The sequence below is a fragment of the Lentzea sp. NPDC051208 genome, assembly GCF_040682435.1.
Taxonomy (GTDB): domain Bacteria; phylum Actinomycetota; class Actinomycetes; order Mycobacteriales; family Pseudonocardiaceae; genus Lentzea; species Lentzea kristufekii.
On the sequence record NZ_JBFBAW010000016.1, the window covers coordinates 111332 to 169002 of the forward strand.

Sequence of the window (57671 nt, forward strand, 5' to 3'; positions counted from 1 at the left end):
CGAGGTTGAACGTCGCCCAATGCACCGGAATCAACAACCGCCCACCAAGATCGTCGAACGCCCGAACCCCTTCCTCAGGCGTCATGTGGATGTCAGGCCAAGCATCGTCATAGGCCCCGACCTGCATCAACACAGCGTCAAACGGCCCATGAGCCGCCCCGATCGCCTTGTACCCCTCGAAATACCCGGTGTCCCCGCTGTAGAACACCGACCGCGAACCCCGCTTGATCACCCAAGACGCCCACAAAGTCACGTTGCGCTGCACAGACCGCCCAGAAAAGTGCTGCGCGGCAGTACAGGTGAGGGTGAACCCGTCCACCGAATACGACTCGTCCCAGTCCAGCTCCACGATCCGAGAAGCGGGCACGTCCCACCGCTCCAGGTGAGCACCAAGCCCCAACGGCACCACGAACACAGCGGAAGTGCCGGACGTCAACGCCTGCACGGTCTGCATGTCGAGGTGGTCGTAGTGGTCGTGCGAGATCACCACAGCACTGACAGCGGGCAGATCGGACAACTGGTGCGGGACCGGGTGCAACCGCTTGGGACCGACGCGCACGGAGGGCGAGACCCGATCGCTCCACACAGGATCGATGAGCACCGCGGCGCCGTCGATCTCGATCAGCGCGGAAGCGTGGCCGTACCAGGTGATGTGCAGGCCTTCGGACACCGGCGCGGCGGGCGCCACGAGCGGGACGGCGACGGACGGCCTGCGGTCCTCGCCGCCGAAGATGAAGTCACGGATGGAGAAGGAGTCGCGGTCCGGGACCGTGCGGACTTCCTTGTCGTTGTGGAACTTGCCGTCGCGGTAGCGCGGTGAACGCGCCATCCGAACCGGGTCGGGCTTGCCGCCCAACTGCTTCGGCACGTCCTTCAGCGCCCACGCCACCCCTGCCAGGCCGAGCAGGCCGGCCAACGCCTTCTTCATGATGCGTTTCCCTCTTCCCTGTCCCCGTGACCGGTGCAACGCAGGGAATCGTCGTGGAGTTCCGCACTCCCCGCACCACGAAGGGCCCGGCCTCGACGACGAGACCGGGCCCTTCGAGACGAACGACCTACTCCAGGACGATCAGGAGATCGCCGCCTTCGACCTGCTGGGCGCCGCGCAGCGCCAGGCGCCCTACGACACCGGCCTTCGGGGCGGTGATCGCGGCCTCCATCTTCATGGCCTCGATCGTCGCGACGGTCTGGCCGGCGTCGACCTGGTCGCCCTCGGCCACCGTGGCCGTCACCACGCCGGCGAACGGGGCCGCCACGTGGTTCGGGTTCGTGCGGTCGGCCTTCTCGGCGGCCGGGATGTCGGCGGCCACCGAACGGTCGCGGACCTGGATCGGGCGCAGCTGGCCGTTCAGGGTCGCCATGACCGTGCGGATGCCTCGCGCGTCGGCCTCGGAGATCGCCTCCAGGCCGATCAGCAGCCGGACGCCCGGCTCCAGGTCGACGGAGTACTCCTCGCCCGGACGCAGGCCGTAGAAGAAGTCCTTGGAGCGCAACACCGACGTGTCACCGTAGGCGTCGCGGTGCGTGCGGAACTCCTTGGTGGGCCCCGGGAACAGCAGCCTGTTCAAGGTCGCCCGCCGGTCGTCGACGAGACCCGCCTCGTCCTCCGCGGAGAGCTCCTCGACCGGCTTCGGCGCGGGACGGCCGGCCAGCGCCTTGCTGCGGAACGGCTCCGGCCAGCCACCGGGCGGGTCACCCAGTTCGCCGTGCAGGAAGCCGATCACCGACGCCGGGATGTCGAACTTGCCGGGGTCCGCCTCGAAGTCCTTCGGCGAGACGCCCGCGCCCACGAGGTGCAGCGCGAGGTCGCCGACGACCTTGGACGACGGCGTCACCTTCACGAGGTGGCCGAGCATCCGGTCGGCGGCCGCGTACATCGACTCGATCTCCTCGAACTTCTCACCGAGGCCGAGAGCGACGGCCTGGGTGCGCAGGTTCGAGAGCTGACCACCGGGGATCTCGTGGTGGTAGACGCGGCCGGTCGGGCCGGGGATGCCGGACTCGAACGGCGCGTAGATCTTGCGCACCGACTCCCAGTACGGCTCCAGGTCGCAGACGTTCTGCAGGTCGAGGCCGGTGGAGTGCTCGGTGTGGTCGGTCAGCGCCACGATCGACGACAGCGGCGGCTGCGACGTCGTGCCCGCCATCGACGCGGTCGCGCCGTCGATCGCGTCCACGCCCGCCTGGATCGCCGCGAGGTACGTCGCCAGCTGGCCACCCGCCGTGTCGTGCGTGTGGAGGTGGACCGGGAGGTCGAACTCCTTGCGCAGCGCGGTGATCAGGCGCGACGCTGCCGGAGCCCGCAGCAGGCCGGCCATGTCCTTGACGCACAGCACGTGCGCGCCCGCGCCGACGATCTGCTCCGCCAGCTTGAGGTAGTAGTCCAGTGTGTACAGACGCTCGTCCGGGTCGGACAGGTCGCTGGTGTAGCACAGGGCCACCTCGGCGACCGCCGTCCCGGTCTCGCGCACGGCCTCGATCGCCGGGCGCATCTGCTCGACGTCGTTCAGCGCGTCGAAGATCCGGAAGATGTCGATGCCGGTGTTCGTCGCCTCCTGCACGAACGCCTTGGTGACCGCCTCGGGGTACGGCGTGTAGCCGACCGTGTTGCGGCCGCGCAGCAGCATCTGCAGGTTGATGTTCGGCACGGCCTCGCGCAGCGCGGCGAGCCGCTCCCACGGGTCCTCCGCGAGGAACCGCAGCGCCACGTCGTAGGTCGCGCCGCCCCAGCACTCCAGGGACAGCAGCTGCGGCGTCATGCGCGCGACGTGCGGCGCGACGGCGAGCAGGTCCTTGGTGCGCACTCGGGTCGCGAGCAGCGACTGGTGGGCGTCGCGGAACGTCGTGTCCGTGACGCCGACGGCCTTGCTCTCCCGCATCCAGCGCGCGAAGCCCTCGGGGCCGAGCTCGACCAGCTTCTGCTTGGACCCGGCGAGCGGTTCCGCGTTGAGGTCGATGACCGGCAGCTTCTCGCGCGGGTCGACCGCGGTCGGGCGGGTGCCGTTCGGGTGGTTGACCGTGACGTCCGCGAGGTAGGTCAGCAGGCGCGTGCCGCGGTCGGCCGAGTGGCGGGCCGTCAGCAGGTGCGGGCGCTTCTCGATGAACGACGTGGTGACGCGGCCCTCGTAGAAGTCCGGGTCGTCCAGCACGGCCTGGATGAACGGGATGTTCGTGGACACACCGCGGATGCGGAACTCCGCGATCGCACGGCGCGCACGGGCGACGGCGAGTTCGAAGGTGCGGCCGCGGCAGGTGAGCTTCACGAGCATCGAGTCGAAGTGCGGGCTGATGGCCATGCCGGCGCCCGCCGTGCCGCCGTCGAGGCGGATGCCGGAACCACCGGGCGAGCGGTAGGCGCTGATCGTGCCGGTGTCCGGGCGGAACCCGTTGGCGGGGTCCTCCGTGGTGATGCGGCACTGCAGCGCCGCGCCGCGCAGCTGGACGGTCTCCTGGGACAGGCCCAGGTCCTCCAGCGTCTCGCCGGACGCGATGCGCATCTGCGACTGCACCAGGTCGACGTCGGTCACCTCTTCCGTGACCGTGTGCTCGACCTGGATGCGCGGGTTCATCTCGATGAAGACGTAGTGGCCCTGCGGGTCGAGCAGGAACTCCACGGTGCCGGCGTTGCGGTAGCCGATGTGCTTCGCGAACTTCACCGCGTCGGCGCAGATGCGGTCACGCAGCTCGGGCGCGAGGTTCGGCGCGGGCGCGATCTCGATGACCTTCTGGTGGCGCCGCTGCACGGAGCAGTCGCGCTCGAAGAGGTGGATCACGTTGCCCTGGCCGTCGGCGAGGATCTGCACCTCGATGTGGCGCGGTTCGACCACGGCCTGTTCGAGGAACACGGTCGGGTCGCCGAACGCCGACTCCGCCTCGCGTGAGGCCGCCTCCAGCGCCTCCCGCAGCGCGGCCGGGTCGTCGACCTTGCGCATGCCGCGGCCACCACCACCGGCGACGGCCTTCACGAAGACGGGGAAGCGCATGGTCTTCGACGCTTCGAGCAGCTCGTCGACGTCCGACGACGGCTCGCTCGACTCCAGCACCGGCAGCCCGGCCTCGCGGGCGGCGGCGATGGCGCGCGCCTTGTTGCCCGTCAGTTCCAGCACCTCGGCGACGGGGCCGATGAAGGTGAGACCTGCCTCACGGCAGGCCATGGCGAGTTCCGGGTTCTCGGACAGGAAGCCGTACCCGGGGTAGATCGCGTCAGCGCCGGCCTTGCGGGCGGCCTTGATGATCTCCTCGACGGAGAGGTAGGCGCGGACGGGATGTCCGGGATCGCCGATCTCGTAGGACTCGTCCGCCTTCAGGCGGTGCAACGAGTTGCGGTCCTCGTGAGGGAAGACGGCGACCGTTCCCGCGCCTAGTTCGTAGGCGGCGCGGAACGCGCGAATCGCGATCTCGCCGCGGTTGGCGACAAGAACCTTGCGGAACATCCGTGCCCTCCCGGTGTTACTCGGCAGTCATCAGTCGTGGCACGTTACCGTGCGACTCTTGCCTGTTGGGAGGACCGTCCCACGTGATGGGTGTCATCCTGATCGGTCTTGTTCACACGGATTCTCGCGTGGTGAGAGCAAAGTGGATACCCACCACCCGGTCAGACTGCGGCCGGTAGTGGGTTTAACCAGATCGAGTGACGATCTTCGCGACTATCTCGGTAGGGTGAGCCATATGGCCGGGGCTGATGGAGCCGGGCAGCCTACTGCCCGCACACCGCATTTCGACGTTGTCCTTCGTGGTTACAACCAGCGACAGGTGAACGAACGAGTCACCCGCTTGGAGTTCGACCTCAAGAACTCGAACCGCTCCCGTGACGCGGCCGCCGCGCAGGTGGGCGAGCTCACCAAACTGCTCAACTCGATGCGCGCCGACCTCGACAAGACCAAGATCCAGCTCCAGAACCTCGCCAACGCTCCCGTCAGTGCGTCGAACGTCACCGAGCGTGTGCGCGTGATGATGAGCCTGGCCGAGGAAGAGATCGCGGACATCCGCAAGGACGCCCTCGACAAGGCCGCCGCGACGCGGGGTGAGGCCGAGAAGTGGGCGGCCGGCCAGCGCGAGGCCCACCAGCGCCTGCTCGCCGAGACCGAGGCGCGCCGCAAGCAGCTCGAGATGAACTACCAGCAGCGCCACGCCGAGCTCGACCAGCAGACCGCCGGCCGCAGGTCGGAGCTGGAGGCGGAGCACGCGTCGTTGCAGGCGAAGCTCGCCGCCGAGCACGAGGCACTGGTCGCAGAGGTGCGCGCGAACGGTGAGCACCTCGCCGCCGAGTTCGAGAAGAAGTCGGCCGATCTGGACGCCCACCGCGTCGAACTGGACGCGAAGTACAAGGCGTACCACGACGAGCTGGACAAGGAGTACGACGGCCTCAAGGCGAAGCTGACCGCGGAGCACCAGAAGCTGATGGCGGACGCGCGGGCCGAGGCCGAGCGGATCACCGCCGACGCGGAGGCCAAGCGGACCGAGGCGCTGCAGAAGCTCGAAGCCGAGCTCAAGGCCAAGCAGGAGGAGGCCGCGAAGGTCCTCTCCGAGCTCGAAGCCGAGACGATCGCTCGCGCCGAGAAGACCACCGCCGACGCGTCCGCGAAGGCCGTCGCCCTGGTCAGCGCCGCGGAGGAGAAGGCGGCGACGACCCTGCGCGAGTCCGAGACCGAGGCCGAGAAGACCGTGCGCGAGGCCAACGAGAAGGCCGTCGCGCTCGTCCGCGACGCCGAGGCACGCACGTCGGCGCTGGTGCGTGAAGCCGAGGAGAAGACGGCAGCGGCCGTCGCCGAGGCGGACCAGCGCGCGGCCGCCGCGGCCGAGAAGGAGTCGTCGCTGCGGGCGGCGCACGACAACCTCGCGACGCAGTTCCACGCCGCGCAGGCGGCGGTGGAGGCGGCGATGTCGGTGCTCAAGCCGCTGGAGGACGGCAACGGCGACGAGGAACCCGCGGCGCCTTCCGGTGAGCAGAAGACCGAGCAGCTGCCGAAACCGCGGCAGAAGGACTGAGTTCTATCCGGGGAACGGCGGCAGGCTGCTCGTGGCCCAGCTCGTGTGGCAGCTGCCGTTCGCCGCGAAGTCGCTCGCGAACCCGATGAGCTCGCCGCCGTCGAGCGACGCCACCCCGCTGGAGTGGTAGTTCGGGCACTTGTCGTCCCGCGCACCCGGCACCTCGACCGGCGCGGGAACCGCGTACCAGCTGTCCCTGCCGCCGTTCTCGGAGACGAAGACCGTCCTGCCGTTGCCGGGGTCGACCTTGCCGTCGGCGGACATCAGCATCTGTCCCATGAGGATCACACGGCCCGTTGACGTGCCATTGGGCGCGAGAGTGATCGACGGCGTGTGCGCGAAGTACTGGCCGTCCTTCGTCGTCGGCCTGGTGCCGTGCCACGTGGGGTCGCCCCAGTTGATGCCGTCGGGCGAACTCCGGTGGTAGGCCTCGCAGAAGTACTGGTCGGGTTGCGAGCAGATCTCGTACATCATGTAGAAATCGCCGGTCGGCAGCCGCTTGACCTGCGGCATCCCCGGCCGCAACCAGCCGGCCGACAGGGCGACGACCTGCTCCTTGCCCGACCACAGGACGCCGTCGGCCGACACCGACCGTCCGATGTACCGGCTGTGCTCCTCGTCGGTCTCGTCAGCGAAGTAGCAGTTCAGCCGCCCCCGCGCATCAACGGACAGGTCCGGCTCCCAGAGCCCGCCGCCAGGCATGGCCCGCGCGCACTCGGACAGGTGCTGCCACGTCTCGCCGGCGTCGTCGCTGCGCCAGATCCGCGCCTTCAGCCCCTCCTGCCGCAGCCCGACCGACCCCGCCCACAGCACCGTCCCGGCAGGCATCTCACCGACCTGGCGCGGCAACTCGTAGAGGTGACCGCAACACGTCGCGTGGGCGCTCACGTCGTCAGTGAAGGTGCCGATCTGCCGGAACTTCCTTCCGGCTTTGGTCGCGCGCAGGACGTTGACGACGTGAAATCCGTGCAGCGCGACGAGGATCGACCCGCGGTGCCTCCCGTGCTCCAGCCGGATGGCGTGCGGGTGGCGGGACTCCACGCCGGTGAGCAGCACCTGGCCGGCCAGGGCCGGGCCCGGGCTGGTGAGAACGGTAAGGGCGGCTACCAGCGCGGTGATGATCAGGCGACGCACGCGTGGAACGTACCGAGACGTTTGGGCAGATACGGTGCTGGCACGCGCACACGTTCAGGTGACGCCGGTGGCGAGATGGGCGTGGAAGTGCTTAGGCGGCCGCTGGGGTGGGGCGGCGGGCGGGCCGGTGGGGTGGGGCGGCGGCCTGGGGGTGGTCGGCCAGCGGGATGAGGGCTGGCGGTCGTGGAGTCGCAGACCCGTGGCTCGGCAGACCGGTGGGTTGCGGGGGTGGCAACACAGCAGCTGAGCAGGCAACCACCGGACGCCGTCGGCCGCGCCTCCCAGGTCACCTCGCCCCACACGCACCCCTCGGTCCGCCCACTCAGGTCGCGAAGCCCACCCGTACCCGCTCACGCCACAACACCCATTGCACTCGCTCACGCCGCAAAACCGACCGCACCCGCTCACGCCGCGAAGCTCGTCGCGTGTCCCGGCTAGGTCTTCTCCAGGAACTCGGCGCGCTCCTCCGTCAGCAACGTCGCCACCATCGCCGCGAGGCCGGGGTGCTGCTCCAGGTCCGGGTCCGCGTCCACGACCTGCTGCGCGGCCGTGCGGGCGTCCGCGATGATGTCCTCGTCGCGCAGCAGGGACAGCATCTTCAGGCCCGAGCGGCGGCCCGACTGGGCGGCGCCGAGGATGTCGCCCTCGCGGCGCAGTTCGAGGTCGAGCTGGGCCAGTTCGAAGCCGTCCAGAGTGGACTCGACGGCGCGGAGGCGCTCCATCGTCGCGGTCATCTCCGGCATCTCGGTGACCAGCAGGCAGAGGCCCGGCGCGCTGCCGCGGCCCACTCGGCCGCGGAGCTGGTGGAGCTGGGAGACGCCGAAGCGGTCCGCGTCCATGATGGCCATGACGGTGGCGTTCGGGACGTTGACGCCCACCTCGATGACGGTGGTGGCCACCAGGACGTGGACCTCGTTGGCCGAGAAGGCCCGCATCACGGCGTCCTTCTCGTCCGGGGGCATGCGGCCGTGCAGGATCTCGATTCGCAGGCCGCGCAACGGGCCCGCCGCGAGCATGGTCGCCACGTCGATCACGGACAGGGCCGGGCGCTTGTCCTCGTCCTCGGACTTCGCCGGCTCCTCGTCGCCGATGCGCGGGCAGACGAAGTACGCCTGGTGGCCCTTCGCCACCTCCTCGCGCACGCGGGCGAACGCCCGGTCGAGCCAGGCGGGCTTCTCGCGGACGGGCACCACCGAGGTCTTGATCGGCGAGCGGCCTCCCGGCAGTTCGCGCAGGGCCGAGACCTCCAGGTCGCCGTAGACCGTCATGGCCACCGTGCGCGGGATCGGCGTCGCGGTCATGACCAGCACGTGCGGGTTCTCGCGTTCGCTGCGCGCCGAGAGGGCGGCTCGTTGCTCGACGCCGAAGCGGTGCTGTTCGTCGACCACGACGAGGCCCAGGGAGTGGAACTCCACCTTCTCCTGGATGATCGCGTGCGTGCCGACGACGATGCCCGCCTCGCCGGTCACGATGTCGAGCAACGCCTGACGGCGCTGGGCCGTGTTCATCGAACCCGTCAGCAGCGTCACGCGGGTCGCATCCTCGGCGCCGCCCAGCTGGCCCGCCTGGGCGAGGTCGCCGAGCATCTCGGTCAACGAGCGAGCGTGTTGTGCCGCAAGGACTTCCGTGGGCGCGAGCATCGCCGCCTGACGGCCCGCGTCGACGGCCTGGAGCATCGCCCGCAACGCGACCATCGTGTTGTGGGTGACGATGAAGTGATCGGTGACGTAGAGCTGGTCAGGGTGTGCGATCGAGATGCACTGCACGGGTTTGCGGCCGACGAACTCGACCGCACGAATCGCCCGCACAGGCTTCTCGTACTTGGTGAGCTCCTTGACGAGTTCCGCTTTTCTAGTGAGCCGGAACGGCGGGAACTCTTTGGGCAGACGAAGGCTGACCAGGTGGTAGGTGTTTCCCATCTTCTCGACAAGGCGAACTTTGCCTGTGCCACCCAGTGACTCCGCCAGCCAGGACACCTGATCAGCGAGCCGCGGCGACGCCGACAGGAAGGTCACAGTGGAACCATTGGCGTGATCGAGCGTGCCATCGGCGTCCAGCAGCCCCTGCAACAGCGCATGCCGGACCTTCACCGGTGCGACCAGATAGTTCTCCGGCAGGAACTTGTCCCTGGCGCGGTGGTCGCAGACCCCAAGAGTCCGCAGCGCGTTGAGAACCGGGTTCGTACCCTTGCGACATCCGTTCACGAACCAGTCGTACTTGTTCGCCCAATCAGGCTTGACGAGGTGTGCGCCCTTCGGAAGTGCCGCCATCAGCTCTACGAGGAGTTCTGGATCAGCGCTGGTGAACATGACCCTGCCGTTGAGCAGAGAGCCGTCTCCGATCAAGAGTCCCAGGGCGTACGGGTCCAGCGGCCGTTCAGTCAGGCAGTCCAGCTCAGGTGCTTCCACCACGGGCAGGTGCCACTTCGACGCCCCGTTGGCCGTTGTCAGGTCGTCGCGGATCTCCCGCAACGTCAAAACCTTGAGCGGGTTTCCCCGGTGCCGGCGCACAGTCGTGTTCACCGCCCACAGGTGTTCGAGATCAGACTCCACGCTGCGCCCGTCAGAAAGCGTCACGCGGTAGACATCTCGCTCGCCTTGGGGAAAGACGCCGGTCACAACGGTTATCTCGCCGCTGGGCGCGATCACCTCCTCCCCGACCCGAACGTCGCCCATCTTGATGAAGCCGGTAGGCGTGAGGACGAGCGAGTCGAGCGGTTGTGCCTTACCGCTGCCGACCTCGCCCTGCAGGAGGCGGTTCATCGGCACGGTGGACTCCAGGTCGGACGCGACCTGCTCGCCGACCTCCACCTGGCCCGCCGTCAGCGTGAACGGCAGCCGGGCGTCGAACGCGTCGAGGATCCCGCCGGACCGGCGCGCACAGGCAGGCGCCGGGCGAGCGGTGGAAGCCTTGCGGCGCTGGGCGAGGGCGAGCTGCACGGCCAGCGCCTCGTCCCACTTCAGGCGTTGCTGCGCCACCGCGATCTGCGCCCAGCTGTCCGGCCGGTGGATCGCCCGCAGCGCGTCCTCCAGGCCGATCAGGCCCTGCTCCTCCCGGAAGTCTGCGGGCAGCGGGTCCTCCGGCACGCCGTCCCAGATCTCCAGGAGCTGCTTCACGCAGTTCGCGATGTTCCACGTGTTGATGTGCTGCGACGCCGGGTAGACGGGCAGGAACGCCTGCAGGAACGACGACCCGTCCTGCTCCGCGGTGAGGACCTCGAACGCCGGGTGCACCAGCTGCAGGTTCTGCCGGTAGCGGCCCACCTTGCCGGCGAACAGCGCGCGCGTGCCCGGCAGCAGCTCCTGCTCGGCGACGAACGCCGGCTTGCCGAAGAACACCAGGTGCAGCTCGGAGGTGCCGTCGGTGATCACGGCCTCCGTCATCTGGCCGCGGCGCGCCTTCATCTGGCGCTTCTGGCACTTGCGGACCTCGGCCTGCACCGTGACGTGCTCGTCGATTTCGAGCGACCTGATGTCGGTCAGCTTCCCGCGCTCGTCGTAGCGGCGCGGGTAGTGGCGCAGCAGGTCGCCGACCGTCGTGAGGCCGAGGCCGGTCTCCAGTGCGTCGGCGGACTTCTTGCCGAGCAACGGCTGCAGCTTGTCGTCGAAGGAGATCATCGCGCCCTATTGAACTACTCGACACCGACAAAAATGACCGCGTCCGGCTGACCGCCCGGATACGCCATCACCTCGACCTCCGGATGGGTGACCCGCACGTGGTCCTCCAACACGTCGGCCAGGCCAACGGGTGCGTCCGCGCCCAGGATCACCGTCACGAGCTCGCCGCCGCCCGCCAGCATGCGGTCGACCAGGCGGCAGGACAGGTCCATCACCGACTCCGGCGCCGCGGGGCCCGGTTCGATCAGCACGACCTCGCCGTCCAGCATGCCCAGCAGGTCGCCCGGCTGGCAGCGGCCCACCCACGTGAGGGCCTCGTCGGCGGCGATCGAGAGTTCGCCTCGACGCGTGGCGGCGGCGGCCTCGGCCATGGCGACGACGTCGTCACCCGCGCGCCTAGAAGAGTCGTGCACCGCCAACGCCGCGAGAGCCTGCACAGGCGAGAACGTCGGCACCACCACTACGTCCTGCCCTGCGGCCTGCGCGTACGCCACGGCCTCGTCCAAAGCCTCGCGGAGGTCCGGATCACCCGGCAGCACCGCGACGTGACGCGCGCGCGTCGACACGATGGCCGACAGCAGGTCCGTGGGCGTTGCCGAAGAAGAAGCGAGGTCGAACACCGTGGCACCCTCCGCGCGGAACAGGTCCACGGCGCCACTCACCACCACCACGATCGCCCGGTCACGCACGAACCGTGAAGCCTGCGCAGCGATCTGATCGGCGAATCGCGCCACGGTGATGCGGTGCGGACGCCCGGCGCGCACACCCGCCTCGACAGCCGCGCCGATGTCGTTGCAGTGCACGTGCACGGTCCACAGCGAGACGCCGTCGCCCACCACCGACACGCAGTCACCCAGGCCGTTCAACGTGGCCCGCAACTCGGCGACCGACTCCTCCGAGGTGCCGTCGAGCAGGTACATGACCTCGTACTCGAACTCCGACGACCCGCTCTCGCGCTCGGTCGTCAGCGACTCCGGCGTGCGTGGCAGCAAGGGCGCGTCCATCGGTGTTTCCACGGTCTGGCCGGTGATCACCGCAGCCAGTGTGTCCAACAACACAACAAGCCCTCGCCCGCCCGCGTCGACCACCCCGGCCTTGGCCAGCACGGCGAGCTGACGGGGCGTGTCGGCCAGTGCGACGGCACCCGCGCGAGACGCCGCCATCACCACGTCGTCCAGCTCGTCCGACTCGCAGTCACGGGCGGCCTCGGACGCCGCGTGCAGCACCGTCAGAACGGTGCCGGCGACTGGCTTGGACACGGCGGCGGTGGCCAGCTCATCGGCCCGATGCAGGCCCTTGCGCAGGGCGGTGCCGGTGACCAGCGACACCTCCTGCACGGTCTCCGCCAGGCCCCTGAGCACCTGGGACAGGATCACGCCGGAGTTCCCGCGCGCCCCGGCCAGCGCGCCGCGGGCGAGCGCCGACAGCGCGTCCCCCACGGACGACATGGGCGAGCGCAGCAGCGCGTCGAGCGCCGACTGCATCGTGTGCAGCAGGTTCGTGCCCGTGTCACCGTCCGGGACGGGGAAGACGTTGATCTGGTCGATCGACTCCCGATTGGCGTCCAACGACCGCACGCAGGCGTCTGCCCATCTGCGCACCGCGACCGCATCCATGACCTGCATGGCGGCGAGAGTATCCACCCGGTTTGGTCGCAGGTGATGCCACCGGCTACCCTCGTTGAGTTGCCGTGCCCGGTTGAGGCTTGTGCACGCTTGCGCGCCCACCGGGACGCGAGACTTACCGCTTGAGGAACCTGAAGGAGTGGCTGACGTGGCTGCCGTGTGCGACGTCTGTGGCAAGGGGCCGGGCTTCGGCCATTCGGTTTCGCACTCCCAGCGGAAGACGAACCGCCGCTGGAACCCGAACATCCAGTCTGTGCGCGCGAAGGTCTCGGCCTCGCAGCGCCAGCGGATCAACGTGTGCACGTCTTGCCTGAAGGCCGGCAAGGTCGTGCGCGGCTGATCACCGCCACAGATCGTTTTCAGTTCGAAGAGAGCTCGGCTACGGCCGGGCTCTCTTCGCGTTTCAGGGCCCGGCGCACGAACACCAGGCAGGCGACACCGGCGAGCAACGCCCCGACGCCGCCCAGCGCGAACACCGCCCGAGGCCCGATGACCAGCAGCAACCCGCCGGCGGCGGCCGTCCCGACCAGGTTCGCGCCGATCACCACCGACCCGACGGCGGCGAACGCCCGCCCGCGCATCTCCTCAGGAGTCCGCAGCCGCGCGATGGCGTGGATCACGACGTTGTGGACGCCGTTCGACACGCCACCGATCGCCCAGCCGATCCCCGTCGCCACGACGAACGGGAAGGTCGCGGGGATCAGCACCCCGACGCCCGTGGTGACGGCGGCCACGGCAATCGCCTGCGCCATCCCGGACACTGTCAGAAGCCGCGCGGCCAGCCGGTTGCCGACCAGGATCCCGGTCATCCAGCACGCCTGCATTGCACCCAGCATGAACTCGTCGCCGTGCAGCACGTACCGCACGAAGGCGGGGTCGGCCACGTTGATCACCACGACCGTGCCGACGCAGAACGCCAGCCCGACAATCGACACGAACAGCACAGGATCCCGCCGCACGTGCCGAATGCCCGCGAGCGCGCTGGGACGAGCCTCGTGCGAACCGGAAGGCCGGCGTTCCGAACGCACGAACGCCAGCAACACCGCATAAGCAAGGAATGTGCAACCGTCGACGAGCAACGCAACAGGGTGCCCGAAGACCCCTGCGAGCAACGCACCACCGGTGACGCCCGCCATGCTGCCGAGACTGCGCCCGGTGCTGAGCCACGCGTAACCACGCGTCGCGTCTTCCTCGCCGGCGATGTGCGGCACTAGAGCGGAGATGCAGGGCTGGGCGATCGCACGCCCACACCCCGAGACGAACACCAGGGCCAGCACGAACACGGGTTGCCCCATCAACGGCGCGATGGCCGCGATCGCAAGCCCCTGGAACACCAGCGCGGTGATCAGCAGGCGGCGGTTGGGCAAGCGGTCGACGAGCAGCCCGACGAGGGGCGCGCCGAGCACGAGCGGCAGCAGTTCGGCGACGAGGATCGCGGCGACCAGCAACGGGCTGATCGGCGTCGCCCAGAACAGCAGGACCAGCAACGACAAGGCGTTGCCGAACTCGCTCACGGCCGCCCCGGCAGCCGTCAGCGTCAGATCACGATTCCCCCGCATGTCCCGCGACGCTAGTGCCGCGGGACATGCCGGGAGGAACCAATTACGGGAGCTTCCAGTCGATCGGGTCGGCGCCCTGCTTCTCGAGCAGTTCGTTGGCACGGCTGAACGGCTTCGAACCGAAGAATCCGGAATGCGCGGAAAGCGGCGACGGGTGCGCGGACTCGATGGCGGGCAACGGTTCCAGCAATGGACGCAGGTTGCGCGCGTTGCGGCCCCACAAGATCGAGACAAGAGGTGCGTCACGGGCGGCGAGCGCCTTGATCGCCTGCTCCGTCACCTTCTCCCAGCCCTTGCCCTGGTGGGAGTTCGCCTTGCCGGGCTGCACGGTCAGCGCCCTGTTGAGCAGCAGGACACCGCGCTCGGACCACGGCGTCAGGTCGCCGTTGGACGGCAGCGGGTACCCGAGGTCCTCGGCGTACTCCTTGTAGATGTTGATGAGCGACTTGGGGATGGGCCGCACGTCGGGGGCCACCGAGAACGACAGGCCGACCGCGTGGCCGGGAGTCGGGTACGGGTCCTGACCGACGATCAGCACCTTCACCTGGTGGAACGGCTGCTGGAAAGCGCGCAGCACGTTCTCGCCCGCGGGCAGGTAGGTGCGACCGGCGGCGACCTCCTCGCGCAGGAACTCACCCATGGCGGCGATCTGGTCAGCAACGGGGGCGAGAGCTTCAGCCCAACCGGCTTCGACAACTTCGTTGAGGGGACGAGCCACGGCTGTGAACCCTATCTCACTCAATCGAGCCGACGGAGCTTCTCCCGGTACAAGGCGATGTTCTGCACGTACTTCTCGACGATGAACGCCCAGGCCTGTTCCGGCACAACGTGTCCGGCACGTTCGCGAGCGGGAACTCCCAGCACCATCGTGCGTTCGCGGACGTGGCCGTCGAACGAGACCACCGCGCCGGCACCGACGATCGCGCCCTTTTCCACGATGGAACCGTTGAGCACCACCGAACCCGAGGCGATCAGGCAGTCGTCGGCGACGGTCGCGCCCTCGATGTGCACGTTGTGGCCGATGACGCACGATGATCCGATGTGCACCGGGTGGACCTCGGTGCAGTGGATGACCGTGCCGTCCTGGATCGACGTGCGCTCGTCCACGACGATGCGCCCGTAGTCGCCGCGCAGCACGGCTTGTGGCCACACCGAGGAGAACGCGCCGATGCGCACGTCGCCGATCACCGTCGCATCCGGGTGCACGTACGCCTCCGGGTGGATCTGCGGCGTGTAGTCCCCCAGCGCATAGATGGCCATGCGCCCGAACCTACAACGACTTGCCGAAGCAGCGACTGTCCGGGTGGTCGCGGTACACGCCGAAGTTGTCGATCGGCTCGTATCCGCTGGACGTGTACAGGGCGATCGCCTCGGGCTGGCGCACACCGGTCTCCAGCACCATGCGTCGCAGGCCCGCCTCGCGCGCGGTGACCTCCAGATTGGCGAGCACGAGCCGTGAGAGGCCCTTGCCACGTGCGGAGTCGACGACGTACATCCGCTTGATCTCGGCGGCGCCCTCCAACTCATCGTTCACGCGCCAGCCGCCGCAGGCGACGGGCACGTCGTCCAGGTAGCCGATGACGAAGTAGCCGAGCGGCGCGGCGAACTGCGCCGGGTCGACGGGCGTGATGTCGACGTCGCCGTAGCGCTCGACGTAGACCTGCTGGAGGTCGGCGATCATCTTGACCGAGTCCGGATGGTCATACGGCCGCGTGCATAGTTCCACGGAATTGAATTCTACGCGCGCCAGTGCTCCCAGCCAGGAGGTTTTTCGTAGTTCCTGCCGTCGACCGTCACACCTTCGCCGGCGCGGACCGTGCCGATGGTCGTCCAGCCGGGCGGCACCGCCTTGGGACCGGGGAACGTCGCCGCGAGGGCGTGGTCCTCGCCTCCGGTCAGCGCCCAGTGCCGCGCGTCCCCGCCGAGCGCCGACGCGACGTCGAGCAGGCGCGGGTGCAACGGCAGCAGTTCGGTGCGGATGTCGATCGCCACGCCTGAGGCGTCCGCGATGTGACCGAGGTCCTGCAGCAGTCCGTCCGAGACGTCGATCATCGACGTGGCGCCGGCCTCGGCGGCCCTGGGCCCCTCCTCGTACGGCGGCTCCGGGGTGCGCTGGGCGTTCACGATGCCGACCGGGGACCGGAATCCGCGGCCGAGCACGGCGAGTCCCGCGGCGGCCCAGCCGAGCCTCCCGGTGACCGCCACGACGTCCCCCACGAGTGCTCCGGACCTCGTGATCGGCTCGAGTCCGTTCATGTCGCCCATGGCGGTGATCGAGATCACGAGCGTGGCGGAGCTGACCATGTCGCCTCCGACGATGCCCGCCCCGGCCTTCGCCGCCTCGTCCCACAGCCCCGCCATGATCCCCTCGACGACCGCCGCGGGCGTGTCCGCGGGACAGGCGAAACCGACGAGCAGAGCGGACGGCAACGCTCCCATCGCGACGACGTCGGCGAGGTTCACGGCGGCCGCTTTTCGGCCCACCTGCTCGGGACTGGACCAGTCCAGTCTGAAGTGGACACCCTCCACGAGGACGTCCATCGAGGCCACGACCCGTCCGTCCGGGACGGCGACGACGGCCGCGTCGTCACCCGGACCGAGGATGGTCGTCTCCGGCTGCGCCCGACCGGTCGTCACCCGGTGGATGAGGTTGAACTCACCCACATCGGCGACCGTCTCCGCGTCGCGCGGCGGCTCCGGACGCAAAGTTGCCTCCCAATCTGAGCATTCGGAACCCCAACTGGGGTACGTTGCGTGACACGTTCCTACCTCGACCCAACCTGTCGCGACGAAGGGGCACGCCGTGGTGCATGCATACATCCTCATCCAGACCGAGGTCGGCAAGGCCGCCGCAGTCGCCTCCGAGATCTCCGGGATCGCCGGGGTAGCCACCGCAGAAGACGTCACCGGTCCTTACGACGTCATCGTGCGCGCCGAAGCGGAGACCGTCGACCAGCTCGGCCAGCTCGTGGTCGCGCGCATCCAGAACGTCGAAGGCATCACCCGGACGTTGACCTGCCCGGTGGTGCATCTCTAGCCCGTGTTGTCATAACCGGGTGACTCAGCAGGAATCCACGTCGGCGCTGTCCCGGCCGCTGCTCGCGGCGGTCGGGCTCGCTGTGCTGCTCGCCATCGGTGTCGCCGGGCTCGGTCTAGTGCTGGGCACGGGCAACCAGACGGAGGACGTGCCCGGACGCACGGGCCCCCTCGCGCTGGTCTCGATCGACGCTCCGTCGGCCGGTAGCCCGGAATGCGCTTCCCTGGTCGAGAAGCTGCCGGTGGGGCTGCCGTCCGGGAAGGACATGCTGTCGCGCCGGGAGATCGCCGCGCCCGCTCCCCCCGCCACGGTCGCGTGGGGTGACGCCAAACACGATCCGGTCGTGCTGCGCTGCGGCCTGTCGCGGCCGGCCGAGCTGTCGGCGACCTCACAGCTGCGGGTGATCTCCGACGTGCAGTGGCTGGAGCTGCCCGGCTCGGACAGCTCCACCTGGGTGATCGTGGACCGCGGCGTGTACGTGGCGCTGACGGTGCCCGCCGACGCGGGCACCGGACCGTTGCAGGACATCTCCACCACCGTGCGCGACCTCCTGCCGAAGCAGCCGGTCAAGACCGAGGCGCGGTGACCGTCGGCATTCGCCCCGTCTTTCGCCGCACAGACGGGCGCATCGTGGTGCCGGCCCCGCGTCCTCATATCGGGCATATGGGGGCGCGGGGCCGGTGCCGCGAGGCGTCCTGCTGAGTGGTGAAAGACGCGGTGAAGGTCGGCGGTCACCGTGCCTGCCTAACGGAGGCCTGAACCGCGGGCGATCGCCGTCTCGATCAGCGTGGTCAGCAGCGTCGTGAAGTCGATGCCCGTCGCGTCCCACGCCTTGGGGTACATGGAGATCGGCGTGAAGCCGGGCATGGTGTTGAGCTCGTTGACGATCAGCTCGTTCTGCTCGGTGAGGAAGAAGTCCACCCTGGACAGACCCTGGCAGTCGAGCGCCTTGAACGCGGTGACGGCCAGCTCGCGCAGCTGCGCGGTGATGTCGTCGTCGAGCTTCGCCGGGATGTCGGCCTCGTAGGAGTCGTTGACGTACTTGGCCTCGAAGTCGTACCAGTCGGCGCCGTCACCGACCGGGCGCAGCTCGGCGGGCAGCGAGGCCTCGATCCGGCCGTCCGGGAACTCCAGCACCGCGAGCTCGATCTCGCGGGGGTTCACCACGGCGGCCTCGATGATGACCTTGGGGTCGTGCTGGCGCGCCTCGAAGATGGCGGCGTCGAGGTCGTCCCAGTCGCTCACCTTGGAGATGCCGACGGACGACCCCGCGCGGGACGGCTTCACGAACACCGGCAGCCCGAGGTGCTCGCGCTCGTCGAGCGTCAGCGTCATGGCGGCGCGGTCGAGGGCGACGAACTTGCCGACGTTGATGCCCTCGGCCTGGAGGATCTTCTTGGCGAAGACCTTGTCCATGACGGCGGCGCTCGCGAACACACCGGGCCCGACGTAGGGAAGGCCACCGAGTTCGAGCAGGCCCTGGATCGTGCCGTCCTCACCCCACGCGCCGTGCAGCAGCGGGAAGACGACGTCGACGTCCTTCAGGGCGTGGCCGGGCTCGACCGCGACCACGGTCTGGTTGCGCAGCGTCGGGAGGTTGCCGGCGCCCGGCTCCAGCGCGCTCGGGTCCGTGCCGAGTGCCCACTGCCCCTGCGGCGTGATGCCGATCGGCACCACCTCGAACCGGTCCGCGTCCAGGTGGGGCAGGACGCTCTTGGCGGACTGGCAGGAGACCTCGTGCTCGGAGCTGCGGCCACCGAAGACCACGGCCACCCTTGTCTTGCGCTGCGTCATGCGGGCGACCCTACCCGTTTGGGCGATTGTGCCCACTCGCCAGTTGGCCTCGGCCGCGTGCTGGAGATCAAAGCGCTCGACCTGGACGACGACGCCGGACTCCGCGCCTACGCCGACGTGCGGATCGCCGCCCATCCGTGGTCGAGCAGGGAACAGATCATCGCGTCGCTGCGGGAGACGAACCCGGACTTCGGCGAGGTGATCCGCCTGATCGCCCGCCGCGACGGCGAAGGCGTCGGCATCACCTCTGTGGGTCTGCTCGGTGGCGTGAACGCCCGGCTGGCGATCGGCCCGATCACGGTGCACCCGGATCACCGCAGGCAGGGCATCGGCACCTCGCTGCTGGAGCGGTTGCTGCCGGAGTTGCGCGACCGCGGGCGGTGCACGTTCGTTCGCGGAACGGCCCGCGCTCGAACGCGTCGACACGGGGACGGACGCGTCGAACTCCCACATGATCAGGGTGAACGAGCAGCTCGGCTTCGTCACCGACCGCGAAGTGGTCGTGGTCAGCCGGACCTTCTGAGCAACTCCGTCAGCACCGGCAGAGCGTTCACCAGCTGCTCCCGCGAGCACGCGCTGTACCCGATGACGAGCCCCTGCAGCTTGGGCCGGTTCACGTAGTGCCGGGCCAGCCCGTCCACCCGCAGCCCGCGCTCGAGCGCCTGCCTCATCAACGAACGCTCCTGCTCGGCGTTGGGCAGCAGCACCACGACGTGCGCGCCCGCGTCGTCGCCGAGCACCTCGATACCTGCCTCGGCGAACGTGTCGGTGATGAGTGCACGTCGTTCGGACAGCTCTCGGCGGACCTTGCGCAGGTGCCGGCCGAGGTCGCCCATGCGCGCCAGTTCGACGACGACCCGCTGTCCCGCGGCCGCCGGGCTGGTGCCGGTCAGGTCGCGGTGTTCGAGGACGGTCGTGGCGATGTGCTCGGGGGCGACCATCCAGCCCGCGCCCAGGGTCGGCGTGAGGATCTTGCTCGTGGTGCCGAGGTGGACGACGACGTCGGGGGCCAGTGCGGCCAGTGACGGCAGGGGCGCCACGTCGTATCTGAGTTCGCCGTCGTAGTCGTCCTCGATGACGAGCCAGCCGTCGCGCCGGGCCCGTTCGACCAGCGCGACCCTCCGTGCCGCCGACATGCGGCCACCCAGCGGGTACTGGTGGGCGGGCGAGCAGTAGACGGCCTTCACACCCGCCGGCACGGCCTCCGGGAGCAGGCCCTCGGCGTCGACTGCGGCCTGGACGACCTTCAGGCCGTTGGCGCGGAAGACGCCCACCGCCCGTTGGTAGCCGGGTTCCTCGACTGCCACCGCGTCGCCGCGCTTCAGCACCGCGACGGCGATCTCGGTCAGCACGGCGGTGGTGCCGCCGGTCGCGAGCACGGGGTCGGCGTTGACGGCCAGGCCTCGGTGGCGCAGCAGGTGTTCGGCGATGGCCTCGCGGTACTCGGGCAGGCCCGCGCGTTCGGGACGGGACAGCGGCGGCGCGTCCGCACCGGCACGCCAGGCCCGGCGCCAGGCCGCGCGGTCGAGGCCACCGGCCCAGGGCGCGCCGGTGCCGAGGTCCACGAAGTCGGTGATGACGGGCGCGACGGGCTTGTGCGAACGTTTGCGCAAGGGGCCTGGCGGCGTCGTGGTGACGTAGGTGCCGGAGCCGTGCCGACCGGCGATCCAGCCCTCCGCGTGCAGCTGTTCGTAGGCGGCGGCGGTGACCGTGCGGGACACTCCGAGCGAGTCGGCCAACGCGCGTGTGGACGGCAACCGGTCACCCGCGCGCAGACGGCCCTCCGACGCGGCGGAACGCAGTGCGTCGGCCAGCTGGACGGCGAGCGGTTCGGCGGACTCGCGGTCCAGTGCCACGGGAAGCGCGGTCTCTGCCAAAGTGGCCTTCTCGAATCGACGAAAAATGGCGCTTTGATAATGCCACTTCTCCCAGCACAGTGGAAACCATGACCACTGACGTGCAGCTCTCCCCCACCCCGCGCAGCACCGTCGTCCGCGGCAAGAAGCGGGCCGTCGAGGACCGCCAGGTGCTCTACGACATCCTCGACGCGGGCCTGGTGTGCCACCTCGCCGTGGAGGTCGACGGAGCGCCGTTCCTCATCCCCACCGCGTACGGAAGGGACGGCAACCGCATCTTCCTGCACGGCTCGACGGGCTCACGGTCCATCAGGAGCATGCTGGAGGGCAAGCAGGTTTGCGTCGCGGTCACGCTCGTGGACGGTGTCGTCTACTCGCGGTCGGTGTTCCACCACTCGATGAACTACCGGTCCGCGATCATCCACGGCACCGCGACGATCGCCGAGGACCCCGCGCACGCCTTGCGCACGATCGTCGAGCACGTCACGCCGGGCAGCTGGGACTACGCGCGCCAACCGTCCAAGAAGGAGCTCGCGCAGACGGCCGCGCTGGAGATCGACCTGACCGAGGCGAGCGTGAAGGTGCGCGAGGGCGGGCCGGGCGAGGAGCCGTCGGACCTCGAAGCGAACCTCGTGTGGGCCGGGCACATGCCGCTTGTCACCACGTGGGGCGCGCCTGTGCCGCACGAGACGGACAAGGCCATCCCGCCGCACGTCAGCGAACGGGGCCGTTGACCGGGTCGTAGCGGTACGAGGTCATCGCACGGGTGCCGTGGCGGTAGACGTGGATCGACACGGCCGGATCCACACCGTCGTTGCGCACCTGGTGCACGTAACCGGGCCCCCACACGCGCGACTGACCGGCGTGCAGTGTGTGCACGACCTGGATCTTGGTGGTCACGACCTCGGTCAGCAGGCCGCTGACCACGGTGAACGCACCCGAGGTGTGGTCGTGGTCGTGCAGCGACGCGGTCTGGCCGGGGAGCCAGCTCATCAGCCAGATCTCCTGGTCGTCGGTCTTGTCGACCAGCGCCGAGAAGCGCTCCTCCGGGTCGTACCGGAGCAGGTGCTTCCAGCGGTCGCGGTCGGCGGCCCACGACAGAGCCACTCGAACGGGGTGCAGCAGCGCGGAGTTCTCAGACAGCACGACGCTGTTCTCAGGAACGGCGAACATGGGAGAAAAGGTCCTAACCAGGCGAATGCGCGAAAAGAGGACGCGGGACTATCGCCAGGTACAACAGCAACATGTGTTGAAGGACATGGAGCAGAGGGTCCCGGAACCGGGACCCTCCGTCAATCCAGTCCCAAAGCGTGGGACACGTCCGCGACCAGGTCGCGAGTGTCCTCACAGCCGGCCGAGAAGCGCACCAGGCCTTCCGGCACCGGGTCGCCGAACTGCGCACGCCGGTCGGCCGTCGAGTGCAGGCCGCCGAACGACGTCGCCGCCGACACCAGCTTCGAACGTGCCAGGAACTCGTTCACCGCTTCGACCGACTCGAGCTCGAACGTCAGCACGCCGTTGAAGCGCCGCATCTGCTGCGCCGCCACGAGGAACGACGGGTCGTCCGACGCTCCCGGCCACCGCAGGTTCGCCACGCGGCCCTTCAGCAACGCGTGGATCGCCGCCGCGTTCTCGGCCTGCCGCGCGAGCCGCAGGTCGAGGGTTCCGAGGCCGCGCAACGCGAGCCACGTCTCGAACGGGCCGGGGATCGCGCCGTTCAACGTCCGCGCGTCGCGGATCCGGGCCGCCAGCTCGGCGTTCGCCACCGTGACGTGTCCGAAGAGGACATCGCTGTGCCCGGCGACCGCCTTGGTGTCCGAGGCGACCACGATGTCGGCACCCAGCTCCAGCGGCCGCTGCCCGAGCGGCGTCGCGGTCGTGTTGTCCACGGCCAGCAACGCGCCTGCGGCGTGCGCCTGGTCCGCCAGCGCGGCGATGTCGCAGACGTCCAGACCGGGGTTCGACGGCGTCTCCAGCAACACCAGCCGCACGCCCTCGAACGACGGGTACGGCCCCGCCGTGGGCACCTCGACCACGTTCACGTCCATTTCGGACACGAACTTCCTGGTCAGGAAGTAGCCGTCCGACGGAACGACGAGGGTGTCCCCAGTGGACAGAACCGTCCGCAGCAACGTCGAGATCGCCGCCATCCCGGACGGGAAGACGACGCACTCCCCGCCTTCGAGCGAGCCCAGCGCCGTTTCGAGAGCACGCCACGTCGGGTTGCTCGCGCGGCCGTAGTAGTCCTGGCCGCCCAGGTGGTACGCCGACGCGAACACCGGCTGCGCGCCGAACGGATCGCCCGGCTCACCTGAGACCACGTGCACGACCCGCGTGCCGTCACCGAGTTCGGGGTTCATTGGCGCTCGTGCTTCCTGTCGCGGCCCAGCAACGCGGCACCGAGCTCACGCACGCTCAGCCCGTCGTGGCAGACCTGGTGGACGCCTTCGGTGATCGGCATGTCGACCCCGTGCGCTTGGGCGAGCTCGCGGATCGACGAGCAGGACTTCACGCCCTCGGCGACCTGCCCGTGCGCGGCTTCCTGCGCCTGCGCGAGGGTGTCGCCACGCCCGAGCCGTTCGCCGAAGGACCGGTTGCGCGACAACGGCGACGCGCAGGTCGCGACCAGGTCGCCCAGTCCGGCGAGGCCCGCGAACGTCAGCGGGTCGGCGCCCAGCGCCGCGCCCAGCCGTGCCGTCTCGGCCAGGCCGCGGGTGATGATCGACGCCATCGTGTTGTCGCCGTAGCCCATGCCCGCCGCCATGCCGCACGCCAGCGCGATGACGTTCTTGCACGCCCCGCCCAGCTCGCAGCCGACCACGTCGGTGTTGGTGTACGGGCGGAAGTACGAGTTCGAGCACGCGTGCTGCAGGTCGACCGCCCGGTCGTGGTCCGTGCACGCGATGACGGTGGCGGTCGGCTGCTCGACCGCGATCTCCTTGGCCAGGTTGGGCCCGGACACCACGGCCACCTGCGACTCGTCGACGCCGGCGACCTCGCGGATCACCTCGCTCATCCGCTTCAGCGTGCCGAGCTCGACACCCTTGGACAGCGACACCAGCGTCGCGTCCGGCGGCAGCAGTTCCTTCCACGCCGACAGGTTCACCCGCAACGTCTGCGACGGCACGGCCAGCACCACCGCGTCCGCCCCGTCCAGCGCCTTCGCCGGGTCGGAGGTGGCGGTGAGGTTGGCGGGCAGCGAGATGCCGGGCAGGTAGCCGGAGTTCACGCGGGTCTCGGTGATCTCGGAGGCGACCTCCTGACGCCGCGCCCACAGCACGACCTCGGGACCGGAGTCCGCGATGACCTTCGCGAAGGCCGTGCCCCACGAACCTGAGCCGAGCACCGCAACACGTTCGATCGCCATGTGTTCAGGCCTTCCTCGGTCCGTAGAAACCTTCGGGTGCCTGCTCCTGACGCACCTCGGCCAGGTGCTCCTTGACCTTGCCCATCAGCAGGTCCGTGACCTCGCGCAGCAACGGGAGCGTCTCCTCCTTGCCGCGGTACGCGGAGAGGTCGACCGGTTCGCCGACGAAGTGCGTGATCGTCTTGCGCGGGAACGGCCGGAACTTCTTCTGGTAGCGGTTGTAGAGGTCGAGCGTGCCCCAGCGGGCGACGGGGATGACCGGACCGTCGTGCTGCAGCGCCAGCCGGGCCACGCCGGTGCGCGAGTTCGCGGGCCAGCCGTCGGGGTCCCGGGTGATCGTGCCCTCCGGGTAGATCACCACGACCTGACCGGTCTCCAGCGCGTTGTGCGCCTCGCGCAGGCTCTGCTGGGCGTCCGTGGTGCCCCGGTAGACGGGGATCTGCTTCGCGCCCTTCAGGATGCTGCCCATGATCGGCACGTTCCACAGGCTGTGCTTCGCGAGGAAGTGCGGCACCCGGTAGTTCTTGTGCACGAACATGGCGTCGTAGCACGGGTCGAGGTGCGAGATGTGGTTCATGACGAGCAGCGCGGCACCTTCGCGCGGGATGCGTTCCCCGTGCACCATCCGGTGCCTGCCCAGCACGAACGACATGGGGTAGACGATCGCCGCGGCGACCCCGACCCAGAAGCCGCCCTTCTCCCTTTTGGCCACGAGGCCTCTCCTAACCTGCGTAGATCGCCTGCGTAGATCTGCACCCGAGAGCACACTAGCCCGTCGACCACAATCCTCATCGCTCGCTTCCGGCGCCCAGCAGGGCGCCTCGCGGCGCCCGTCTGCACGGCGAAATCGAACGACGAGGGTTGGTGGTCGACGGGCAGGCCGCCGAATCGTGGACTATGGCGAGGTGCGGGATGAAGTTGACCTCGTGGTTCCGGTGAAGACGCTGGACCGGGCCAAGACCAGGCTGACCAGCGCGACCGGCGGAGATCCGGTGTCACACGCGGCGCTGGCGCTCGCGCTCGCCCTCGACACGGTGAGTGCGGCCGCGGCCACGCCGGGCGTCCGGCGCGTGGTCACCATCACATCGGACCCGGCGGTCGCGGCCGAAATGGCCGCGCTGGGTGTCGAGTCGCTGCCGGAGCCGCCACAGCCGGGGCTCAACGCGGCGTTGGAACACGGCGCACGCACGCTGCGCTCCTCCCGCATCGGCGCGCTCCAAGCCGACCTGCCGGCGCTGAAGTCCGACGAGTTGCAGGCCGCGCTCGAAGCGGCTCGTGGCCGCCGCGCGTTCGTCCCCGACCGCCAGGGCACCGGCACGACGCTGCTCCTCGCCGCGCCCGGCGGAGAACTCGACCCGCGCTTCGGCGTCGGATCGGCCGGGCTCCACCGGCTTTCCGGCGCGGTCGCGCTGATCGGGGCGTGGCCGTCGCTGCGCTGTGACGTGGACACCGAAGAAGATCTGCGGCTCGCGCTCGCACTCGGTCTCGGCACGCGCACCGCGAACGCCTTGCCCGCCTGGACAACCTGAGCACCCGCCACACGTCTTCCGGGTCACTGGGGTGATCACGATTTGGGAGACTGATGCGAGCGCTCATCGCGCTGGCGGGTGTCACGGCCATCGCGGGCTGTGTCGCCGCCTATCCGATCGACCGGCCGTCCGACTACACGGCGGAGAGCACGCTCAGCACCTGCCGGGTGGACCTGCCCCAGAGCTGGAAGGACCTGCTGTCCCTCGACAGGACGGAGGCGGGCCCGCACGAGAAGGTCATCGTCGTCGCGGCGAACGAGGACGCCGGCACGACACTGGTGAAGACCACGCGCAACAGGACGACCGAGCTCGTGCTGCACGACCACGGCAAGCGCCAGCAGGTGATGGCGGTGCAGAACGACGGGCAGCTCTTCGGCGTCGAGTTCGACGGCCGCTGGGTGACGTTCTCCACGACACCGACCCCGGCCGGCCACACCACCACGACCTACGCGTGGGACTCGCGCAACGACGGCGCGCCCGCCCGGATCGGTGACAGCGGTGCCGTGGTGCACAACGGCAAGGCCGCCTGGTCCGACAGTTCCGGCGTGCACCTCTACGACCTGGCGAAGAAGAAGGACAGGGTCGTCGGCCCCGGCAGGGAACCGGCGTTCCTCGGTGACTCGCTCATCTGGCTGCAGGACGGGAAGTTCCGCGCCGAGGGCGCGTTGCCCGACCAGCTGAAGAACGCCGAACCCGGTGACAGCGTGGCATCGGACGGCCGCACGGTGGTGTGGACGCAGGACGAGAAGCTGATCGGCTGGCGCGAGGACTGGGCCGAGCCGCGCGAGCTGGCCGGGATCAGGCCGGCGCCGAAGACGGAGGGCATCGTGTTCCCGCGGGTCAGCGGCGACTTCGTGTCGTGGCAGTCGGAGTCGTCGTACGTCACGGACATCCGCAGCGGGGCGACCGTGCACACGACCGAGGGCGGGTACTGGCTCGAGGTCCACGGCGGAGCGCTGACACAACAGGGGTGGCGTGTCGCGGCCGCCGCCCCGTTGGAGAAGCTTTCACCGCTCTCCCGCTGCTGACCGGGGTGCAGCCTGTTGAATCCGTGACGAACAACACGAAAATGTTGGTTTGAACAACTCGGCAGGGAACCCCGGCACCTTTACATCCGTATCCCCCTGTGCCCGACGACGCTTCCCCCGGCGTCGTCCTCCCCGACGCATTGCTCTGAGGTGTTTTCTGCATGAGTTCACTGACGCACGCCGACTACCTGGCGTTGCGCCGCTTTCCCGCTCTGGACGGCCTGCGTGCGATTGCCGCGGTGCTGGTCGTCTTCTTCCACTACGGCGGACCGGATCGGCTCCAGGGCTGGGCCGGTGTCCAGATGTTCTTCGTCCTCAGCGGATTCCTGATCACCACGCTGATGCTGCGCGAGGAGCGGCGGACCGGCCGGATCTCGCTCAGTGAGTTCTACCTGCGGCGAGGGTTCCGGATCCTCCCCGTCTACTTCGTGATCCTGCTCGTGACGGTCGTGGCGTCCGCGCTGGCCGGCACGTTCCTGAGCAACGGCATCGGCCCCGCGCTGCCGTACTTCCTCTCGTTCACCAACGAGTTCGCCGCCGCCAGCCCGTACGGGCAGTCCTGGTCGCTCGGCATCGAGCAGAAGTTCTACCTGGTCTGGCCGCTGGTGGCGATCGCGCTGGGCACCGTCGTCCTGCGCCGCCGCGCCGGTGCCGCCGCCCTCGGCATGCTGCTCGCGCTCGTGGTCGTGAACTTCACCGCGTCGCACAGCAACCCCGGCTGGCCGCTGCACTACTTCTCGATCCTGACGGGCGTGCTGCTCGCGGTCGCCCTGCACAGCCCGCGCGGGTTCGCCGTGCTGCGCCCCCTCACGACCCGCGTCGCCCAGGTCATCGTCTCGATCGGATTCGTCGCGGTGCACCTGAGCGTGAAGCCGATCGCCGGATTCCTCGACGGGATCAACGGAATCCCTGGTCACGTGCTGGTCATTCCGGTGTACGCGCTCGCGACGGCGGTGCTGCTGACCGCGATGATCGCGCCCGGACCGGCCACGACGTTGCTGTCCGTGAAACCGATGCAGTTCGTCGGCGAACGCTCGTACTCGCTTTATCTGGTGCAGACGATCGCCGCGACCGTCATCGCCTTCTTCTGGCCCGCCCTGTCCGGTCTCGGGCAGGCCGTCGTGGTCACGGCGCTGGGACTGGCGCTGGCGAGTGTCCTCTACGCGACCGTGGAGATCCCGATGATCAACCTCGGCCGGCGCGTGATCACCCGCCAGCGCGCGAGGGCCGCTGTCAGGTCCGGGGTGGCTCAGCAGGGCGCGCCGCAGGCTCCCGCGCCGCAGTCCGCCGAGTCGTCGCGGTTGGCGACCATCGGGCAGGCCCAGCCGTAGAACGGGTTCGGGGCGAGCGGCACGGGTTCCCTGCCGCTCTCCCTGGCCAGTTCCCTGGCGTGGTGCGCGGTCAGCGTCACGGGAGTGCCGCTCGCCTGCGCCTCGTAGGCGCCCTTCTCCAGCTGCAGGATCTCGACGCCGCGCGAGATGTCCGCCACGAACACGGTGCCGCGGTGCCAGTACGGCGCCCAGGACGTCGCGGTGTCCGGCCGCCAGTACCCGATCTGGATCGGCCTGGCCGGGGTGGAGATGTCCAGGAACCGGGTGCCCTGGTTGTACCAGGAGTAGGCCACGATCCTCTTCTGCACGTCGAAGTAGTGCGCGGAGCACGTGACGTTGCCGGGGATCGTGCCCTCCTGGTCGTCCGGGCTCCAGATGCCGACGGTCTTCATCTCCTTGGGCGTCTCGCCCCAGCCCTCACCGCCGTGGGTGCCCTGCAGCGAGGAGATGACGAACCGGCCCTCGGTCTTGCACGTGGGCGAACCGAACGCCTCCTCGGTGTGCAGCAGCAGCGAACCCGGCGGGTTCTCGCGCGTGGGCAGCGGACCGTCGAGCAGCGTCCGGCCGACCGGGCGGAACGAGTTGTGCGTGAACGAGGTCGGCATGTCCGCCTTCGGCACGGCGCCGCCCGCGTACGGAACGGGATCCCACGCCTTCGCCTCGCGGTACTCGCCGGTCAACGGGTCGCGGTGCCAGCCCTGCGTGTAGTAGCCGCGGGTGCCGTCGTCGCCCGCCACCCACGCGACGCCCTGGGCGTCGACCTGCACGTCGTGCGTGATCTTCCCCTCGCCCGCCTTGCCGCGGACGTCGACGGAGACCGGAAGTTCCTTCGGGGTCTTCGGATCGCGGATGTCCGTGACGAAGATCCGCCCGGTCTTGGCGTCCGACCTGTCCAGCCCTGCCGTCCAGAGGAACGAGCAGTCGTTGACGCAGGTACTGGTGTGACCGGTGTTCTGCCGGTGGAAGCTGAGGACCTTGAGGTCTGCCGGGTCCACAGCGGACACGATGTAGTTGCCGGTCGGGCGGTCGCCGGGCAGCGCGCGTCCGAACGAGTTGACCTCACGCGCCAGGAACGCGAGCTTGCGCTTGGGGTCGACGTTGATGTCCTCGTTCTCCCAGAAGCGCTTCGCCGGGTCGTCGCCCGGCAGCGCCATCTCCTCCTTGGTGAGGTGGTCGAGGAGCCTGGGCCGGTCGAGGTCGGTGACGTCGAACGTCTTGAGCCCGGTCTCCATGCTCACGAACGCCACGTCGCGCTTGCCGTACTGGGCGAACGCGATCGAGATGGCCCGTTCGGTACCGGGAAGTGAGGCCTTCAGGCGGACGTTCTTCGCCGCCGCCTGAAGTCGTGGTTTGTCCACCTCGGGGGTCCTGGGTTCGGCGGAAGCCGCCGAAGCCAGGCCCGCCGTGGTGAAGGCCAACAGGGTCGCCGCCGTGATCGTGGCAATAACCTTCATGGATCGACCGTGGCAGCGGCGCGAACGAGCCGTGTAGGTCCGAACGTCTAGGGTTCTGGTCCGTGCAGGCGACCGTGTCTACTTTTAACAGTGACGGCTCTGCCGTCGTTCTGCGTGATGACGGCGTTCTCGTCGACGTGAGTGCCGAAGCCGTCACGGCGGGTGGCTGGCGAATGCTGCGTCCGGGGCAGCGGGTGACCCTCGAACGTAGCCCTGACGGAGCTGTCACCGCTCTTCGGATGCCTGTTCTGTGACGAGGAGTTCACCGAACGGACGTTCTGGTTAGGGGCGCTCACGGCGATAGTGCGCCACAATGCGTGACGTGAGCAAGGACGACAACGACGGTAAGGCGACACCCTCCCGACGCCGCACCCCGCGTGCGGAAGCGGAAGCGGCGACCCCGCGCAAACAGCCGCGCGCGGCCACCCGGCGAGTCTCGACGACCCGGGCGAAGGTCGAACGCGGTCCCACTGCCGCCGCCCCGTTGCGCGGCGTGCCTTCCGCACCGCCCGCGGTGACGTCCAGCGCGATACCGACCGACCTCCCGGACGACCGGTACTTCAACCGTGAACTGTCCTGGTTGGACTTCAACGCCCGCGTGCTCGCACTGGCCGAGGACTCCTCGCAGCCGTTGCTGGAGCGCGCGAAGTTCCTCGCGATCTTCGCCTCGAACCTGGACGAGTTCTACATGGTCCGGGTCGCGGGCCTGAAGCGGCGCGCGGAGACCGGTCTGTCGGTGCGCAGCGCGGACGGGCTCACGCCGCAAGAGCAGCTCGTGTCGATCTCCAAGCGCACGCAGGAACTCGTGGAGCAGCACGCCCGCACGTTCCTCGACCACATCCGGCCCGGCCTGGAAGAGCACCGGATCAGCATCGTGACGTGGGGCGACCTCACGGACTACGACCGGCTGAGGCTCTCCAACTACTTCAGCGCGCAGGTGTTCCCGGTCCTGACGCCGCTCGCGGTCGACCCGGCGCACCCGTTCCCCTACATCTCCGGGCTGTCGCTGAACCTCGCCGTGACCGTGCGCGATCCCGAGGGCGGCGGTGAGCGGTTCGCCCGCGTCAAGGTGCCGGACAACGTGCCGCGCCTCGTCCGGGTGGAAGGGGACCGGTCGTCGTCCTCCGCGACCTTCCTGCCGCTGGAGGAACTCATCGCCGCGCACCTGGGCGAGCTGTTCACCGGCATGCAGGTCATCGAGTGCCACGCGTTCCGCGTGACGCGCAACGCGGACCTCGAGGTCGAGGAGGACCGCGACGAGGACCTGTTGCAGGCGCTGGAACGCGAGCTCGCGCGGCGCCGGTTCGGTCCGCCGGTGCGCCTGGAGGTCGCCGACGACATGACCGAGCACATGCTCGAACTGTTGTTGCGGGAGATGGAGGTCGACCCGCACGACGTCGTGACCGTGCCCGGCCTGCTCGACCTGTCGTGCCTGTGGCAGCTCCACAGCATCGACCGCAAGACGTTGAAGGACCCGGCGTTCGTGCCGGCGACCCACCCCGCGTTCGGTGAGCGCGAGACGCCCAAGAGCGTTTTCGCGACCCTGCGCGAGGGCGACGTTCTCGTGCACCACCCGTACGACTCGTTCTCCACGTCCGTGCAGCGCTTCATCGAGCAGGCCGCGGCCGACCCGCACGTGCTCGCCATCAAGCAGACGCTGTACCGCACCTCCGGCGACTCGCCCATCGTGGACGCGCTGATCGACGCGGCCGAGGCGGGCAAGCAGGTCGTGGCGCTGGTGGAGCTGAAGGCGCGCTTCGACGAGCAGGCGAACATCAAGTGGGCGCGGGCGCTGGAAAAGGCGGGCGTGCACGTCGTCTACGGCCTGGTGGGCCTGAAGACGCACTGCAAGACGTCGCTCGTGGTGCGCCAGGAGGGCTCGACGATCCGCCGCTACTGCCACATCGGCACCGGCAACTACAACCCGAAGACCGCGCGGCTGTACGAGGACGTCGGCATCCTGACCGCCGAGCCGACGATCGGCGCCGACCTCACCGACCTCTTCAACGTGCTGACCGGCTACGCCCGCCAGGACGAGTACCGCTCGCTCCTCGTCGCGCCCTACGGCGTCCGCAAGGGCATCGTCGACCGGATCAACATGGAGATCGAGCGCGCGCAGGCCGGTGAGCTCTCGGGTGTGCGCATCAAGGTGAACTCGCTCGTGGACGAGCAGGTCATCGACGCGCTGTACAGGGCGTCGCAGGCCGGCGTGCCCGTCGACGTGGTGGTGCGCGGCATCTGCGGCCTGAAGCCGGGCATCAAGGGGCTGTCGGAGAACATCCGGGTGCGGTCGATCCTGGGCCGGTTCCTGGAGCACTCGCGCGTCTTCCACTTCGTCGCCAGCGGCGAGTACTGGATCGGCAGCGCGGACATGATGCACCGCAACCTGGACCGCCGCGTCGAGGTGGCCCTGCGCGTGGCCGACCCGCGCCTGACCAAGCAGCTGGGCGACATGTTCGAGTCGGCGCTCGACCCGCACACGCGCTGCTGGGTGCTGCGCCCTGACGGAGAATGGGACGCCTCGCCTTCGGACGGCTCGTCCGTGCGGGACCACCAGATGGAACTGCTGCACAGGCACGGAGCTCTTGGGTGATCAAAGCTGCTGGGGCGGTGCTCTGGCGCGATGCCGACGGTGACGTCGAAGTCGCGGTGGTGCACCGCCAGCGTTATGACGACTGGTCTCTGCCGAAAGGCAAACTCGACCACGGAGAGACCATTCCGGCCTGTGCGGTGCGGGAGATAGAGGAGGAGACGGGCTTCTCCTGTGTTCTCGGCCGCCATCTCCGCCAGGTGTCGTATTCGGTGAAGGGCGTGCCGAAGACGGTCGACTACTACGCCGCTCAGGCCGTTTCCGGTTCGTTCGTCCCCAATGAAGAGGTCGATCTGCTGCGGTGGCTTCCTGTCGCCCAGGCGTCGGAACTGCTGACCTATGAACCGGACCGGGACGTGCTGGCCGAGTTCGCCCGCCTGCCTGCGGACCTGCTGGTCGTTCTGCTGGTGCGGCACGCGAAGGCCGGAAAGCGGTCGGAGTGGAACGGCGACGACGACCTCCGCCCGCTCTCAGACGCGGGCTGGCGCCAGGCCGCGGCACTGCGCGCCCTGTTGCCCCTGTGGGCGCCGGTGCGCGTCCACACGGCGCCCAGGGTGCGTTGCGTGGACACCGTGCGGGGCGTGGCCGAGGACCTGGACGTGGAGATGGTCGAGGAGGCGCGCCTGTCCGAGGAGGGCTACTGGCCTGATCCGGACGCCGGCCTCGTGCGACTGCTGGAGGTCGCCACCGACGAGGGCCGCGCCGTCCTCTCCTCGCAGGGCGGCGTGATCCCGTCCGTCGTGCAGTCACTGGCCGAACTGGGCGGGCTGCGGCTCGAGGAGATCCCCTGCAAGAAGGGCAGCACGTGGGTGCTGGCCTTCACCAGGCCGTTCGGCACGTGGTCCACTTCGGACTCGCCTTCGCGCTGGCCAACCCTGGTGTCAGCGCACTACCTGGCCTCAGCGCTGGCCAGGCCCTAGATTTGGCCGCTGTGTTTATTGGCCGCTGCTCCGCAGCGGCGGCGAGTTCGCCGGGAAGTCGGCCGTCCAGCCGCCGCTTCGGCCCGAATCGCCTGCGGCGGTTGACCCGAAGAGGCGACTGGACGACCGACGCGAACTCGCAGGCGTGAAGCGTTATTTCTATTGGAGCGCCAGGCGTTCTCAGCCCCGCGTCGAATCCGCGAGTTCGCGCTGGTCGTCCGTTCGCCTCTTCGTCGTGATTCGGCGAAGCCCAATCACGGCGAAGCGGTGGGCGGACGGCCAGCTTCCCGGCGAACTCGCCGCCGTCTGCGGAGCAGCGGCCAAAAAACACGAAGGCCCCGGCGTGCGCACGCCGGGGCCTTCCGCGTTGTTGCTGAAGTGACGCAGCCTCCCTTGGGAGGCCCGTCTCACTTCTTCTTGGCAGCCGTCTTGCGAGCAGCCGGCTTCGCAGCCGCGGTCTTCGCGGCGGGCTTGGCAGCGGCGGTCGTCTTGGCAGCAGCCGGCTTGGCAGCGGCCGTGGCGCGCTTGGCCGGAGCCTTGGCAGCGGCCGTCTTGGTGGCGGCGGCCGTCTTCGTGGCGGTCGCCTTCGCGGGCGCCTTGGCAGCAGCAGCGGGCTTCGCCGCGGCCGTGGTGGTGCGACGGGTCGCGGGCGCCTTGGTGGCGGCCGCGGCCGTGCGGGTACGCGTCGTGGTCGTCGCGCGGGTCGTCGCGGCCTTGGTCGCCGGAGCCTTGGCAGCCGCGGGCTTCGCGGCAGCAGCGGCGGCGGGCTTCGCGGCGGCCTTGGCAGCAACGGCCTTCGGCAGCTTCTTCGCACCGCTGATGACGTCCTTGAACGTCGAGCCGGGGCGGAACGCGGGCACGTTGGTCTTCTTGACCTTCACGGTCTCGCCCGTGCGCGGGTTGCGCGCGGTGCGAGCCGCACGGGCGCGCTTCTCGAAGACGCCGAAGCCCGTGATGTTGACCTTCTCGCCCTTGTTGACGCTGCGGACGATCACGTCCACGAGGCCGTCAACAGCAGCACCGGCGGTCTTCTTGTCTCCAAGGCGCTCGGCGAGCGCCTCGATGAGCTGGGCCTTATTCACCGTCAGTCCCTCCCAGGACGCTCACGGCCCTAAGAGACGGGCCGACTAGAACGCAACGGTAGGCCCAAAACGCGAGAAATACCAATCGCCACGCCAGATTTTTCGTTGTGGCGTGGCTAATTGCGCCCCTTCGAGGGACAGGAGGTGCCGGATTCACCCCTGGAGAAGGGGGAATCCGGCCCCCTCTCAGACCGCCGGAAGCGGATCCGTTGTGGGCAGCCAAGTCTGGCGATTGCCCTCGAATGCGCTGATCTCGGGCTCGTGGCGCAGCGTCAAAGCGATGTCGTCGAGGCCTTCGAGAAGGCGCCAGCGGGTGTAGTCGTCGATCTCGAACGGGGCTACCAAGTCCTTGGCGCGAACGGTCTTGTCGGTGAGGTCCACCGTGACCGGCGTGCCGGGTTCGGACTCCAGCAACTTCCACAGCAGCTCGACATCGGACTGGCTGCACTGCGCCGCCACGAGACCCTGCTTGCCGGAGTTGCCCCGGAAGATGTCCGCGAACCGGGACGAGACGACGACGCGGAAGCCGTAGTCCATCAGCGCCCAGACGGCGTGTTCCCGAGAGGACCCGGTGCCGAAGTCGGGACCCGCGACGAGGACGCTGCCCGCCTTGAAGGGCTCCTGGTTGAGGATGAAGTTCTCGTCACCGCGCCAGGCGGCGAAGAGCCCGTCCTCGAACCCGGTGCGGGTCACGCGCTTGAGGTAGACGGCCGGGATGATCTGGTCGGTGTCCACGTTGGACCTGCGCAGCGGCACACCGACGCCCGTGTGGGTGGTGAAGGCATCCATGGTCAGTTCTCCAGGTCTGCGGGGGCCGACAGGGTGCCGCGCACGGCCGTGGCGGCGGCGACGAGCGGGGAGACGAGGTGCGTCCGGCCGCCCTTGCCCTGCCTGCCCTCGAAGTTGCGGTTGGAGGTCGAGGCGCTGCGTTCGCCGGGCGCGAGCTGATCCGGGTTCATGCCAAGGCACATCGAGCAGCCGGCCTGCCGCCACTCGGCGCCCGCGTCGAGGAACACCTTGTCCAGACCCTCGTCCTCGGCCTGCTTGCGCACCCGCATCGAACCGGGGACGACCAGCATCCGTACTCCTGAAGCGACGTGCTTCCCCTTGATGACGTCCGCCGCGGCACGCAGGTCCTCGATGCGCCCGTTGGTGCAGGAGCCGAGGAACACCGTGTCCACGCGGATGTCGCGCAGCGGCGTACCGGGCTCGAGGCCCATGTACGTCAGCGCCTTCTCGGCGGCCACGCGCTCGTTCTCGTCCACGATCTTCTCGGGATCGGGGATGTTCGCGCTCAGGGGCAGGCCCTGGCCGGGGTTCGTGCCCCACGTGACGAACGGGGTGAGCTCCGCCGCGTCGATGGTCACTTCCGCGTCGAAAGTCGCGTCGTCGTCGGTGCGCAGCGTCTTCCAGTATTCGACGGCCGCGTCCCAGTCCGCGCCGGACGGCGCGTGCGGGCGACCCTTGATGTAGTCGAAAGTCGTGTCGTCCGGTGCGATCATGCCGGCGCGGGCACCAGCCTCGATCGACATGTTGCAGACCGTCATGCGCGCTTCCATCGACAGCGCTTCGATGGCGTCGCCGCGGTACTCGAGCACATAGCCCTGTCCGCCACCGGTTCCGATCTTCGCGATGACGGCGAGGATGATGTCCTTCGCCGTGACGCCCTCGCCGAGCGCGCCGTTGACGTTGATGGCCATCGTCTTGAACGGACGCAGCGGCAACGTCTGCGTCGCCATCACGTGCTCCACCTCGGACGTGCCGATGCCGAACGCGAGCGCACCGAACGCACCGTGGGTGCTCGTGTGACTGTCGCCGCACACCACCGTCATGCCCGGCTGCGTGAGGCCGAGCTGCGGGCCGACCACGTGGACGATGCCCTGCTCGAAGTCGCCCATCGGGTGCAGCCGCACCCCGAACTCCGCGCAGTTGCGCCGGAGCGTCTCCACCTGCGTGCGCGACACGAGATCCGCGATCGGCTTGTCGATGTCGACGGTCGGAACGTTGTGATCCTCGGTGGCGATCGTGAGATCGGCCCTGCGCAGCTTGCGGTTGGCAAGGCGAAGCCCGTCGAACGCCTGGGGACTGGTGACTTCGTGCAGCAGGTGGAGGTCGATGTAAAGCAGGTCCGGCTCCGCACCACTTCCGTGGCGCACAACGTGTGCCTCCCACACCTTCTCCGCGAGCGTGCGGCTCATCGCGACATCTCCCACATCATGGACGCGCCGACAGATCTGGACTTCTCACTGTCTGGGAAGTTAGTATCGGCTTGTGGGACAGCATAGCGGGATCGGCGTGCTGGACAAGGCAGTGGCCGTGTTGAACGCCGTAGCAAAAGATCCTTGTGGCCTGGCCGAGTTGTGCAACCGCACCGGCCTCCCGCGAGCGACCGCACACCGCCTGGCCGTAGGCCTCGAGGTGCACCGGTTGCTGCGCCGAGGCTCCGACGGCCGCTGGCGCCCAGGCGCGGCTTTGGCCGAACTGGCAGGCGGCGCAACGGACCCGTTGCTGGACGCCGCTTCCTCAGTACTGCCTCGCCTGCGCGACATCACAGGCGAGAGCGTCCAGCTCTACCGCCGCGACGGTATGCAACGAGTCTGCGTCTCCTCGGCAGAGCCCCCATCGGGCTTGCGAGACACAGTCCCGATCGGTGCCAGGCTCCCGATGACAGCGGGCTCAGGCGCCAAGGTCCTGGCAGCGTGGTCGGACCCGGGCACCCAACGCGCCGTCCTGGCGGACGCCGTCTACGGCGAACGCACCCTCCTGGAAGTCCGCCGCCGAGGCTGGGCGCAAAGCGTGGCAGAACGAGAACCAGGCGTCGCCTCAGTCTCAGCCCCGGTACGAGACTCAGCAGGCGCCGTAGTGGCAGCAGTCTCGGTCTCAGGCCCCATCGACCGCATGGGCCGCCGCCCAGGGGCCCGCTGGGCAGCAGACCTACTAGCAGCAGCCGAGGCCCTGCAAAGCCGCCTCTAAAGCACCAACGCACACCCCAGGCCGCCCTCCCCCAGTGGAGGGCGGCCTTCGCACTTCCACCCACGACACGCCGCCGATCCCATACGACACGCGGCAACGGCCACCTCAACAGGCACAGGCCCAAACGGCCCAACGCACACGAAGAGGCCGCCACGACAAGGAGGGAAGGCCGGAGAGACGCAGCTGGCGGAGCGAGGCGCCCACGAATACGGCAGCTCATGACTAGATGGCTATGTTGCGCGGGACACGAGATTGCTTGGTGTCAGCGAATAAAGGCCCGCAGTGCCAACGAAGAATGCACACGACAGCAATTGGGTGATCACCGTCACGCACTCACAGGACGAGCGAAGCGAGGCCCCCAACCCATTCGCGAGCGAAGCGAAGCGCTCACCAAACGGTCATGGCCAACACTCACGCCGGGGGTCCGGGGGCGGAGCCCGCCGGCTGGGGGTCTGGGGGCTCGGCCCCCGGAGGACACATGCGAAAGAGGCCTGTCTGCGCACTCCGCAGACAGGCCTCTGACACCTCTGTAGCCCCGAAGGGATTCGAACCCTCGCTACCGCCTTGAGAGGGCGGCGTCCTAGGCCGCTAGACGACGGGGCCCTAGAACTTCTTGCTGGTTTGAACCTTATCAGATCATTCTGTCCGGTCCAAATCCGGCTATTCAGTTCTTCTTACTGCTGGGTCTTGCTTTGGGTCTTACATTTTCAGCAGCTCCGGAAGCGTACCCGAGGGTAGTTCTTCCTTCGCAGCTGGGGTACCAGGACTCGAACCTAGACTAACTGAACCAGAATCAGTCGTGCTGCCAATTACACCATACCCCATTGGCTTTGACGATCGACTTCGTTGTCCCGCGGGAGTTCCGAGGTCCTCGTTGCTGCCGAGAGAAATACTAGACCACGCCCCCGGCAGAAGTGAAATCGGCCCCCACCTGAACGCATCCGCGCAGGTGAGGGCCGGTCTCGAAGGTGAACTCAGGCGCTGGCGGTGGAGAGCTCGCACACGAGGAGCTCCGGCAGTTCCGCGAGGGTCGTGATGGACGACAGGCCCGCGGGCAGTGTGCCGCCGGACGGGCCGATGCGGTTGATCCAGACGCCGTGCATTCCGGCGTCCCGTGCGCCGATGGCGTCGGCGTGCAGGCGGTCTCCCACGTGGACGGTGTCGCCGGGCGGGACGCCCAGTGCCAGGCACGCGGTGTGGAAGATCACGCGGTCCGGCTTGGCGCACCCCACCTCACCGGCGATCAGGACGGCGTCGAAGTACTCGGCCAGGCCGAGCTGGGCGATCTTCACGCGCTGGTGGCGGCCCGAGGCGTTGCTGATCGCGGCGATAGGGAGGCCTGTCGCGCGGAGCCAGTCGAGCATCGGGATGGCGTCCGGGAACAGGCACCAGCCGGCGGAGAGGACCTCCTGGCGGCCGAGTTCGCGGCGGGTCGCTTCCTCCAGCGTCAGCTCCTCGCCAAGAGCGGCGAAGAAGGCCTGCGTGCGGATGTTGCGCATCTGCTCGTACTGGAGTTCACCAGCGAGCTGGCGGGACACGTGGTCGTCGGTGATCCTCTGCCACAACGACCAGGCGTCGGCGTTACCGACCATCGAGGCCAACGCGGCTCGCGAAGAAGCGCTGTAGTCGACAAGTGTGTCGTCGACGTCCAGGCACACAGCGCGGATCTCGCCGGTTCTCTTACGCGTGAAAGTCGGGGACGCAGTTGTCACCCCGGAAGGTTAGGTGCGTGGGGGCCTCGTCCGATTCGGCTAACGAGGTGATTCCTACAGGTCCTTGCACGATCAAGCAGACCTTGAGGCCCCGAACGAACCAGTGACACTCCTCCGAGCGCCGAATGCAATCGCCCGGTCGAGTGTTGTTCGGCAACACAACGCTCCCCGTTCGCGCCTGCCGTTCCGGGAGCGCGACACCATAGCTCGGACCACGACATTTCGCACCAGTCGCAACCTTTTCGAGGCCTGGTCCACCAGACAGTCCACAGTGGATTGACCGACGAGAGCCAGGCCACTCGGAACCCGGCTTGACGCACGCCGCGACTGCGAGCATGCTGGTTTTATTCAACACAGGTTGAAAAGAGGGGATCGACATGGAGAGGACAACCTGCCTCGTCGTCGGCGGCGGGCCTGCCGGAATGGTGCTGGGACTGCTCCTGGCCCGCGGTGGTGTCGAGGTCACGGTGCTCGAGAAGCACGGTGACTTCCTGCGCGACTTCCGCGGCGACACGGTGCACGCGTCGACGCTCACGCTGCTGGACGAGCTGGGGCTCGGTCCCGCGTTCGAGCAGGTGCCGCACCAGGACGTCGACAGGATGGAGGCGCTGCTCGACGGTGGCGCCAAGGCCACGATCGCCGACCTGTCCCGGCTGCCGGGCCCGAACAAGCGCATCGCGATGGTGCCGCAGTGGGACTTCCTGGACCTGCTGGCGGACGCGGGCAGGCTCGAACCGACGTTCACGCTGCGGATGAACACCGAGGTCACCGCGATCACCAAGAGCGGCAACAAGGTCACGGGCGTGCAGTACCGGGACCGCGTCGACGGGCACGAGGGCGAGTACGCCGCCGACCTCGTCGTCGCGGCCGATGGACGGAGCTCGATCCTGCGCGCGGCCGTGGAACTCCCGGTCTACAGCTTCGGCGCGCCGATGGACGTGTGGTGGTTCCGCTTGCCGCGCAACGAAAGCGACGCCATCAAGGGTGGCGCCGGAAGGTTCAGCGCCGGCAGCGCGCTCGTCCTCATCCCACGCGGCGAGTACTTCCAGTGCGCCTTCCTGATCCGCAAGGGAACGGACCAGACGCTGCGCGCCGAGGGTGTCGAGAAGTTCCGCGAACGCGTCGTCACGCTCGTCCCGTGGCTCGCGGACCGGGTAAACCACATCACCGACCTCGACGAGGTGAAGCTGCTGGACGTGAAGCTGGACCGGCTGCGCCAGTGGCACGTCGACGGACTGCTGTGCATCGGTGACGCGGCGCACGCGATGTCACCGGTCGGTGGCGTGGGCATCAACCTGGCCGTGCAGGACGCGGTGGCGGCGGCGACACTGCTCGCCAAGCCGTTGCGGGAGGGCCGGGTCACGAGCGCGACGCTCGCGAAGGTGCGCGGGCGCAGGCTCTTCCCGACCGCGGTGCTCCAGACCCTGCAGCGGGTGATCCACCGGCTGTTCCTCGGCCGCAAGCTCAACAGCACCGCGACGGTCTCCCGCACGGGCGTGCCGTTGCCGCTCAAGATCGTGCAGAAGCTGCCGTTCCTCCAGGTGGTCCCGGCCTACGTGGTCGCGATCGGCCCACGCCCCGAGCACGCGCCCGACTTCGCGAGGAGGGATCCGCAGACGATCGTCAGGTCGTGACGAACGCCTCGGAGCTCTCGCCGAGCACCATCGCCACGGCGTGGGCGCGGTCACGGGCGCCGAGCTTGCGCAGGATCGCCTTCACGTGGGTCTTCACGGTGTCGTTGCTGATGAAGAGCCGCTGGGCGATGCGGGCGTTGTCCATGCCCTTCGCCATCTCGGCCAGCACGTCGAACTCCCGCGCCGACAGCCGGCCGAGCGACGCGGGAGGCGGCATCCGCGCCGGTAGGCGCGCGAGCGATCCCACCCGCGCGTCGATCGTGGCGGGAGCACCCCGCACCGCGGCCGCGATCAGCGGCAACAGCTCGGCCACGGGCGAGGTCTTCAGCAGGTAGGCCACCGCGCCGGCGTCGAGCGCCGCGCGGGCCCAGCTCGGACTGTCCGCATCGGACAGAACGACGACGCGGGCGCCCGGCCGGTACTGCGCGGTGTCCCGCGCGGTGCGCAGCGGTCCGGCGCCCGGTACGTCGAAGTCCGTGACGACCAGGTCCACCAGTGTGCCGCGCAGGCTGCGCGCAGCCTCGGCCACGGTGTGGGCGATGCCCACAACGCGGAAGCAGTGCGTGCGGTGCAGCGAGAGCCGCAGCCCTTCGGTGATGAGCTGCGATCCGTCGACCAGCAACACTCGGGTGGACGCCTGGTCCGTCATGACACCGGGAAGTTACTCGCGGGTACCGCGATGCGTAACCTGCCGGACGCCGGATTGCTCCGTACGGCTACCTATTTGCGACCGGATTGGTGAGCGTGCCGAGGCCGTCCACAGTCACGGAGACCGTCTGTCCGGCCCTGATCGGCCCGACACCGGCCGGAGTGCCGGTGAGGATGAGGTCGCCCGGCAGCAGCGTCATGATGCCGGAGACGTACTCCACGAGTGACGGGATGTCGTGCACCATCAAGGAAGTACGTCCGTCTTGTTTGACTTCCCCGTCGACCTCGGTGACGACGCGGACGTCGGAGGGGTCGAAGTCGGTCTCGATGAACGGACCCAACGGGCAGAACGTGTCAAAACCCTTGGCACGCGTGAACTGCACGTCCTTCTTCTGCAGGTCGCGAGCCGTGACGTCGTTGGCGATCGTGTAGCCCATGATCACACCGGCGGCCTTGGCCTTCGGCACGTCGCGGCACGGCTGGCCGATGATGACGGCCAGCTCGCCCTCGAAGTCGACGCGCTCGGACACGGCCGGCAACTTGATCTCGACGTTCGGGCCGACCACCGAGGTGTTGGGCTTGAAGAACAGCAACGGCTCCGCGGGAACCTCGTTGCCGAGCTCCTTCGCGTGGTCGGCGTAGTTCCGGCCCACACCAATGATCTTGGTGGGCAGGATGGGGGCGAGCAGCCTCACGTCCGCCAGCGGCCACTTCCGGCCGGTGAACGTGGGCGTGCCGAAGGGGTGTTCGGCGATTTCCGCGGCCTCGTCGCCTTGGACGGCGACGAAGGCCACGCCTGCGGGATGAGCAATTCGGGCGATGCGCACGGAGCCAGTTTACGAGGTCAGCCACTTCGCATGGATTTGTGCACCAGCGCGTCGCAGAGCGCCAGCCAACTCGCCTCCACGATGTTCCCGTGCACTCCGACCGTCGTCCACTCGCGCTCGCCGTCCGTGGACTCCACCAGCACGCGCGTCACGGCGTCCGTGCCGGGGTGCTCGGTGAGGATGCGCACCTTGTAGTCGGCCAGTTCCACTGCGTCCAACCAGGACAGGTGCGGCAACAACGCCTTGCGCAGCGCCGCGTCCAGGGCGTGCACGGGCCCGATGCCCTCGGCGGTGGCGATGACCCGCTCCCCCGCCACGTGCACCTTGACCGTGGCCTCGGACACGATCTCGCCGTCCGACCGGTGGTCGAGCACGACCCGGTAGGACTCCAGCGTGAACGGAGGAGTGTCCAGTTCGGACAGCTCGGCGCGCAGCAGGAGCTCCATCGAGGCGTCGGCGGCCTCGAACGACCAGCCCTTCGCCTCCAGTTCCTTGACGCGTTTCAACGCGCTGCCGACCTCGGTCCCCCGGCCGGCCAGGTCGAGCCCGAACTCACGTCCCTTGAGTTCGATGCTCGCCCGACCGGCCATCTCGGTGACCAGCACCCGCATGTCGTTGCCGACGGTGTCCGGATCGATGTGGTTGTACAGCTCCGGATCCACCTTGATCGCGCTCGCGTGCAGACCCGCCTTGTGAGCGAATGCTGACGACCCGACATAGGCCTGGTGGGTGTCGGGTGCGATGTTCGCGATCTCGGCCAACGCATGGGAGACACGGGTGAGCTCGGCCAGTGCCCCGATCGGGAGCACCTCCATGCCGAGCTTGGTCACGAGGTTTCCCACGACGGCGAACAGGTCCGCGTTTCCTGCTCGCTCGCCATAACCATTGGCGGTGCACTGAACGTGCGTCGCGCCCGCCTGAACGGCCGCGAGGGTGTTCGCCACCGCGCAGGACGTGTCGTCCTGGCAGTGGATTCCCACTCGGAAACCGGTCTTCTCGACGACCTCCGCGACCGTCTCCGCGAGCCCCAGCGGCAACTGCCCGCCGTTCGTGTCGCACAGCACGACGACGTCCGCACCACCCTCCACAGCGGACTCCAGCACGCGCAGACTCGTGTCCGGCGAGAAGGCGTACCCGTCGAAGAAGTGCTCGGCGTCGAGAAAAACGCGCCTTCCGTGGTCCTTCAGGAACCGGACGGTGTCGCGCACCATCTTCAGGTTCTCTCCGGAGTCCGTGCGCAGCGCCCGTTCGATGTGCCGGAGGTCCGACTTGGCCACCAGCGTCACCACCGGCGCCTGCGAGTCGAGGAGTGCCTTGACCTGCGGGTCTTCCTCCACCTTGACCCCGGCCTTGCGCGTCGCCCCGAACGCGACCAGCTTGGCGTGCTTCAACTCCAGATCACCGGCCGCCGCCCGGGCGAAGAACTCCGTGTCCTTGGGCATGGCGCCGGGCCAGCCGCCCTCGATGAACCCGACGCCGAGCCCGTCCAGCAGCCGCGCGACCGCGAGCTTGTCCGTGACGGAGTACGAAATGCCCTCACGTTGTGCGCCATCGCGCAGCGTCGTGTCGTAGACGTGGAATGCGTCGGTCGGGCCGGCCATCGGGGTCATCTCCTCTTCCGGGCAAACAAAAAGACCCCCCGCGGGATGCGAGAGGTCTGCGCGTCGGGTGCCAGGGGCGGCAACTACCCGACGCGCTCGTCGATAATGATGGCGGTGTGCTGAGCCATGTCCCGGATGCTGCCACAGCTCGGCACGGCGTACCAAGCGGCGGGAGGAAATCTCCCACTATCTGGTCACGGGTTCACGCCTGTGACGCCACCTCGGTGAGGCGGTGGCCCGCACGGCAGGTGGCCGGCCCCTCTGGAACGCGACCACCCGCCCAGCGACTCAGACTCCGGCCAGGAACTTCGCGAACGCCTCGATCGAAGCCGCGTTGCGCGGCGACTCGACCAACGCCGCGTACGGCAAAGAGAAGAACCGCTTCCCCTTGACCGCGGGCGAGTGGGACAAAGGCGCGTACCCCTCCAGGAAGGCCTGCTTCTGCTCCGGAGTGTTCGCCTGTCCGTCCGCGTAGTCCACGATGAGCACGACCTCGGGATCACGCTGCACCACGGTCTCCCAGTTGACCGTGGTCCAGCTGTCGTTCAGATCGCCGAAGATGTTGTCGCCACCGGCCTTCGAGATGATGTCCTGCGGCGCCGCGTTTCTGCCGGACGTGAACGGCTGGTCCTGCCCGCTGTCGTAGAGGAACACCTTCGGCCTCGGCTTCCCGGCCATCAACCGCTCGGCACCAGCGATCTGCTCCTGGTAGGTCTTCACGAGCTCCTCGGCCTCGGCCTCGACGCGGAAGATCTTCCCGAGGTTGCGCAGGTCCGTGTACAGCGCGTCCAACGCGGGCATGATCCCCCGCTGCTGCCCGACGCCGTTGCGGCAGGCCTCGGTGAGCTGGTAGGTCCCGATCCCCAGCGCCTTCAACGCGTCCGGGGTGAAGCCGGTGCTCTCGCTGAACCCGTAGTTCCAGCCGGCGAAGACCAGGTCCGCGTTCGCGCCCTGCACGACCTCCTTGGAGACCTTGTCGGACAGGTGCTTCACGCTCTCGAAGTCGGCCTTCCAAGGGGAGGTGCGGACGTCGACGGTGTCGGTGCCGGACACGACGTAGCCCGCCATGCGGTCCTTCAGCCCCAGCGCGAACATCAGCTCGGTGATGCCGGTGTCGTTCGTGACGACTCTGGACGGGACCTTGTCGAACGTGACCTGCTGCCCGCAGTTCGTGATCGTCACCGGGTCGGACGCGGAGGTGTCCTGGGCGACCGTGGCACCGCAGCCGGAGACCAGCAGCAGCACGGCGCAGACGACGGTTCTCAAGGGGTGACCTCCTGGTCGAACAGGAGCTGTGGAACTCCCGTTGTGGGGTGGGCGACCACGTGTGCGGTGACGTGGAAGACCTTGGCGATCAGTTCGGGCACCAGCACTTCGGCCGGTGTGCCGGACGCGACCACCCGGCCCTCGTCGAGGACGTACAGGCGGTCGCAGTAGGACGCGGCGAGGTTCAGGTCGTGCAGGACCGCGAGCACGGTGACGCCCAGCCCGCGTGCGAGACCCAGAACGTCGAGCTGGTGGCGGATGTCGAGGTGGTTCGTCGGCTCGTCCAGCACGAGGACGCGCGGTTCCTGGGCGAGCGCGCGGGCGATGAGCACGCGCTGGCGTTCGCCGCCGGAGAGGCTGAGGAAGCTCCGTGAGGCGAGATGCGAGACGTTCACCGTTGCCAGCGCTTCGGACACGACCCGTGCGTCGCGGGCGGGATCGCGGTCGTGCGGCAGGCGGCCCATCTCCACGACCTCGGCGACCGTGAAGTCGAACTCGACCTGCGACTCCTGCGTGAGCGCGGCGAGGTCACGGGCGACGCCGTGTCGCTTGTGGACGTTCTCTCCGTCGAGCAGGACGGTGCCCGCGTCCGGCTTCAACGACCGGTACACGCAGCGCAACGTCGTGGACTTGCCGCTGCCGTTGGGGCCGACGATGCCGACGACCTCGCCGGAGGCGTGCAGCGTGATGCCGGAGACGATGTCCCGGACGGTGACGCCGGTGAGCTCGACCCGCATCAGCGGCCTCCGAAGACGTAGGACCTGCGGCGCATTAAAAAGATGAAGCACGGCACACCGAGTGCGGCCGTGATGACGCCGAGCGGCAGTTCCTCGGGCGCCGCGAGCATCCGCGCGGCCACGTCGACCCAGACCAGGAACGAGGCTCCGGCCAACGGTGCGAGAGCGAGCACCTTGCGGTGATCGGCGCCCACGACCATGCGCGTCAGGTGCGGCAGCATCAGCCCTACGAACCCGACGGCCCCGCTGACCGCCACCAGCACGCCGGTCATGGCCGCGGTGACGATGAACAGGTGCGTGCGGAACCGGTTCACCGCCACGCCGAGCGTGGTCGCGGTCTCATCGCCCATCGCCATCGCGTTGAGCTGGCGCGCCTTGGTCGACAGGTAGACGATGCCGGCCGCGGTCACCACGGCGGCGACGGGCAGCGACTGCCAGTTCGCGCCGCCGAGGCTGCCGAGCAACCAGAACATCGCGGCCCGCGCCGCCTCACCGCGCGGTGCCTGGAACACCAGCAGCATCGCCACGGCGGAGAACCCGTACGCCAGCGCCGTTCCGGTCAGCACCAGCCGCAACGGTGTGAGCCCTCGGCTCGTGCGTGCGGTGATGTAGACCAGTGCGGTGGCGCCGAGACCGGTCAGGAACGCCCCCACCGACAGCGCGTAGACGCCGAGACCGGACAGGACGCCGAGCGTCGCCACGGCCGTCGCGCCCACGCTCGCGCCCGACGAGATGCCGAGCACGTACGGGTCGGCGAGCGCGTTGCGGACCATCGCCTGGATCGCCACGCCGACCGTGCTCAGACCCGCGCCCACGACCGCGGCCAGCAGGACGCGGGGAAGCCGGATGTTCCAGACGATGTGGTACTGCCCGGCGAGGTCGGCGGGGATCGTGCCGCCGGTCAGCGCCGCCCACAGCAGTTCGAGCGTGAGGCCGAACGGAACGGAGACGGGGCCGAGCGCGACACCAGCGACGAGGCTGACGGCGAGCACGCCGACGAGCACGCTGATCTTGGAGATCACTTGGTCCTTCCCGCAGTCCACGGCGGAATCGGAGACACAGGCCGGCCGTGTGCGGGTGTTCGGGCTCGTCCTCACGAGGAGGCCTACCGTTGCGGGTCAGCGCCGGACTTCGACCGGTCTTCCCCCACGCACGACTGAGCCGACCCTACCTGCGAAAACAGAAAGTTCGGAAATTCTTCGGGTGTGATGTCGATCCAGTGCGGGGCCCGTTCGACCTCGGGATGTCAGAACGCGGAACACGAGCAGGGAGACACACCGTGAAGTACATGCTGATCATGCGTGCCACCGACGAGGCCTACGCGAACATGGGCGACTTCGACTTCGACAAGATGCTGGAGACGGTCGGCGCGTTCAACGAGGAACTGATCCGCGCCGGTGTCCTGCTGGCCGCGGAAGGCCTCTCCGAGGCGTCCGAGGGCGTCGTCGTCGACTACTCCGCCGAACCGCCGGTCGTCACGGACGGCCCGTACGGCGAGACCAAGGAGCTGTTCAACGGCTTCTACCTGCTCAACGTCTCCTCGAAGGAAGAGGCTGTCGAGTGGGCCAAGCGCATGCCGATGACGGGCGCCGGGTTCAAGACCGAGATCCGCCGGGTGCCGTCCATCGACGAGTTCCCGCAGGACAACGAGTGGATCCAGAAGGAACGCGCGTGGCGTGAGGCCAACGGCCAGCTCTGACCAGCGCACGGAAACGCCGAAGCCCCGGCCGGAACATCCCGGCCGGGGCTTCAAAACGTCTGGCAGAACTCAGCCCGTGCGCACGTTCGACGACACGAGAGCCGCGAGCCTGTCACCGATCGCGTAGGTCTGACCCGGCGACTGGTGATCACGCGTGGCCAGATCGAACGCCACGGAGGCCTCGATCCGGCGTGCCGACTCGTGCTCGCCGAGGTGGTCGAGCAGCAGCGCGACCGACAGCACGGCGGCCGTCGGGTCGGCGATGCCCTGGCCCGCGATGTCCGGTGCCGAACCGTGCACCGGCTCGAACATCGACGGGTTGCGACGGGTCACGTCCATGTTTCCCGACGCGGCCAGGCCGATGCCACCCGTGACGGCGGCGGCGAGGTCGGTCAGGATGTCGCCGAACAGGTTGTCGGTGACGATCACGTCGTAACGGCCCGGGTCGGTGACCATGTGAATGGTCGCCGCGTCCACGTGCTGGTAGGCCACGGTGACGTCCGGGTGCTGCAACGAGACCTCCTCCACGACGCGCGACCACAACGAGCCGGCGTGCGTGAGGACGTTCGTCTTGTGCACCAAGGTCAGGTGCCGGCGCTGCCGGTTCGAGGCACGCGCGAAAGCGTCCCTGACCACGCGCTCGACGCCGAACGAGGTGTTCAGCGAGACCTCGGTGGCGATCTCGTGCGGCGTGTCCTTGCGGAGCAGGCCGCCGTTGCCCGCGTACGGGCCCTCGGTGCCCTCGCGCACCACCACCATGTCGATCTCCGGCGGGTCCGCGAGCGGGCTGCGGACACCGGGGTAGAGACGAGCCGGGCGGAGGTTCACGTGGTGGTCGAGTTCGAAGCGCAGCCTCAGAAGCAGGCCCCGCTCCAGAATTCCGCTCGGCACCGACGGGTCGCCCACCGCGCCGAGCAGGATCGCGTCGTGCTGGCGAAGCTCCCCCAGCACCGACTCGGGCAACAACTCTCCCGTGGCGTGCCAGCGCGCCGCGCCGAGGTCGTAGCGAGTGATCTCGGCCGCCGGAACGACCTCACCGAGGACCTTCAGGGCCTCAGCGATGACCTCGGGCCCGATCCCGTCTCCTGGGATCACTGCGAGCCGCATCCACACACCTCCCAGGTGTCAGTCCCCAATTGGTGGGACTACTTTCCTTCGCGAAAGGCTACCGGCATCGCGGGTGCCCGCCGCATGCCGGACACCCCATCGGGGTGTTATCTCCCGTACTGCGGGACACCCACACGGCCCATATCCCACTTTCGAGTGTCACTCGACCGCAGTACTGCTGTCCCGTCAAGGGGTGACGCCCCCATCGCACCCCGCGTTCACCCAACGCACGCGGGGCCCTTTCGTACCGACATGCAGTACGAAAGGGCCCCGCGTGCGGTTGGACGAGTGGCGTCAGTAGGCGCCTCGGCCGGTGGAGCGCACCAGGACGACCGACGCGCGGTCGCCGTTGGCGTTGTGGTGGTTGAGCACCAGCAGACCGTCGGACTTGTCGGCCTTCAGCGAGGCCTCGTCCTTGTTGACGACGAGCGCGGTGCCCGGCTTCGCGAGGTACGAGAGCGCCGCGTCGCCGCCGCCCTGCGCCCACAGGCCCGGCTTGAGCGGGTCGAAGGACAGGTTGCGGTCGATCACGTCGATCAGCTTGTTCGCGTTGCCCGGCGCCGGGTAGTAGCCGCCGGTGCCCACGACGTACGAGATGCGGGCCGTGTCCTTCGACGCGTCGATGCCCAGTGCGCTCAGCAGCACCGGCAGGACGACGACGTTGGTGTCCTGGACGTTCGCGTCGACGTCGCCGAACAGGCCGTTCACGCCCTGGATGTCGACGGTCTCGCCCGTCTTCAGGTCCACGGTGGACGCGACCAGCAGGTCGGTGTCGGTCAGGCGGGTGGCGAACACCTCGAAGTCCGCCGTGCCGTCACCGTTGGTGTCGATGTCGACGAACGGAATGGTGTTCTTGCCCAGGTTGTACCAGTTGCCCCAGGTGGCGACACCGAACGCGAGCAGCGCCTCCTCGGGCTTGCCTTGCGCCTTGGCCAGCGGGGCCGTGGAGGCCGCGCCGACGTAGCGGAGGTCGCCGCCCTTGGCCGTGTCGTTGAGCGCGCAGTTCTCCGTGACGTTGCGCTTGCAGTCGCGCAGCTTCGGCGACTGGGCCTGCAGCTCGAGGACGCTGATCAGCGAGCGGTAGGCCTGCGAGCCGGTGCCCTGGTCGATGCCCTTGCCGGACACGTTCAGCACGGCCTGCTTGTCGTTGCCGCGGAACTTGAGGCTGGACGCGGTCTTGATGTCCGCGACCGGCTTCGGCGCCGAGTAGACCGACAGGCGCAGCGGCACCGTGGCGCCGGAGACCGGCGTGAAGGTCACGCGGCCGGAGGCGTCCGCGAGGAACTGGCGCGGCGTGTCGAGCTGGTTGGCCTCGACCGTCGAGTCGACCGTCTTGCGCAGCGCCTTCGGGTCGTCGATCTTCAGGGTGACCTTGACCTTCGCGACGCCGCGCGGGCTCAGCTTCACCCTGTCCTGCGAGAGCACGTAGCTCACGCCGGGGATCGTCGTGGCCGCGGTGTAGCCGACCTGGTACTCGACGGGCTTCGTGGACTTGTTGACCAGCTTGATGGTCTTGGACTTCGAGACCGGCTTGGAGACCTCGACGACGCCGAAGTTCGCGCTGACGTAACCGTTGTCCTCCTCGACGTAGGCGAGGACCTGGTTGTCGATCGCGGACTTGCCGTCCACGCGGCCGGTGCCGACCCGGTTGGGGGCGAAGGTCTTGCCGTTCTCCTTCACGTCCGCACCGGCGGTGTTCATGATCGAGGCCTTGACCTCTTCCAGCGTCCAGTCCGGGTGCGCCTGGCGGACCAGGGCGGCGATGCCGGCGACGTGCGGCGACGCCATCGACGTACCGGAGATGACCATGCGGTCGTCACCGGAACCGACGGCGGCCGACGAGATCGTGTCACCGGGGGCCGCGACGTCCGGCTTGATGGACTGGCCGCGGGTGCCACGGCTGGTGAACGCGCTCGGAGTGTCCGAAATGGACTGGTCGTACGTCGCCACCGTGGTGCGCAGGACGCCTGCCAGGCGAACGGTCAGCGTGCCCGCGTCCAGCAGCGGGCGCACCTGGTTGGTGGCGTCACCGGTGAACTGGAAGACCGGGATGGTCGCGTTGCCCGCGATGCCCGCGTTGAAGTTGTTCAGGGTGGACGAAAGCACCACGCCCGCGGCACCGGCGGCCTGCGCGTTGTTGGTGCGGCCACCGGAACCGCAACGGCGCGTCGCGTCGTTGTCGTCCCACTCGAGCCACACGAACTTGCCCGCGAGGGCCTCGGTGATCGGCTGGCAGCCGTCGAGGTTGCCCGCCTGGGTCAGCTTCACGACCGGCAGGGTCTTGTCGTAGCCCAGGTAGCCGGTGAAGTTCTGGCTGTACTGGCCGGGCTTCGCCTGGCCGTTCGCCTCGGCGCCGTCGCGCAGCACGAACGAGTCGCGCGTGGAGGCGACGGTCAACGCCTCGGGCGTGTTGCCCGGCGAGCCGCCGATGTCGTAGAGGTCGCCGCCGTTGCCCGCGGAGAAGACCGGCATGACGCCGGCCTTGTACAGCTTCTTCACGAAGAGGCTGTCGGGGTCGTCCGGGGCGCCGTAGTCGGAGCCGAGCGACAGGTTGACCACGTCGAGGTGGTCGGAGAAGTCGCCGTCGCCGTCGGGGTCGAGCGACCAGTCGAGCGCCTGCGAGGTGACGTTGGTCGAGCCCTCGCAGCCGAAGACCTTGAGCGCGAAGATCTGTGCCTTCGGCGCGGTGCCGGGGCCGATCTTCATCTCGTTGAGCTTCGCGGCGTCGAGCTTGGTGTAGTCGCCCTTGAACGTGCTGCCGTCGGCGTTCTCGCCGAAGCCTGCCGTCGTGCCGGCGACGTGCGAGCCGTGACCGTTGCAGTCGAGGGGGTTCGGGTCCGGCTTCGGCGTGTTGATCGCCGGGTCGGTGCTCTCCCCGTCGTAGTCCTCACCGACGAAGTCGTAACCGCCGACGACCTTCGCGGTCGGGAAGTTCGGGTCCTTCGCGCGCGGGTCGACGGCCCTGAACGCCTCGACCGTGCCGGGGCCGCCGAAGTTCGCGTGCGTGTAGTCCACGCCGGTGTCGATGATGCCGACGCGGATGTCGTCGCCGAGCTTGCCGTACTGCTGCCAGACGTTGAGCGTCCTGGTGAGCTGGACGGCGTTCGAGTTCTGGCGCTTCTTCGGCACGACCGGGTAGACCGCGAGGACGTCCGCGCGCTGCGCGAGTTCGCGGACCTTCTGCGCGTCGGCCTTCACGACGACGCCGGGGACGCCGTTGGAGGTGCGGTAGAGCTCCAAGGTCCGCGTGTCAGCGCTCTTGAGCTGGCCGACGACCTGGTCCGCGGTGGCGGACACGTCGCTCTTGGCCTGCCTGGCGGCCTGCTTCGCGACTTCCTTGCCCTGGCTCTTCTTCTCGTCGAACGCGTCGACGGCCGGCTTGCGGTCCAGCGCGACGAACGCGGTGACCGCGCCCGCGGCGTTCAGCCTGGGGGAAACCTTGAGGTGCAACGCTTTCGCGTCCAACCCTTGCGCACTCTTCACCGGCTGCGCGAGCGGTTCGCCCTGCGCCTGTGCCGTGGCGGGTGCGATCAGCAAACTGGTGATGGCAGAGAACACCACCAGACTCGATCGTCTCTTCACTACGTTGCCCCAACCGAGGTGTGTGTGCCTTCGACCCGAAGAAACAGTGCCGTGCCCTCTACGGCACCGGGTCAACCTCGTGGGGACGCTAATCGCTGATCGTGTCTCTGCGACTGCCCCGAAAGTATGAATGTGGTCTACGGATAGTTGCCTGTTACGACTTCGTTGTGAACGACGATGGACACGGGAAGGGGACTTTGCCGTCCCCTTCCCGGTTTGTCGTGACTATCCGAAGTCGACAGAGCGAACGGTGCGCGCGCCGACGGCGGCACCGATCGGGTCGAGCACCTGGGTGTCGACCGGGCGGTCGACGCGCAGCACCATGACGGCGTCGCTGCCGGTCTGGCTGATCTGCGCGGCCTCGATGTTCACGCCGGCCTCGCCGAGCAGCGTGCCGACCGTGCCCATGACACCCGGACGATCCGGGTACTCCAGCAGGAGCACGGTGCCTTCGGCCCTCAGGTCGAAGTTGCGGCCGTTGATGTTCACCAGCTTCTCGACCTGCGCGATGCCGCTGACCGTGCCGGAGACGCTGAAGGTGCTGCCGTCCGCGTGCACGGACTTCACCGTGACGAGGCTGCGGTGGTTCGGGCTCTCGGTCTCCTTGACGAGCTCGACGCTCACGCCCAGGTCGGCCGCGAGGCTCGGCGCGTTCACGAACGTCACCTGCGACTCGACGACCTTGGAGAACACCCCGCGCAGCGCGGCGAGCGGCAGGATGTCGACGTCCTCATTGGACAGTTCGCCGCGGACCTCGACGGTGACGCTGGTCGGGGCCTTGGGCGACAGTGCACTGAGGACGGTGCCCAGCTTCTGGACCAGGGGCAGGTACGGGCGGACCTCCTCGCCGACCGCACCGCCCTGGACGTTGACGGCGTCCGGCACGAACTCGCCGGCGAGCGCGAGGATGGTGCTCTTCGCGACGTCGGTGCCCGCCCGGTCCTGCGCCTCGGCCGTGGACGCGCCGAGGTGCGGGGTGACGACGATGCCCGGGACGTTGAACAGCGGGCTCTCGGTCGTGGGCTCGGTGGAGAAGACGTCGATGCCGGCTCCGCCGACCTGGCCTTCCTTCACGGCCTCGGCGAGGGCTTCCTCGTCGATGAGGCCACCGCGGGCCGCGTTGACGATGATGACACCGCGCTTGGCCTTGGCCAGCTGCTCGGCGCCGATGAGACCCTTGGTCTCCGGCGTCTTCGGCAGGTGGATGGAGATCGCGTCGGCGCGCTCGAGCAGCTCTTCGAGGCTGACGAGCTCGATGCCGAGCTGGGCGGCGCGCGCCGCGGACACGTACGGGTCGTAGGCGATGAGCTCGACGCCGAACGCGGCGATGCGCTGCGCGAACAGCTGGCCGATCTTGCCGAGGCCGACCACGCCGACCGTCTTGCCGTTGAGCTCGACGCCGTTGAACTTGGAGCGCTTCCACTCGTGGTTCTGCAGCGTCTCGTGCGCGGCCGGGATCTGGCGCGCGACGGAGAGCAGCAGTGCGACGGCGTGCTCGGCGGCGCTGACGATGTTGGACGTCGGCGCGTTGACGACCATCACGCCGTTCTGCGTGGCGGCCGGAACCTCGACGTTGTCCAGGCCGACACCCGCGCGGGCCACGACCTTCAGCTTGCGCGTGGCCGCGAAGACCTCGGCGTTCACCTGGGTGGCGGAGCGGACGAGCAGGGCGTCCGCGTCGGCGACCGCGCTGAGGAGGGCTTCTCGGTCGGTGCCGTCTACGTGGCGCACTTCGACGCCGTCGCCGAGAGCGTCCAGGACGGACGGCGCGAGCTTCTCGGCGATGAGGACAACAGGTCGGCTCGTGTTGCTCACGGACATCGCTCCCAGGAAGGGTCGGATCGTGGGGCGCAGGCGTGGTCGGGGGCGGCTGGCCCGCGCCGACCGGAGCACCGCAATGTGTCCGGACTGTTAACGAGCATAGACAGGGGGACTCGCGAAGCTTTCGAGCGGGTGGCTCAGGTCACTGGCCGCGTCCTGCGGTATGGGACGAATCCCGCCTGGACGTGGGGCTGGACGGAAGGCAGGCCGCCCACTGCGTGAGAACTGGCGGGACGCGGGTCGAGCCGGCGGCCGGCAGGCGGTGTGAACGGGGATGGTTCTGCGACTACTCGGCGGCGACGGCTCGCACACCGCGGAGGACGACGTCGAGCACCGTCTCCGCCTCGGCGCGAGCGGCCTGCGGATCGGCGGCCCGGGTGATGTACAGCGCCGAGCCGTAGAGACCCCCCAGTGCGACATGCGCCAGCGGATCGACCGCGACACCCGGCAGGGCGCCGCTGACCACCAGCGGGGTCAGCACGACGCGCAGCATCGGAAGCTCGACGCCCTCCAGGCCGCCTTCCCACGAGTTGGCGGCCATCACGCCCACGCTGTCGATGATCACGATCCGCCGGAAGTCCGGCCGCAGGCAGGCGTCGAGGAACGCGGACAACCCCGCTCGCACCGCGTCCCACGGATGGCTCTCCGCCAGCGCCGCCGCCATCACTGCCTCGGCGGTTTCGTCCAGCACCGCGTCGTAGACGGCCTTGAACAGCGCGTCCTTGCCGCTGAAGTGGTGGTAGAGCGCCCCCTTGGCGAGACCGGCCCGCTGCACGATCTCGTCGATCGCGGTCGCCGCGAAGCCCTGCTCGACGAACAGCTCCCGCGCGACCGTGACCAGTTGCTCGCGCGTGGCCTCCGCCTGCCGTTCCCGTAGCCGCTTGACAGTCACCAAGCCAGCTTAAAGACTGACCGTCAGTCGGTGAACGACTACCGGTCGGTGAACGACCACCGGTCAGCGAGGGGGGCCAGCCTTGAAGACACTTCCGCCAGGACAACGCCGAGTCGACGGATTCCCGCGGTTCGGGACACACCTGCAGCAGCCGCCACCTCCGGTGCCTGACGATCCCGTGATCGCCATCAGCGGCGTGGTGCGCGAACCCGTCGAGGTGCGGCTGGAGGAACTGTCCGCACTGCCACACCGGGAGACTTTGGCCGACTTCCACTGCGTCGCCGGGTGGACCGCGACCGACCTGCGCTGGGAGGGCGTGAGGTTCGCCGACTTCTACCGTCGTTTCGTCGAACCCGCGCTGGAGCCAGGGGTCACCGTCACCCACCTGGCGTTCGAGGGCCTGGACGGTGCCGCGTCGGTGGCAGAGCTGCAGGACGCGCTCGCAGACGACGTCATGCTGGCTCGACGGCTGAACGGACGCCCTCTCAACGGCGACCACGGTGCTCCGATACGGCTGGTCAGCCCGGCGCAGTACGGCTACATGAGCATCAAGCACCTCTGCGCCGTCGAAGTGTGTTCGGCGCTGCCGGCGCACCGGCTCGGTACGAAGATCTTCGACCGGCTGCTCGAAGGGCATCCGCGGGCGCGCGTCTGGCAGGAGGAACGCCACGGCCGCGTCGCCGGTCGGCTGGTCCGGCCGTTCTACCGCGCCCTCATCGGCCCGATCCGCCGTCTCAGCGCGAAAGGAGCGCAAGGCGAATGAGAGTTTCCAACGACGTGCTCAAGGCCCAGCGCTGGATCATCAGCGATGTCGTCCACGACTTCGAGGTCGAGGACGTCTGGGCTCTTCCCGTCGACGGTGGGCCCGACGGCTTCGACGAGGTCATCGGCCTCATGGCAGCCATGGACTTCCCTGGTTCGGCGCCGCTGCCGGTGCGCGTGCTGTGGGGAATCCGCGATCTGTTCGGCCGCCTGTTCGGAATCGGGCGCGTCTCGGCCTCGGCGGAGGACGCCGGCGCCTGGCCACCCGTCCCCGGAACCGGCGAGCCGTCGCTGTCCGTCCGCGTGCCGGCGGAACTCCGTGGTACAGCGACGGATTCCCGCCTCACGGACAAGCCGTTCCGTCCGCTGTACCGCACCGGGACCGAGTTCGCGGAGGAGATCTCGAACCGGACGATGTACGGCGTGATGCACCTGGCCTGGGTGGACCAGGGCGGCGGCCGGTACCGGGGACAGATGACCGTCTACGTCAAGCCGCGCGGTGCCGCCGGCAGGGCGTACATGGTTCTCATCAAGCCGTTTCGCTACGCGATCGTCTATCCGGCGCTCATGCGGTACGTCGAACGAGCCTGGGCGGCACGACGGGGCTCGCGACTGACCTGACCGCGGCAGCGGTTCGGCTTGTCCCGTTGCCTGCCGTGGGACGCTTCGACGATGCCGCTCGTGTGGATCACCGGGGCGTCGCGGGCTGGTAAGTCGACGGTCTGCTCGCTGTTGAAAGCAAGAGGAGAGCTGGCGGTCGACGCCGACTGGGAGGGCTACAACCGGTGGGTGGACCGGGTGAGCGGGCGGGTCGTCGCCGACCCTCCCGACCCGGTGCCCCAGGGGTGGCTCGACCGGTTCGGGTGGCGGATGAGCCGGGAGCGGGTCGAGGACCTCGCCGTGCGGGCGCGGGAGACCGACGCGTTCCTCTGCGGCTGCGTCGAGAACGAGGCGGAGGTGCTGGACCTCTTCGACCTGGTGGTCTGCGTGGTGATCGACGACCAGACGATGCGCGAGCGGTTGCGGACCCGCACGACGAACTCCTTCGGCAAGCACCCGGAGGAACTGGCGGCGGCCCTGGAGCACAACGCGCACATGGAGGCCACCTACCGGGCGCGCGGTGCCCTGATCGTCGACGGGACCCTGCCGCTGGAGGAGGTCGCCGACGCGATCACCAGGGCTCGTCGAACTCGCCGTCCTTCGCACCCAGCACGAACGCGTCCCACTCGGCCATCGTGAAGGTCAGGACGGGTTCGAGCTGCTTGGAGTTGCGCATCGCGACGTACGTGGCGCCGTCGGTGTGCTCGATGAAGGCGATCTCGACGTGGCCGTCTTCCGGTTCCGGCTCCGGCGGGCGCTTCCACTGCGCGTTGCGGAGGTCCAGCTTGCCGCGCACGTGGGCCTTGTCGTCGTAGATCGGCGCACTCTCGGTCATGCCGAAGAAGCTAGCGGATGGACGCGAACGAAAAGCGGAAAGGCCCGCGGAGCGTCACACACGCTCCACGGGCCTCCCTCGGGAAAAGCCTCAGGCGGTCTCGGTGATCGGCCGGTCGACCCACGACATCATGTCGCGCAGCTTCTTGCCGGTTGCCTCGATCGGGTGGTTCTCACCCTCCTGCTGCAGCTTCTTGTAGTTCGCGCGGCCGTTGTCGTCCTCGGCCACCCACTCGTTCGCGAAGGTGCCGTCCTGGATCTCGCCCAGGATCTTCTTCATCTCCTCCTTGACCGCGGGGGTGATGACGCGCGGGCCGCGGGTCAGGTCACCGAACTCGGCGGTGTCGGAGATCGAGTAGCGCATGCGGGCGATGCCGCCCTCGTACATGAGGTCGACGATCAGCTTGAGCTCGTGCAGGCACTCGAAGTACGCGACCTCGGGGGCGTAGCCCGCCTCGGTGAGGACCTCGAAGCCGGCCTGGACGAGGGCCGAGGCGCCACCGCAGAGGACGGCCTGCTCGCCGAAGAGGTCGGTCTCGGTCTCTTCCTTGAACGTCGTCTTGATGACGCCGGCGCGCGTGCCGCCGATGCCCTTGGCGTAGGACAGGGCGAGGGCCTGCGCGTTGCCCGACGCGTCCTGCTCGACCGCGATGAGCGCCGGAACGCCCTTGCCGTCGACGAACTGGCGGCGCACGAGGTGGCCGGGGCCCTTCGGCGCGACCATGGCGACGTCCACTCCGGACGGAACCGTGATGAGGCCGTAGCGGATGTTGAAGCCGTGGCCGAAGAAGATCGCGTCGCCCTCGTTGAGGTTCGCGGCGATCTCGCCTGCGTAGATGTGGCGCTGCGCGGTGTCCGGCGCCAGGATCATGATCACGTCGGCCCACGCGGAGACCTCAGCCGGCGTGCCGACCTCCAGGCCCTCTTCCTCGGCCTTGGCGCGGGACTTGGAGCCCTCCTGCAGGCCGATGCGGACCTCGACGCCCGAGTCGCGCAGGGACAGCGCGTGGGCGTGGCCCTGGCTGCCGTAGCCGATCACGGCCACCTTGCGGCCCTGGATGATGC

50 protein-coding genes, 2 tRNA genes, 2 pseudogenes and 1 riboswitch (2 of these 55 running past the window's edge) are annotated in these 57671 nt (G+C 68.8%); of the genes and pseudogenes, 18 read left to right on the plus strand and 36 right to left on the minus strand.

All coding sequences use genetic code 11. The features are described from left to right. Positions 1–928, minus strand: partial view of an MBL fold metallo-hydrolase gene (locus tag AB0M48_RS33390; protein WP_363849506.1) — the 5' portion only. 146 nt of this gene lie to the left of the window's left edge; the window shows 928 of its 1074 coding nt (coding positions 1–928); it begins with the start codon at positions 926–928; its stop codon lies off the left edge, out of view. Between the two features lie 127 nt (positions 929–1055). Next, the gene (locus AB0M48_RS33395) at positions 1056–4433 is read right to left on the minus strand and encodes a pyruvate carboxylase (protein ID WP_363849508.1); all 3378 of its coding nucleotides are present in this window, start codon (positions 4431–4433) and stop codon (positions 1056–1058) included. A 319-nt stretch (positions 4434–4752) separates the two neighbouring features. On the opposite strand from AB0M48_RS33395, the gene AB0M48_RS33400 reads away from it, so the two are divergent. Further along, positions 4753–5988: a hypothetical protein gene (locus tag AB0M48_RS33400; RefSeq protein ID WP_363849510.1), complete on the plus strand. Its 1236-nt coding sequence runs from the start codon at positions 4753–4755 to the stop codon at positions 5986–5988. A gap of 3 nt (positions 5989–5991) precedes the next feature. Here the strand turns inward: AB0M48_RS33400 and AB0M48_RS33405 are convergent, their stop codons facing one another. The 4 genes and pseudogenes from AB0M48_RS33405 to AB0M48_RS33420 all read right to left on the minus strand — a co-directional run bounded on the left by AB0M48_RS33405 (position 5992) and on the right by AB0M48_RS33420 (position 12364). After that, positions 5992–7122 carry an exo-alpha-sialidase gene (locus tag AB0M48_RS33405; protein ID WP_363849511.1) on the minus strand — a complete coding sequence of 377 codons (1131 nt, stop codon included), beginning with the start codon at positions 7120–7122 and terminating at the stop codon, positions 5992–5994. A gap of 434 nt (positions 7123–7556) precedes the next feature. Beyond that, positions 7557–9221: pseudogene (locus AB0M48_RS33410) on the minus strand (helicase-related protein); the annotation flags it as partial. Between the two features lie 1020 nt (positions 9222–10241). Further along, positions 10242–10739: pseudogene (locus AB0M48_RS33415) on the minus strand (OB-fold nucleic acid binding domain-containing protein); the annotation flags it as partial. Positions 10740–10753: 14 nt separating this feature from the next. Next, positions 10754–12364 (minus strand): DAK2 domain-containing protein, encoded by a 1611-nt coding sequence (locus AB0M48_RS33420; protein WP_363849513.1) that lies wholly within the window; start codon positions 12362–12364, stop codon positions 10754–10756. Between the two features lie 148 nt (positions 12365–12512). Between AB0M48_RS33420 and rpmB the strand changes: the two genes are divergently transcribed. Beyond that, a complete protein-coding gene (gene rpmB / locus AB0M48_RS33425) occupies positions 12513–12704 on the plus strand; it encodes a 50S ribosomal protein L28 (RefSeq protein ID WP_030467945.1) in 192 nt (63 codons plus the stop codon). A 19-nt stretch (positions 12705–12723) separates the two neighbouring features. On the opposite strand, the gene AB0M48_RS33430 is transcribed toward rpmB, so the two are convergent. Genes AB0M48_RS33430 through AB0M48_RS33450 form a run of 5 tightly spaced genes read right to left on the minus strand, consistent with a single transcriptional unit; the run spans position 12724 to position 16629 of the window. Further along, on the minus strand, positions 12724–13923 hold the full coding sequence (locus tag AB0M48_RS33430) for an MFS transporter (protein ID WP_363849515.1): 1200 nt from the start codon (positions 13921–13923) through the stop codon (positions 12724–12726). Between the two features lie 43 nt (positions 13924–13966). Then, a complete protein-coding gene (locus AB0M48_RS33435) occupies positions 13967–14641 on the minus strand; it encodes a uracil-DNA glycosylase (RefSeq protein ID WP_319982494.1) in 675 nt (224 codons plus the stop codon). 20 nt (positions 14642–14661) lie between these two features. Beyond that, a complete protein-coding gene (locus AB0M48_RS33440) occupies positions 14662–15183 on the minus strand; it encodes a gamma carbonic anhydrase family protein (RefSeq protein WP_189153847.1) in 522 nt (173 codons plus the stop codon). Between the two features lie 10 nt (positions 15184–15193). Further along, the gene (locus AB0M48_RS33445; RefSeq protein WP_363849517.1) at positions 15194–15649 is read right to left on the minus strand and encodes a GNAT family N-acetyltransferase; all 456 of its coding nucleotides are present in this window, start codon (positions 15647–15649) and stop codon (positions 15194–15196) included. Positions 15650–15660: 11 nt separating this feature from the next. After that, a complete protein-coding gene (locus tag AB0M48_RS33450; RefSeq protein ID WP_363849519.1) occupies positions 15661–16629 on the minus strand; it encodes a thiamine-phosphate kinase in 969 nt (322 codons plus the stop codon). Between the two features lie 97 nt (positions 16630–16726). Here AB0M48_RS33450 and AB0M48_RS33455 point away from each other — a divergent pair, with 97 nt between their 5' ends. After that, on the plus strand, positions 16727–16960 hold the full coding sequence (locus AB0M48_RS33455) for an Lrp/AsnC ligand binding domain-containing protein (RefSeq protein ID WP_030467939.1): 234 nt from the start codon (positions 16727–16729) through the stop codon (positions 16958–16960). A 19-nt stretch (positions 16961–16979) separates the two neighbouring features. After that, positions 16980–17546: a DUF3515 domain-containing protein gene (locus AB0M48_RS33460; protein WP_363849521.1), complete on the plus strand. Its 567-nt coding sequence runs from the start codon at positions 16980–16982 to the stop codon at positions 17544–17546. 158 nt (positions 17547–17704) lie between these two features. Here AB0M48_RS33460 and AB0M48_RS33465 read toward each other — a convergent pair whose 3' ends face one another. Further along, positions 17705–18754 carry a D-alanine--D-alanine ligase family protein gene (locus AB0M48_RS33465; RefSeq protein ID WP_363849523.1) on the minus strand — a complete coding sequence of 350 codons (1050 nt, stop codon included), beginning with the start codon at positions 18752–18754 and terminating at the stop codon, positions 17705–17707. Positions 18755–18811: 57 nt separating this feature from the next. On the opposite strand from AB0M48_RS33465, the gene AB0M48_RS33470 reads away from it, so the two are divergent. Continuing rightward, the gene (locus AB0M48_RS33470) at positions 18812–19375 is read left to right on the plus strand and encodes a GNAT family N-acetyltransferase (protein ID WP_363849524.1); all 564 of its coding nucleotides are present in this window, start codon (positions 18812–18814) and stop codon (positions 19373–19375) included. Here AB0M48_RS33470 and AB0M48_RS33475 read toward each other — a convergent pair. Beyond that, positions 19261–20631 (minus strand): PLP-dependent aminotransferase family protein, encoded by a 1371-nt coding sequence (locus AB0M48_RS33475; RefSeq protein ID WP_363849525.1) that lies wholly within the window; start codon positions 20629–20631, stop codon positions 19261–19263. The genes AB0M48_RS33470 and AB0M48_RS33475 overlap by 115 nt on opposite strands. 68 nt (positions 20632–20699) lie before the next feature. Here AB0M48_RS33475 and AB0M48_RS33480 point away from each other — a divergent pair, with 68 nt between their 5' ends. Further along, positions 20700–21344, plus strand: coding sequence for a pyridoxamine 5'-phosphate oxidase family protein (locus tag AB0M48_RS33480; protein ID WP_363849526.1), 645 nt, complete (start codon positions 20700–20702; stop codon positions 21342–21344). Here the strand turns inward: AB0M48_RS33480 and AB0M48_RS33485 are convergent. The 4 genes from AB0M48_RS33485 to AB0M48_RS33500 all read right to left on the minus strand — a co-directional run bounded on the left by AB0M48_RS33485 (position 21325) and on the right by AB0M48_RS33500 (position 24689). Next, positions 21325–21783 (minus strand): cysteine dioxygenase family protein, encoded by a 459-nt coding sequence (locus AB0M48_RS33485; RefSeq protein WP_363849528.1) that lies wholly within the window; start codon positions 21781–21783, stop codon positions 21325–21327. The genes AB0M48_RS33480 and AB0M48_RS33485 overlap by 20 nt on opposite strands. Before the next feature lie 119 nt (positions 21784–21902). Next, positions 21903–22970 carry a cystathionine gamma-lyase gene (locus AB0M48_RS33490; RefSeq protein WP_363849530.1) on the minus strand — a complete coding sequence of 356 codons (1068 nt, stop codon included), beginning with the start codon at positions 22968–22970 and terminating at the stop codon, positions 21903–21905. After that, positions 22967–23977, minus strand: a complete 1011-nt coding sequence (locus AB0M48_RS33495; RefSeq protein WP_363849532.1) for an NAD(P)H-dependent glycerol-3-phosphate dehydrogenase — start codon at positions 23975–23977, stop codon at positions 22967–22969. The genes AB0M48_RS33490 and AB0M48_RS33495 overlap by 4 nt, the downstream gene beginning before the upstream one ends. 4 nt (positions 23978–23981) lie before the next feature. After that, complete coding sequence (locus tag AB0M48_RS33500) at positions 23982–24689, minus strand: lysophospholipid acyltransferase family protein (RefSeq protein ID WP_363849534.1); 708 nt, start codon at positions 24687–24689, stop codon at positions 23982–23984. 193 nt (positions 24690–24882) lie between these two features. Between AB0M48_RS33500 and cofC the strand changes: the two genes are divergently transcribed. From cofC to AB0M48_RS33515, 3 genes are all read left to right on the plus strand, one after another. Next, entirely contained in the window at positions 24883–25506 is a 624-nt protein-coding gene (cofC, locus tag AB0M48_RS33505; protein WP_363849536.1) for a 2-phospho-L-lactate guanylyltransferase, read from the plus strand. A 53-nt stretch (positions 25507–25559) separates the two neighbouring features. Continuing rightward, positions 25560–26534 (plus strand): hypothetical protein, encoded by a 975-nt coding sequence (locus AB0M48_RS33510; RefSeq protein ID WP_363849537.1) that lies wholly within the window; start codon positions 25560–25562, stop codon positions 26532–26534. 161 nt (positions 26535–26695) lie between these two features. After that, positions 26696–27865: an acyltransferase gene (locus AB0M48_RS33515; protein WP_363849539.1), complete on the plus strand. Its 1170-nt coding sequence runs from the start codon at positions 26696–26698 to the stop codon at positions 27863–27865. Here the strand turns inward: AB0M48_RS33515 and AB0M48_RS33520 are convergent. Beyond that, the gene (locus AB0M48_RS33520) at positions 27784–29319 is read right to left on the minus strand and encodes a hypothetical protein (protein ID WP_363849541.1); all 1536 of its coding nucleotides are present in this window, start codon (positions 29317–29319) and stop codon (positions 27784–27786) included. The genes AB0M48_RS33515 and AB0M48_RS33520 overlap by 82 nt on opposite strands. A gap of 313 nt (positions 29320–29632) precedes the next feature. Here AB0M48_RS33520 and AB0M48_RS33525 point away from each other — a divergent pair, with 313 nt between their 5' ends. The 3 genes from AB0M48_RS33525 to AB0M48_RS33535 all read left to right on the plus strand — a co-directional run bounded on the left by AB0M48_RS33525 (position 29633) and on the right by AB0M48_RS33535 (position 33211). Next, positions 29633–31912: an RNA degradosome polyphosphate kinase gene (locus AB0M48_RS33525; RefSeq protein ID WP_363849543.1), complete on the plus strand. Its 2280-nt coding sequence runs from the start codon at positions 29633–29635 to the stop codon at positions 31910–31912. Further along, positions 31912–32829 carry an NUDIX hydrolase gene (locus AB0M48_RS33530; RefSeq protein WP_363849629.1) on the plus strand — a complete coding sequence of 306 codons (918 nt, stop codon included), beginning with the start codon at positions 31912–31914 and terminating at the stop codon, positions 32827–32829. Before AB0M48_RS33525 ends, AB0M48_RS33530 begins: the two co-directional genes overlap by 1 nt. A gap of 235 nt (positions 32830–33064) precedes the next feature. After that, positions 33065–33211, plus strand: coding sequence for a hypothetical protein (locus AB0M48_RS33535; RefSeq protein WP_363849545.1), 147 nt, complete (start codon positions 33065–33067; stop codon positions 33209–33211). A 25-nt stretch (positions 33212–33236) separates the two neighbouring features. Here the strand turns inward: AB0M48_RS33535 and AB0M48_RS33540 are convergent, their stop codons facing one another. The 3 genes from AB0M48_RS33540 to leuC all read right to left on the minus strand — a co-directional run bounded on the left by AB0M48_RS33540 (position 33237) and on the right by leuC (position 36109). Further along, on the minus strand, positions 33237–33911 hold the full coding sequence (locus tag AB0M48_RS33540) for an HU family DNA-binding protein (RefSeq protein ID WP_363849547.1): 675 nt from the start codon (positions 33909–33911) through the stop codon (positions 33237–33239). 186 nt (positions 33912–34097) lie between these two features. Beyond that, positions 34098–34700, minus strand: a complete 603-nt coding sequence (leuD, locus tag AB0M48_RS33545) for a 3-isopropylmalate dehydratase small subunit (RefSeq protein WP_266042235.1) — start codon at positions 34698–34700, stop codon at positions 34098–34100. Positions 34701–34702: 2 nt separating this feature from the next. Beyond that, complete coding sequence (gene leuC, locus AB0M48_RS33550) at positions 34703–36109, minus strand: 3-isopropylmalate dehydratase large subunit (protein ID WP_363849549.1); 1407 nt, start codon at positions 36107–36109, stop codon at positions 34703–34705. A gap of 73 nt (positions 36110–36182) precedes the next feature. Between leuC and AB0M48_RS33555 the strand changes: the two genes are divergently transcribed. Further along, complete coding sequence (locus AB0M48_RS33555) at positions 36183–36884, plus strand: IclR family transcriptional regulator (protein WP_176929766.1); 702 nt, start codon at positions 36183–36185, stop codon at positions 36882–36884. A 530-nt stretch (positions 36885–37414) separates the two neighbouring features. Here the strand turns inward: AB0M48_RS33555 and AB0M48_RS33560 are convergent. The 3 genes from AB0M48_RS33560 to AB0M48_RS33570 all read right to left on the minus strand — a co-directional run bounded on the left by AB0M48_RS33560 (position 37415) and on the right by AB0M48_RS33570 (position 38596). Further along, positions 37415–37487: transfer RNA gene (locus tag AB0M48_RS33560), tRNA-Glu, on the minus strand. Between the two features lie 149 nt (positions 37488–37636). Then, a tRNA-Gln gene (locus AB0M48_RS33565) sits at positions 37637–37708 on the minus strand. A gap of 150 nt (positions 37709–37858) precedes the next feature. After that, complete coding sequence (locus AB0M48_RS33570; protein WP_363849551.1) at positions 37859–38596, minus strand: HAD family hydrolase; 738 nt, start codon at positions 38594–38596, stop codon at positions 37859–37861. A gap of 377 nt (positions 38597–38973) precedes the next feature. On the opposite strand from AB0M48_RS33570, the gene AB0M48_RS33575 reads away from it, so the two are divergent. Continuing rightward, entirely contained in the window at positions 38974–40230 is a 1257-nt protein-coding gene (locus tag AB0M48_RS33575) for an FAD-dependent oxidoreductase (RefSeq protein WP_363849553.1), read from the plus strand. Here AB0M48_RS33575 and AB0M48_RS33580 read toward each other — a convergent pair. The 6 genes from AB0M48_RS33580 to AB0M48_RS33605 all read right to left on the minus strand — a co-directional run bounded on the left by AB0M48_RS33580 (position 40220) and on the right by AB0M48_RS33605 (position 46331). Next, a complete protein-coding gene (locus tag AB0M48_RS33580) occupies positions 40220–40879 on the minus strand; it encodes a response regulator transcription factor (RefSeq protein ID WP_363849554.1) in 660 nt (219 codons plus the stop codon). The genes AB0M48_RS33575 and AB0M48_RS33580 overlap by 11 nt on opposite strands. Positions 40880–40946: 67 nt before the next feature. Continuing rightward, complete coding sequence (locus AB0M48_RS33585) at positions 40947–41705, minus strand: fumarylacetoacetate hydrolase family protein (RefSeq protein WP_363849556.1); 759 nt, start codon at positions 41703–41705, stop codon at positions 40947–40949. A gap of 17 nt (positions 41706–41722) precedes the next feature. After that, complete coding sequence (cimA, locus tag AB0M48_RS33590) at positions 41723–43306, minus strand: citramalate synthase (RefSeq protein ID WP_363849558.1); 1584 nt, start codon at positions 43304–43306, stop codon at positions 41723–41725. Positions 43307–43594: 288 nt separating this feature from the next. Further along, positions 43595–44572 (minus strand): ABC transporter substrate-binding protein, encoded by a 978-nt coding sequence (locus tag AB0M48_RS33595; protein ID WP_363849560.1) that lies wholly within the window; start codon positions 44570–44572, stop codon positions 43595–43597. After that, complete coding sequence (locus AB0M48_RS33600) at positions 44569–45309, minus strand: ABC transporter ATP-binding protein (protein WP_363849562.1); 741 nt, start codon at positions 45307–45309, stop codon at positions 44569–44571. Before AB0M48_RS33600 ends, AB0M48_RS33595 begins: the two co-directional genes overlap by 4 nt. Next, positions 45309–46331 carry an iron ABC transporter permease gene (locus AB0M48_RS33605; protein ID WP_363849563.1) on the minus strand — a complete coding sequence of 341 codons (1023 nt, stop codon included), beginning with the start codon at positions 46329–46331 and terminating at the stop codon, positions 45309–45311. Before AB0M48_RS33605 ends, AB0M48_RS33600 begins: the two co-directional genes overlap by 1 nt. Positions 46332–46363: 32 nt before the next feature. Continuing rightward, positions 46364–46507: riboswitch (cobalamin riboswitch) on the minus strand. Between the two features lie 81 nt (positions 46508–46588). Between AB0M48_RS33605 and AB0M48_RS33610 the strand changes: the two genes are divergently transcribed. Beyond that, complete coding sequence (locus AB0M48_RS33610; protein ID WP_363849565.1) at positions 46589–47008, plus strand: YciI family protein; 420 nt, start codon at positions 46589–46591, stop codon at positions 47006–47008. A gap of 69 nt (positions 47009–47077) precedes the next feature. Here AB0M48_RS33610 and AB0M48_RS33615 read toward each other — a convergent pair whose 3' ends face one another. From AB0M48_RS33615 to AB0M48_RS33630, 4 genes are all read right to left on the minus strand, one after another. Then, positions 47078–48115, minus strand: a complete 1038-nt coding sequence (locus AB0M48_RS33615) for a 3-isopropylmalate dehydrogenase (RefSeq protein WP_266042245.1) — start codon at positions 48113–48115, stop codon at positions 47078–47080. Between the two features lie 294 nt (positions 48116–48409). Continuing rightward, a complete protein-coding gene (locus tag AB0M48_RS33620; protein ID WP_363849630.1) occupies positions 48410–51673 on the minus strand; it encodes a S8 family serine peptidase in 3264 nt (1087 codons plus the stop codon). Positions 51674–51922: 249 nt separating this feature from the next. Continuing rightward, on the minus strand, positions 51923–53512 hold the full coding sequence (gene serA / locus AB0M48_RS33625) for a phosphoglycerate dehydrogenase (RefSeq protein WP_319982522.1): 1590 nt from the start codon (positions 53510–53512) through the stop codon (positions 51923–51925). Between the two features lie 292 nt (positions 53513–53804). Next, a complete protein-coding gene (locus tag AB0M48_RS33630; protein WP_363849567.1) occupies positions 53805–54410 on the minus strand; it encodes a TetR/AcrR family transcriptional regulator in 606 nt (201 codons plus the stop codon). 163 nt (positions 54411–54573) lie between these two features. Between AB0M48_RS33630 and AB0M48_RS33635 the strand changes: the two genes are divergently transcribed. From AB0M48_RS33635 to AB0M48_RS33645, 3 genes are read left to right on the plus strand one after another with little or no spacing between them, the layout of a single operon-like run. Beyond that, on the plus strand, positions 54574–55173 hold the full coding sequence (locus AB0M48_RS33635) for a molybdopterin-dependent oxidoreductase (RefSeq protein ID WP_363849569.1): 600 nt from the start codon (positions 54574–54576) through the stop codon (positions 55171–55173). Next, a complete protein-coding gene (locus tag AB0M48_RS33640; protein WP_363849570.1) occupies positions 55170–55793 on the plus strand; it encodes a DUF2867 domain-containing protein in 624 nt (207 codons plus the stop codon). The genes AB0M48_RS33635 and AB0M48_RS33640 overlap by 4 nt, the downstream gene beginning before the upstream one ends. Positions 55794–55844: 51 nt before the next feature. After that, positions 55845–56411 (plus strand): AAA family ATPase, encoded by a 567-nt coding sequence (locus tag AB0M48_RS33645; RefSeq protein WP_363849571.1) that lies wholly within the window; start codon positions 55845–55847, stop codon positions 56409–56411. On the opposite strand, the gene AB0M48_RS33650 is transcribed toward AB0M48_RS33645, so the two are convergent. Both AB0M48_RS33650 and ilvC read right to left on the minus strand, forming a co-directional pair. Next, positions 56344–56607, minus strand: a complete 264-nt coding sequence (locus AB0M48_RS33650; RefSeq protein ID WP_090051086.1) for a DUF397 domain-containing protein — start codon at positions 56605–56607, stop codon at positions 56344–56346. The two genes, AB0M48_RS33645 and AB0M48_RS33650, sit on opposite strands and share 68 nt — an antisense overlap. Before the next feature lie 90 nt (positions 56608–56697). Beyond that, on the minus strand, positions 56698–57671 hold the 3' portion of the coding sequence (ilvC, locus tag AB0M48_RS33655; RefSeq protein WP_363849573.1) for a ketol-acid reductoisomerase. 40 nt of this gene lie beyond the right edge of the window; 974 of the gene's 1014 nt are visible here — the last part of the coding sequence; its start codon lies off the right edge, out of view — the gene reads right to left on this strand; its stop codon occupies positions 56698–56700.

Excerpts from the sequence above, each read along its gene's own strand:
- AB0M48_RS33395 (WP_363849508.1), bottom strand. The coding sequence starts at position 4,433 with ATGTTCCGCAAGGTTCTTGTCGCCAACCGCGGCGAGATCGCGATTCGC.
- AB0M48_RS33420 (WP_363849513.1), bottom strand. The coding sequence starts at position 12,364 with ATGCAGGTCATGGATGCGGTCGCGGTGCGCAGATGGGCAGACGCCTGC.
- AB0M48_RS33430 (WP_363849515.1), bottom strand. The coding sequence starts at position 13,923 with ATGCGGGGGAATCGTGATCTGACGCTGACGGCTGCCGGGGCGGCCGTG.
- AB0M48_RS33440 (WP_189153847.1), bottom strand. The coding sequence starts at position 15,183 with ATGGCCATCTATGCGCTGGGGGACTACACGCCGCAGATCCACCCGGAG.
- AB0M48_RS33465 (WP_363849523.1), bottom strand. The coding sequence starts at position 18,754 with ATGACGCAGCGCAAGACAAGGGTGGCCGTGGTCTTCGGTGGCCGCAGC.
- AB0M48_RS33480 (WP_363849526.1), top strand. The coding sequence starts at position 20,700 with ATGACCACTGACGTGCAGCTCTCCCCCACCCCGCGCAGCACCGTCGTC.
- AB0M48_RS33485 (WP_363849528.1), bottom strand. The coding sequence starts at position 21,783 with ATGTTCGCCGTTCCTGAGAACAGCGTCGTGCTGTCTGAGAACTCCGCG.
- AB0M48_RS33490 (WP_363849530.1), bottom strand. The coding sequence starts at position 22,970 with ATGAACCCCGAACTCGGTGACGGCACGCGGGTCGTGCACGTGGTCTCA.
- AB0M48_RS33495 (WP_363849532.1), bottom strand. The coding sequence starts at position 23,977 with ATGGCGATCGAACGTGTTGCGGTGCTCGGCTCAGGTTCGTGGGGCACG.
- AB0M48_RS33510 (WP_363849537.1), top strand. The coding sequence starts at position 25,560 with ATGCGAGCGCTCATCGCGCTGGCGGGTGTCACGGCCATCGCGGGCTGT.
- AB0M48_RS33515 (WP_363849539.1), top strand. The coding sequence starts at position 26,696 with ATGAGTTCACTGACGCACGCCGACTACCTGGCGTTGCGCCGCTTTCCC.
- AB0M48_RS33520 (WP_363849541.1), bottom strand. The coding sequence starts at position 29,319 with ATGAAGGTTATTGCCACGATCACGGCGGCGACCCTGTTGGCCTTCACC.
- AB0M48_RS33525 (WP_363849543.1), top strand. The coding sequence starts at position 29,633 with ATGCGTGACGTGAGCAAGGACGACAACGACGGTAAGGCGACACCCTCC.
- leuD (WP_266042235.1), bottom strand. The coding sequence starts at position 34,700 with ATGGATGCCTTCACCACCCACACGGGCGTCGGTGTGCCGCTGCGCAGG.
- leuC (WP_363849549.1), bottom strand. The coding sequence starts at position 36,109 with ATGAGCCGCACGCTCGCGGAGAAGGTGTGGGAGGCACACGTTGTGCGC.
- AB0M48_RS33575 (WP_363849553.1), top strand. The coding sequence starts at position 38,974 with ATGGAGAGGACAACCTGCCTCGTCGTCGGCGGCGGGCCTGCCGGAATG.
- AB0M48_RS33580 (WP_363849554.1), bottom strand. The coding sequence starts at position 40,879 with ATGACGGACCAGGCGTCCACCCGAGTGTTGCTGGTCGACGGATCGCAG.
- cimA (WP_363849558.1), bottom strand. The coding sequence starts at position 43,306 with ATGGCCGGCCCGACCGACGCATTCCACGTCTACGACACGACGCTGCGC.
- AB0M48_RS33600 (WP_363849562.1), bottom strand. The coding sequence starts at position 45,309 with ATGCGGGTCGAGCTCACCGGCGTCACCGTCCGGGACATCGTCTCCGGC.
- AB0M48_RS33615 (WP_266042245.1), bottom strand. The coding sequence starts at position 48,115 with ATGCGGCTCGCAGTGATCCCAGGAGACGGGATCGGGCCCGAGGTCATC.
- AB0M48_RS33640 (WP_363849570.1), top strand. The coding sequence starts at position 55,170 with ATGAGAGTTTCCAACGACGTGCTCAAGGCCCAGCGCTGGATCATCAGC.
- AB0M48_RS33645 (WP_363849571.1), top strand. The coding sequence starts at position 55,845 with ATGCCGCTCGTGTGGATCACCGGGGCGTCGCGGGCTGGTAAGTCGACG.
- AB0M48_RS33650 (WP_090051086.1), bottom strand. The coding sequence starts at position 56,607 with ATGACCGAGAGTGCGCCGATCTACGACGACAAGGCCCACGTGCGCGGC.